We start from the raw sequence: 56944 nt of genomic DNA, 5'->3' as shown, positions 1-56944 counted from the left end.
CAGCACCCGGTACGTGACGCGGCGGCACTGGCAGTGCCCGGTCCGGGCCGGTCCGGAAGGCGGCACGGGAGCGGGGGTCATCGGATCCTCGATTCGGTACGGGCGAAGCGCTACCAGGCGGTGGGGCGCACGATTTCGGTGACGGGCTGGGGGTGAACGGCCTCGCGGATGCCGAGCAGGGCGCGGCCCCGGTGGACGGCCGCAAGCTGCTCGGCCGACTCGGACGGCCCCCAGTCGAAGAACTCCAGGGCCTGCTCCGGGGTGGCCAGAACGCGTACGTACGTCTGACCGGTGGCCGGATCGACGGCGGCCTCGCCCAGGCTCGCGAGCGCGGCGGCGTAACGGACCCTCGCGCGGGCGCCGGACGGGTCGGACAGATACCCGAGGTAGCGGGTGTCACCGAGCTCCGCGGCAGCCTCCTCGCGGCATTCCCGGACGGCAGTCGCCAGCGGATCGCCGCCGTCCTCCGGTTCCGTCGTGCCGCCGGGCAGACAGGACGCGCCGGTGTCCGGTTCGAGGAGTACGAGGACGCGTCCGTCCGGGGCGAAGGCCCAGACCCAGGACTGGCGGACCGCGAGGCCGGCGGGCACGGGCCCGGGGTGGAAGGGCAGGTGGTGACGGGCCCGGGCGGTGCGCAGGACACCGACCCGGTCGAGGACGGTGGGGGCGATCGGGAGTCCGTCCTCCAGGAGCACGGGGCCGGCGCCGTTGATGCGGGCGCGGAGCGCGGACAGGGCGCGGCGGGCATCCCCGGGAGACATCAGCGAGGGAAGGTCGGCGGGTTCGGCGAACTCGATGCCGTCGATCTCACCCGGGGCGGGCCGGATCGCCGCGATCCGTTCGTCGTCCCAGACGCCCCCGTCGAAGACGTGCAGCAGCTCGCCCGGGAACCGCATGGCCGGGTCCGCCGTCCGGCCGGCGGGGGAGACCCAGTCGACGGCCAGCCCACGGGTCACGGTCGCCGCCATGCCGAGCTCCTCCTCCAGCTCGCGGGCGGCGCCCCGGGCCGGTGACTCGCCCTTGTCGACGGCTCCGCCGGGCAGCAAGCGGGTGGGCCGGTAGCTGACCCGCTGGATCAGGACCTGCCCGCGCTGGTTGGTGATCAGCACGCCGGTGCCGGCCCACAGCGCGGCCGAGGCGCGCAGCGTGCCGTACGCCTCCTCGCTCGTCACACCGGGAAGTTCGTCAGGTGCGGATGTCGTTGTCATCTCTCTCCGTTCGGGCCGTGCTTGGGGCTCCGGCCCGGGGCGCGATCTGGGCCGGAGCCGTACGTACGGGGGAAGTGTCCCCGACCGCCGCCGCCCGGGGCCGGGGTGTGCTCGGCCAGCAGCTCCCGTTCGCGCTCACCCACCTGCCGGAAACCCCGCCCCTCGCCGAAATGCGCTGCCGGTCGCGTTCCATGTGGGCGTCGGTGCTGGTCAACGCGCCCAGCCCAGCTCCGTGTAAACCCGTCCGGCGCGGATGCCCTCGATCGCGGCGCGTGTGTAGGGGACCAGTGGCTCGGGCAGGTCCTTGGCGTTCCACCACTGCCAGGACACGCACGTGTCCGGCTCCCGCAACTCGGGCGTGCCCTCCCAGCGCCGTGCGCGGAAGAACAGGCCGATCCGGGGTCTGTCTCCCGGTCGGTCGACCATGTGCACGGTGTGGACGAGTTCGACATCCGCCGGGTCGACCACCAGCCCGGCCTCCTCGTACGCCTCCCTGACCAGGCAGGCCGTCGCCGCCTCCGCCTCGCAGTGGCCGGCGAGTAGGTGCCAGGAGCCGCCCGCGTACGCCGAGTCGGGGTGCCGCAACCCCAGCAGGACCTGGTCGTCCCGCTCCAGGTAGAGGTGGACGCCGACCACGTTCAGGACCGTCCCCGACGCCGGGGCCGCCTCGGCGGGTGCCCGGTGCTCGGTGGCGTGCCGCTCCAGGAGTGCCCGGGTCGAAGGCAGCATCGTCAGGTACGGGAACTTCTCGGGCCGCATCCAGGCGACCATCACCCCCTCGGTGAGCGGCAGACGGGCCGGGTCGCCGTTCCAGCGGCCGGTGAACACCTGGACCGGCACCCGGGTCCCGTCCGTGCCGGTGACGCACTCGACCGCGTACGGCACCAGGGCGGAAGCCGTCAGGTCGGCCTCCTCGCGCAGCTCCCGGCGGACCGTGTCGAGCAACGTGCGATCCTGCGGCTCCCGGCCACCGCCGAGCAGCGACCAGCACCCCGGCTCCCAGATCCACGGCTTGTTCGCGTCCCGCAGGTGCAGCAGGTACCGACCGTGGCCGTCGTGGATGATCGCCGAGGCGCTCAAGGGCTCGGGGCGCCCGTCCAGTCGCGCGTGAAGGAGTTTCCCGCGCAGGGTCGATGACCTGACCTCCGTCAGGGGAAGCCACTGCGCGCCGGACACCTCCTCGTCCTGGAGGGTGATCGCCGGTGGCTCCTCGTCGGCGAGGTGGAACACGTAACGGAAGTCGTAGTGCCGGTGCGCCGGCTCACCCTTCGAAGGGCGGGCGTCGATGTCATGTACGTCGATGTCGATGGGGGAGCCGAGCAACTGCCGGGTCAGGCACACGGCGCCCGGAGGGATCCCGGTCTCCTCCGAGAGCTCGCGCAACGCGGCGACGAGCAGGCTGCGGTCGCCGGGTTCGGCGTGGCCGCCCGGGGTGAGCAGGAGCCCGCCGGAGGCGCGGTGCCGGATGTGCAGCACCCGGCACCGGCGGTCGATGACGACAGCGCTGCATGTGACGTGGGCAGGGAGCGTCCCCCGGTCGGCCGGGTCGTCGACTCCGTCCAGGAGGGACATGAGCCCGGCGAGGGCTTCCCGTTCGTGCGGGTGGCGCGCCAGGTATGCCTCGGCGGTGGTGCGGATGGCGGAGCGGGTGAGCGGCATGTCATTCCCTCGGGACGGCGGAAGGGGTACGGGGGCCGGGGCGGCTCACGCGGGGGCCTTGTGCTTGTCGTCGTCCGGCTCGGACGTGATCTGGTAGGACAGCAACTCACGGAACAGACCGGGCCGTTCGGAGAGCTCCGCGTAGGTACCCTCTTGGACGATGCGGCCCGCGTCGAGCACGACGATGCGGTCGGCGACGGCCACGTTCGCGATGCGATGGGTCACCAGCAGTACCGCCCGGTCCCGGGCCAGGGACCTCAGCCGCTGGAAGACGCGGAACTCGGCACGCGGGTCCAGGTTGGCCGTCGGCTCGTCCAGGACCAGCAGCCCGGCCCGGCGGAAGAACGCCCTGGCCAGGGCGATGCGCTGCCACTGGCCGCCGCTGAGTTCCTCGCCGTTGAGCCACTCGCGGGCCAGCAGGGTGTCCAGGCCCGCGCCGAGTGTGTCGACCACCTCGTCGGCGTCGGCCGCCTCGCACGCCTCACGGACCGCCGCGTCGCCGCGGGCGGTGGGCTGTCCCTGGGTCACGTTCTCGCGCACGGTCAGCGGCCAGTGCGCGTAATCCTGCGGTACGAGGGCGACGTGCCGCCACAGCGCCTGCGGGTCGGCCTCGCCGGTGGGGACGCCGTCCCACAGCACCTGCCCGTCGGTGGGCAGGTAGAGGCCGCTGACCAGTTTCGACAGCGTCGACTTGCCCGAGCCGTTGAAGCCCACCAGCGCGGTGACCTCGCCCCGGCGCAGGGTGAGGGACACCTCGGACAGGGCGTCGTGGTCCTTGCCCGCGTAGCGGTGGGTGACCGAGGCGACCTCGATCGTCTCCGGCGGCGCGGGGTGGTGCGTGCCCCGGCGCATGCGGAAGCCGCCCGCCTTGTCGAGGAAGCCGGTCCAGTCGTCCATGTACAGCCCCGTCCGTACGGCCCGTGCGCCGACGGCCACCAGGCCGCGGACCGACATACCGACGGTCTGCAGGGCGAAGACGGCCGTGCCGGCATGGCCGACGCTGATCCGGCCGGTCGCGAGCAGCCACACGACCGCCGCCCACACCACCGCCGACCCCAGACCTCCGTACACCGCGCCCGCGAGGGACATCCGCGCGCCCTGGTCGGCCGCGGCCCGGTCCTCGCGGTTGATGCGGGCGACCGTGTCCCGGTAGCGGCCGGACAGGAAGCCGGCCATGGTGCCGGCGCGGATCTGGTCGGCGGCGTCCTTGGTGTAGATGTGCCAGCGCAGCACGGACAGCATCCGGTTGTCGCCGTTGCTGCGGAGGTTGGCCAGGTAGCGCACGCGTGCGGCGCTGACCTGGGCCACTGCCTGCGGCAGGCTGGCGGCGACGAGGAGGGGGAGCAGCACCCAGTGCACACCGGCGAGCACGACGGCCCCGGCGAGGAAGGCGGCGGCCGAGGCGATCAGGTCCTGCCCCTCGTTGATGAGGTCGCCGGTGACCTGGGCGCCGCGGTCGGCGGCCTCGCGGTCGCGGTTGAAGTCGGGGTCGTCGTACGCGCACAACTCGACCTCGGCGCATCCGGTGAGCAGCATCTGCTCGGCCTCGCGGGACATCAGCGGACCCAGCCGCGCGGAGAGCCAGTTGACGGTGATGCCGAGGAGCGCGCGCACCCCGGCGGCCCCGGCGAGCAGGGCGACGGACGGCCATGCCTCCTGGAGGCGGTGGTAGACGTCCCCGTCGCGCAGCAGGGCCGTCAGGGTCCCGGCGATGGCGACGAGGCCCAGGGCCTGCATCACCCCGGTGACCAGCTGGCACAGCAGGAGGCCGACGGTCGCCCGCCGGTCGACCCGCCACGCCAGGGCCAGCGAGCGGCGCACCAGCTGCGGCAGACGGCGGGCCATGTCGCGCATCCGGATCGACCGGCCGGCCGCCTCGCGGCTGCCGGTGAGGTCGACGTAGCGCATCTGCGTCTCGGGCGCGGGCCCGGACGGCGCGGGGGCCGAGGGGGTGGCGCGCGGGCCCGGAACGCTGTCGGTCGCCGGTGCATCGGCGGACTCACTCATGCCGCCCACCCCGCGTACGGACGTTCTGAGGCACGGGTGCCGTCGACGCCGCCGGTGCTCACGGAGGGCCGTCGTTCGATTCCGGGAGGCTGCTGCGAGGGGAAGGGGGTGGGGTGCATGGCGTTCCTCCGTCTGGGCGTCGATGTGGCACTGATGCTCTAAAAACGCGGTTGAGCCGGTCCCGTAACGGCCCGATCGGAGGGCATTCCTTGAACCCAAGTTCGAATGAAGGGGTCTGGCCGTGGCCCCTCTGGGGTCTTGCCGCTGAAACTCGTTCGATCAGGTCGGGTCACCCCTGCGGGGGATTGCGGACGACCCGAGGTCCGGGCCCCGCGAGCGGGGTGTACGCACGTACGCTCTCTCGTGCACAGGACGGAGAACGGGCAGTCCCCGAAGTGCTGGGCGCGTTGGTCGAGCGCGCCTACGGTGCCGGGCCGATGTCCGACGGTGACGGATGGGCACGCGAGCCGGGGCACGGCTAGGGGGACGGCGGCCGGCCGCGTACGCCGTCTGCAGTCCTTCGTGCTGATGCCGCACCCGCATCAGTCAGGGCCTGCCCCGCCGGCTGCAGCGGCGGCCGCGGACCGACCGACCGTGCCGCAGGCAGGCACACTCCCGCAGGGCCCCGGGTGGACACGCCCTACGACATGTCGCCCCGGCACACCGTCCCCGGGGCCGGTGTGCGCCCCGTGCGCAGGTATCGGTTGACCGCCTCCGTGACGCAGCGGTTCTGCGGGTACGTCCCGTGGCCCTCCTCCTCGGCCGTCAGGAGCACGCCCACCCCGTCGCCCAGAGCGCGGGCCATGCGACGGGCCCCGGCGTACGGGGTCGTCGGGTCGCCGGTGCCGCCGATCACCAGGACGGGGGCCGCGCCGTCGGCGTTCACCTTCGGGGTGACCCGCTCGCCGTCGAACGGCCAGTCGTAGCAGAGGTAGACACCGCTGGACCAGGCCGCGCCGAAGACGGGCGAGGCGGCTTCGACGCGCGCCGAGTCCCTGTCGAGGCGTTCGTAGCCGGGGCGCAGGCTGGAGTCCGCACAGGTGATCGCGGTCCGGGCGGCGCGGCTGTTGTCGTGCGGGGCCCTCGCCCGGTCGGCGGAGCCGATGTCGTCCGCGCCCTTGGCCAGCGGCCGGCCGTCGTTGTGGTCGATCAGCGCGGTGAGGGCCTTGGCGAGGAGCGGCCAGCCGGCCGTGCCGAGGTCGAGATGGTCGCTGACGGCGTACGCGAGGTCGTCGGCGTCGAGGGTCCTTCCGCCGCCGGCCGGTGCGGGCTTCTTCTCCAGGCGGTCGGCCAGGCGCGCCATGCGGCGGGCGGCCTCCTCGGACCCGTCGCCGGTCGGGCAGTCGCGGATACGGGCCGCGCAGTGCACGGCGAACCGGTCGAAAGCCGCCTGGACCGCCTTGACCTGCGACACCTGCTCCTCGTCGTGGTCCTCGGTCGGATCGACCGACGCTTCGAGGACGAGCCGTCCGACGTGCGACGGGTACTGGTGGGCGTACACCGCGCCGAGCTCCGTGCCGTACGAGACACCGAAGTAGTGCAGCCGTTCGTCACCGAGGAGGTAGCGCATCAGGTCGAGATCGCGCGCGGTGTGCGCGGTGCCGATGTACGGGAGGATCGCCCCGGAGTGCTCGGCGCAGGCGTCGGCCCCCTCGTATCCGGTGTCGTCCGCGCTCTTCCCGCAGCGCACGGGGATGGTCGTGCCCACGCCGCGCGGGTCGAAGGAGACCAGGTCGTAGCGGTCGAGCAGCGGCGCGTACTGGTTGCGGAAGTCGGGCAGCCCGCTCACGCCGGACGCGCCGGGTCCTCCGAAGTTGAGGACGAGGGAACCGATGCGCCGGTCGTTCGGCCCGGTGGCCTTGAGACGTATCAGCGCGACGTCGATCGTCCGGCCGTCCGGTTTCCGGTAGTCGAGGGGGGCCTTCATGACGGCGCAGTCGTAGCCCTTGCGCGCGCTGGGCGGCGAGGTGCAGCGGGACCAGTGGAGGTGCTGACCGGTGGTGAGCGCGGCGGGGAGACCAGTGGGCGGGTTGGTCGCGGTGAACTCCGTACGCGGCTCCGCGTTCCGGTGGTGGGCGTCGCGTTGGAGGAAGGCGCCGACGGCCCCGATCGCGAGGAGGGCGAGGACCGCGACGATGCGCGCACCGACGGAGAAGCCCGGTCCGCGGCTCGGTATCGGATGTGCGTCACTCATGGAAGACCCCGCGTTCCCGCCCCCGGACGCCTGCCCCGTACTCGCGCCCGGACTCATGCCCGTCGAATGAGTGCAGCGTACAAGCCGCCTCCGACCGGGTGGGCGGCGTCGTCGCGGGTGCCTGCACGACAGCCACACCACCGCCATGCGCACATCCGGTGACGGTGAACGTCGCGCGGCTGTGCCGTCCCTGGGACGAGCCTGTGTCATTCCTGGCTCAGTGTGAGTGGGGCGTCGCGGCGCGCCCCGTTGACGCACGGCCCAGTTGTCGAATGTTCCGGCTGTCGTACAGCGCAGCCCCTACCGCGAGTTAGGTCAAAATGATACGCAAGGGACGCATCTTCTTCGCAGTTGCCCTCACCACCCTGGGACTCGGGCTCACCGCCTGCAACGACGGCGAGGACGAGGCAACGGGGCAGGAATCGCCCTCGGCCTCCGCCCCGGCCTCGCCCGCCCCGAGCAGCGAGAGCCCGTCGGCGGAACCGAGCGACGACCCCGGCGCCGCGCCCAGTGGTGACGTCGCCGCACCGGGCACGAAGTTCAAGGTCGGTGACCGGGCGGTCCTGCCGTTCACGTACGGGACTTCCAAGAAGGGCACCGTCGCCGTGACGGTCACGGCGATCGAGAAGGGCACCGAGGCCGACATGGCCCCCTTCGGTGAGAAGGCGAAGGGCATGACGCCCTATTACATCCGCATGAAGGTGGAGAACGTCGGCGGTACCGACCTCTCCTACTCGTCGCTGAGGCTGCGCGGCCAGCTGGAAGGCGGCGCCCCCACGGGCGTCATCCTGATCGGTGACCTCCCGGGCAAGTGCGACAGCGAGACGGCCCCCCGCGACTTCACCACCAAGGGCGCCTCGTACGAGACCTGTTCGCTCAGCGCCACGAAGACCGGTCCCATCGCGGCCGCCTCGTTCGAGGAGGGCGACGCGTACAGCGACAGCCCGGTCCTCTGGACCAGCTGACCACCCGTTCCCGCGACCGCGGGCCGGGCCTCCCGTCTTTGCGGAAGGCCCGGCCCGCCAGGCAGCCTTGGGCCGGCCCGGACCCGCGCGTCAGGGATTGTCAGTGCCGGTTGGCATGATGGCGGTCATGAGTCACAACATCGCGTACTCCACTGCCGACAAGGCCGACGTCCTGTCCTTTCTGGGTGCCGAGGACGATCTGAACGCCGAGCAGCGGCGCCGCCTCGACGCGATGCGCAAGTCCGCGCAGATGCATCAGGACGACCTCGATGACCAAGGTGTCGACTGGGGCCTGCCCCTCGTCGACGCCCTCGGCCACCTCATCGCCGGACGCATCGACTCGGACGCCGAGTACGCCGGCAACGCCTACACCAGCGCGTTGCAGCACATCATCGACCACAACGGGTCCGACTCAATACACCTGGGCACGTACGCGAAACCCTCGACCTTCTTCGGCCTGGTCGACGACCAGCTGCGACGCGTCGGCGTTCCCGCCGACCTGTTGCCCCACGGCTTCCTCTACGGCGGGCTGCCCGGCGGCTTCCCTTTCATTCCGCACTCGATCGACGGCTACCCCGCCATTGGCCATCTGCCGCTCGCCAAGGCCAAGCCCGCCGCCGAGGCCTATCGCGCCGTTCTGGACGGGATACCCGCTGACTTCCGGTACGACGTGCAAGAGCTGATCGAGAAGCTCGAGCAGGAGCACGACGAGTGGGAGTACGCAACGAAGAACATCGACTGGTACACCCAGGACACCCTCTTCTTCAAGCTCACCTAGCCGAGTGCGCCGAGTGCCCTCATCGCCTCGCGCTCGACGCGCGCGACCTCGCGGAGGACCGTCCCTGCCTCCACGAGCCGCGCCGCGTCGCCGGCCCGCCCGGCCTCCGCGAGGAGCGCGGCCACCTGCGTCCACAACGCGGCGGCCTCGGCGTAGAGGGAGCGGCCGGTGCGCAGGCGGGGGCTGTCGATGACCTCTCCGCACTCGGCGAGGAAGTCCCGGTACAGATTGCGGAACAGCGCCCCGCCGGTACCGCCACGCTCCATCAGCTCGGCGGTCCTTACCACGCCTTCGCGTGGATCGCCGTCGCGTTCCAGCCACTTGGGCACGTGCTGGGCGGCCTTCGCGATGCCCCGGTGACCCAGGTTCGCGATGGGCGGGTTGAGGAAGGCGTCGGCGTTTGCGGCGATCGCGGACACGGCGCACTCCCTGAGCGGCGCGGGCGCGCTGCCGTGGAGCGCGAGCCTGAAGGACCGGTGCCGGGCGGTCATGGGACCGCGCTCGGCCCGAGCCGCGGCGAGTGACGTGAGGCTGGTGGTGACGGCTCCGCCCTGCGCCACGGTGTCCACGAGATAGGCGTTCTGCTCGTCGTATCCGTACATCGCCACGACGTGTCCGCCGAAGTGCACTTTCGTACGGAAGTACTCCAGATGGAAGCTGTCGAGCTGCAGCCCGACGGGCGATCCCCCGTCGAGCGCCGCCGCGACGTTCCGCCATGCCGTGCGCGGAGAGGCGGTCTCCGAGACCAGGAGTTCGGCTCCCAGGCGGGATGCCAGCCCCCGGCCGAGCTCGAACGGCTTCACCCGCCCGCCGAGAAAGGGAAACCCCATGGCCTTGCTGTCCCAGTAGACAAAGGACAGCCCACTTCCGAGCCCGAACAGCATGGCCTCGGACAGATCGACCCCTTCATGCCGCAGCAGCACACCCAGCGCGGTGGTCTCACAGTGCTGGGTGCCGCGCGACTCGACGCCTTGAACGATGACCATGCGGCTCATCCTGTTACCGGGACCAGGCCGGGGCAAGCGTGCGCGAGCCGGCCCGCCGGCGTGGGCGAAGCGGGATCTGCCGCGTCCGGAGGCGGGCGAACCGGAGCTACGAAGCCGGCCACCTGCGTCCCCGGTCCGGGTCCTTCGCGCCGGTGACCGCTTTGCTCCAGCGGGCGGTGACGGATTGCGCGTCCGGCACGCTGTGTGGAGTGTGCGGCGGATCAAGGGAACGGGCGGAGCTTCATGAGGCGGCGGAGAGCGGCTTGGGGATGGCGGGCTGTGGCCTGGGGGCTGACACCGGTCGGCCTCGTGCTGCTGGCAGGCTCGGTCGCCTACGGTCTCGTGCGGTACGAGAGGGTGACGGTCGGGGGCGACTCCATGCGACCCGGATTCCCGCCCGGGGCGCGCGTACTGGTGAAGCGGATCGGCTCGGACGGCATACACCGGGGCGGCGTCGTCCTCATCGATCCGCCCGAGCGGTACATGACCGAGCCGGTGTTGCGGCGCGTCATCGGCATCGGCGGTGACCACGTCACGGGCTCCGGAAGCCGGGTCACGGTGAACGGCAGGACGCTCGATGAGCCGTACACGGCGGACACACAAGGTGATCCGCACGCCGACTCGTACGACGTACGGGTGCCGGCCGGGCGCCTGTTCGTGATGGGTGACTATCGTGCGAACTCCAACGACTCGCGCTACCACCTCGACGTGCACGAAGGCAGCTTCGCGGCCTCGGGCGTACGAGGACGAGTGGTGGCGGGTGCGACCGTGCCCACCGGTCCCACGGCGTTCGCGGTACTCGGCCTCACACTGAGCGTGGTCGGCCTCGGCGGGTACGCGGCCGGACGGCGGCGCCGACCGGTGTGAACGGCGTCGGGCCGCGAGAGGATCACGGGGTGATCGCTCACGCCGATCCGGCCGGCGGGCGCCCCGGGACCGGCGCCGGCGGTGGTCCCTGACCGGCTCCGCCGCCCGCGCGTGGCCGTGGGCGACGGCGTCACCGGCGACCCGCCCGAGCCGGAACGAGTGGCCGGTGCGTTACCCGGCTCGTCGCGGGTACGCGGCGTCTCAAGGCGCGTCGGGTCCGGATCACCGACTGGCGTAAGCCCTCCAACGCAGTAGGAGAGGGAATGAGGCTTCGCGAATCTGCTCAGGCCGCGGCTTCCCGGCTTCACGCCGAGGTGCTGAGCGGCCGGTACCGTCTTGACGAGCCCCTCGGTTCGGGCGGTGTTGCGGACGTCTACCGGGGCTTCGACCTGAGGATGAGACGACCGGTCGCGGTCAAGGTCTTCCGGCCCGACTCCCGCATCGATGCGGAGGAGAGCTGGCGGGGTGAAGCGGTCATCCTGGGCCGGCTGCACCACCCCGGACTTGTCACCGCCTTCGACGCCGGGCACCACGACGGACGCGCCTTCCTGGTCATGCAGCTGATCGAAGGCACCACGCTGAAGGAACGCATCGCCGAGGGGCCGCTGGCCCCCGAGGAGACCGCTGAACTCGGAGTGGGCCTCGCCCGGGCGCTGGCTCACGCACACGAGGCCGGCATCGTCCACCGAGACGTCAAGCCGTCCAACATCCTCCTGGACTCCGCGTGCCGGCCCTATCTCGCCGACTTCGGCATCTCCCGGCCGCTCGACTCCACCGCCGGCACCGCGACCGACACCATCATGGGCACCGCCGCCTATCTCTCTCCCGAGCAGGTTCTCGGACGGCCCGTGGGCCGGCCCGCCGATGTCTATGCCCTCGGCCTGGTGCTCCTCGAATGCCTCACGGGCCGGCTGGAGTACGACGGCGGGCCCGTTGAATCCGCGATCGCACGGCTGCACCGTGGGCCCGTCCTGCCTCCCGAGGCGCCGGAACGATTCCGCGATCTGCTGAGGGCGATGACCGCCGGCGAGGAGCAGGACCGCCCGACAGCCCGCGACTGTGCCGACGTTCTCGCGGCGAGGGCCGACACGGCACCCTCGGTGGTCCCATCGCCGACCGCCGCCCTGCACCTCGTCACAGGCGCGGCGCCGGCCGACGACGCGGACCCGCTGCCGGGCGGGCAGAAGAACACGGCTCCCGACGCACCCGCACGGGGGCGCACCCTCATGGCGGGCGGGGGCGTCGCCTTCGCCGCTGTCGCGGCAGTCGTACTCGCCGTCACCGGCAGCTCGGCCCCGCCCGAGTCGGGCCGGCACGCGACGCCGACTTCCACCGCGCCCACGGCGAGCACACACGCCCCTCATGGTGGAGCACAGAGTGCAACGGGGGCACCGCCCCCGGCCTCTCCGTCCTCCCATGCCCGCGCTGCCACCGGCACACGACCTGCCGGCGCGCGCAAGAGCACCTCCGCCGCCGACGTGTCGGACGAGCCCGCCGACGGCCCGGGCTCGCCCAGCCCGACGCACACAGCGGCGCCCTCGCCGACCACATCACCCACCACGCCCAAGGCCCCCACCGCATCGCCCTCACCGAGTGACGCGACCACCTCGGCGCCGGGTACACCCAGCGCCACGGCCACCGAGTCCCCCCGCCAAACGCCCGGACAGGCGAAGAAGACAGAACCGGGCGCGGACACGGAGCGCGACGGCGCCGGCCGAACGTCACGGTGACGCCGCGGCCGTCTCCACCACCGGCGTTACGGGACCGACGCGCACCGGCGGGTCAGTCGTCGAGCATCGCCGCTCCGTACCCCACTGGCGCCGACAGGAACAGAAAGAGCCAGTCGCGGTCTTGGGCCTCCACTTTGAACAGGTGCGCGGCCTGGCCGGTGTCGTCGGCGAAGAGGTGCCAGGCGTCGCTGAAGTCACCTCCGAAGGGAGCGACGGCGATGAGACAGAGGCCCAGAAGCGTTCCCAGATAGGTGCCCAGCGGCGTGGCCAAGGCACAGGTGACGGCGACCGCCTGGCTGTGGTCGCTGTGGCTTCCGGCAATGAGACCGGTGACTCCGCCCATCACCAGGGCGCCCCAAGTCATCAATTCTGCCTGGTCCTTGATGATGAAGGCCCAGACCAAAGACAGGCCGACCGTCATGCCAAGTGCGATCAGGATGCCCGTGCTCTCGTCATCGCTCGACTCGCTCACGCCGTACCCCCCCCGTGAGATGAGGCGGCCTCCGCGACCGGGGCGCGCCCTGTGGTCGCATTCCACGATAGACACGGACGCGGACTTGGGCAGGTGTATTGCGCACGAAAGCTACTGGCGAGAGGGCGTGGAACGCCGGGCAGCCTCCTCCAGGAGGCTCTCGGTGAAGGCGTGCACGGTCGGGGTGCTGTTCGTGGCGGCCCACAGCAGACCGTAGTCGACCAGCGGCGCATCGTGGAAAGGCACGTAGACGACATCGGGGCGCGAGTAGTACTGCGCCGCGCGGGCGCACGTGGGGGAGACGCCCTTGCCCGCGGCGACCAGGGCGAGCACCTCCTGCCACGCCGTTGTGGACGGTCCGCGCGGGATGGGGCGGCCCTTGGGCGTGCGGCGCGGGTAGTGGTGTTCGAGGAAGTACTGGGGCTGGCCCGTGACGGTGATCAGCGGGGACTCCGCGAGGTCTTCCAGCGACACCGTGTCCTGCTGGGCGAACGGGTGGCCGGCGGGAACGACGAGTGCGCGGGGCTCGGAGAAGAGGACCGGACCGTTGACGATGTCCGGCTCGTCGATGGGCAGCTCGATCAGCTGGATGTCGTGCGTGCCGTTGCGCAACGGCACGAGCGGGTCCAGGAGGGGTGATTCGTGGATGCGGACGCGGCAATTGGGGTGGCGGGCACGGAAGGCATCGGCAGCGGCCACGACGAGAGTGCCGCACCATGCCGCGGAGTAGGCGACGTCGAGTTCACCGGTGACACCCCGGCCGGCGGCCGCCGCTGCGGACAGGGCTTCCTTGATCTGCTGATATCCGGCGGCGAGGCCATCCCGCAACACCGCCCCGATGGGCGTCAGCTGGACGCTTCGACTGGTCCGTTTGAACAATTCCGCGCCGATGGCGCGCTCCTGCTTCTTGATGGCCTGGCTGACTCGCGCCGGTGTGACACGCAACCGCTCCGCCGTCCGGCCGAAGTGCAACTCCTCCGCGAGCACCAGGAAGATCTCTATCTCCCGCAGTTCCACGGTCATCCACCCCCGCTTCGTGTACCGCCGGCTTAACCGCCGTTGCAGGATACGGCCTTGATGCCCCTGCCTCCGGCCCGTGAAGCTGGACCGCGTGAGCAGCGGATATGCGGAGAGGGGCGCACCGTATGAACGTCATCGGGTCGGCCGTTGTACTGACCGTCGACGACCCCGCCGCATCGGCGCGGTTCTTCGTGAGCCACCTCGGGTTCCGCGACGTACTGGTGACCCAGGGAGTGATTCACCTTGCCCGTGACGATGCGGCCACCGACATCGTCCTCCATCGCACCGCCGGCTCCGGTGCCCCGCGGCAGCATCCGGTGGTGCGGGCGGGCGCGATCGTTTCCTGCACGGTGACCGGCATTCAGGCGGAGTACGAGCGTCTGCGACGCGAAGGGGCACGGATCACTCTCCCGCTGCGCAAGGAACCCTGGGGCGAATGGATGCTCCAGCTCACCGACCCCAACGGCGTGGTGGTCCAACTCGTCGAGTGGATCCCCCCGTCCGGAGCCTGACCACCCCCGGCGCACCCGCACGGTCGGTGCGCCCACAGTCCGGCACGCAGTCCTGAACACCGCTCGCGCATCGCGAGGCACTACCCGCTACGACCTTACAGACGACCTACAGGAGCACACACATGTCCCTCAACGCTTCCGATGACCTCCGCCCGGAGCTGCAGAAGATCATGGGCGGGATGATCGAGTCGGGTTTCACCGGCGTGACCGTACGCGTGCACGACGAGCGAGGCCCGTGGGAGGGCAGCGCCGGTCTGCGCAGGCTGGACGAGACCGCCAAGCCGCCGACGGACGGGCACATCCGGATCGGCAGCAACACCAAGACGTTCGCCGCCACCGCGGCCCTGCGACTGGTGGCCGAAGGCGTGATCGGGCTGGACGCCCCCGCTGCCGGCTACCTCCCGGACCTGGGGCTGAACCAGGAGATCACCGTACGCATGCTCCTCCAGCACACCAGCGGGATCTTCAACTTCACCGGTGAGTACTACGAGGACGGAACCTTCGCGCCGGGCATCCCCGCGACGACGGCGGGCCGGGAATGGGTGGACAACCGCTTCCACACCTATCGGCCGGAAGAGCTCGTACGGCTGGCACTGTCGAAGCCCCCGCGGTTCGAGCCGGGCACGGACTGGAGCTACTCCAACACCAACTACGTGGTGATCAGGCTGCTGATCGAGAGCGTCACCGGCAACTCGCTCGCCGACGAGATGCAGCGGCTGATCCTGGGGCCTCTCGGACTGACGGGCACCTCGCTGCCCGAAACCGGCACCGACATAGCGCCGCCACATGCACACGGCTACTACCGCTACCTGGAAGACGGCGACCGGGAGACGACGGTCGACGTCACCCGCCAGAACCCCTCCTGGATCTCCACCGGCGGCGACATGATCTCGACCACCCGCGACCTCCACACCTTCATCTCCGCGCTGACGGGTGGCAAGCTCCTTCCGGGCCCCATGCTGGACGAGATGTACAAGGTGCATCCCAAGGCCGGTTACGGCCTCGGCGTATTCGTGCAGGACACGGGCCGGGACGGCGGCAAGGTCATCACCCACAACGGGGGAATGGCGGGCCATGCGGCGCTGATGTACAGCACCCCCGACGGCACCACGACCCTGACCGCGGCACTCAACTACGTGGACGACGCCTCGATGTCCATGGCCCAGGTGTTCCAGCAGTCGACGCAGCTGCTCGTACAGGAAGTGTTCGGCGGCCACCGCCCCTGACGCCGCCCGCCGCGCCGACGTGAGGCGGGCCCGCGCCGACTCCGTGGCCGGAAGTGCCCCACCGTGAAAGCACTGGACATGCGGCGACGGGGTACAGGGAGTTCACTTCTACGAAAGGGGCTCGCCATGCTCGGCATAGTCGCCGCGGTGCTGTTCTTCGTGTCGTTTCTGATCAACGCGGCCGATATCAGCACCAACGACGTCTTCTCCTCGACCAATGTGATGCTGCTGGGGCTCACGGCGCTGGCCCTCCACGTCGCGGGCGTAGGCAGCGGCTGGGCCCGCAGGCGGTGACGTGCCGCCCTTGCGTCCCTGGCCGTGGACGAGCCCTCGACTTCGCAGGCGAGGGCTCGTTCCATGTCCGGCGTCTTCCCTAGGACACGGACAGCAGACGGTCCAGGACCCCGGGGTCGGCCTTCACACCGTCGTGCAGGTGGGTCTCGGAGACCCAGGTGCGCAGGCCACGGACCCGGGACGCCGTGGTCAGGGCGTGATCGTGGTCGACGTACATGTCCTGGCGGTACACCGCCGCGGCGACCGGCACCGTGTTGGCCGCGAGGCGGTCGAGGTCGTAGAGGGCCGGCCAGTCGGTGCGGTGGGCGAGTGCGTCCGCGGTCGCCTTCAGCGGGACGAGGGCCGGATCCTCGTCGAACATCCACGGGTACATCATCTCGCCGGTGAAATGCAGTGGACCACCCGCGGAAGCGTCGAATTCGGGGAACTCGGCCCGGACCCGGTCGGCGGACCATGCCGTGGGACGGCCGCCCTGCGCGTATATCGCCTCGTGCAGGACGGCGTACAGCGGACGCGGCGCGAGAGAGACGACGGAGTCGACGCCGCGCAGGAACGTGTCGGAGAGGACCGGCCCGCCCCGCCCGGGGACGAAGGCGCACTCCAGTAGGTAGTGCAGGGTGTCGAAGGCCGACGCCGTGCCGAACGTGATCCCGAGTGTCTGGAACCGCCGTACCGACAAGCGCTCGCCCGACGGCATACGGACGTCGTGGTCGGCCAGGTGGGCGGCGACGCGCTCGGCCGGGGCGCGGTCGAGCGGGTAGCGCTCGAAGTACCGGGCGTTGGCGGCGAGCGTACGCCGGTACGCCGCCCGGTAGACGTCATCGGCGTGACCGGTGAGGGTGGGCAGGCCACCGGTGATCAGGGCCCGGTCGAGGCCCTCGGGGGCGAGGCCGAGATAGGTGAGCGTGGCGAAGCCGCCGAAGCTCTGGCCCAGGACTGTCCAGGGCCGGTCGCCCTGCATCCGGCGGCGCAGCAGCTCGGCGTCCCGGACGATGGAATCCGCCCGGAAGTGGGTGAGGTACTGCGCGGCATCGCCCCGGCCGGCCAGTGTGGTGCGGTCCGCCGGGGTGGACCGCCCGGTGCCGCGCTGGTCGAGGAGGACGACGCGGAACTCCTTGAGGGCGCGGCGCAGCCAGGCGCCCGCCGCGTTGGGGCGTTCCGCCCGCCCGCCCGGCCCGCCCTGGAGCCAGAGCAGCCGCGGCAGCTCACGGCCCTCCATCCCCTCGGCGACGACCTCCCGTGCGAAGACGGAGATGCTCGGCCCGTCGGGGCGGGCGTGGTCGAGCGGTACGTCGAGGGTGTGGTCGGTGCAGACGAGGCCGCTGTGGCGGTACGTGATCTGGTCGTCGGTCAAGTCCGGCTCCTGGGGCGGGGTGAACGGGGGCGGGGCGGGCGCGCGGTCGTCGGTCAGTAGCCGGCTACGCCCAGTTCGCGGCAGATCTCGACCAGCTCGGGGTGCACGTAGACGCCGTCCTTCTCGATGCACTCGCCGTCGAGGTAGATGGACGGGCCGAGAATGGAGCCGTCGGTGTGGGCGGCGGAGACCCACGGTTCGCCGCCGATCCAGGCGCCCTTGGTGCCGATGCCGAGCTCCACGCAGCCGAAGACGCGCTCGTCCTCGACGATACGGCCGGTCGGGGCGGGCACACCGGGGTTGAACCCCAGGGACCAGTGGGCGACGCGGAACATGTTCGGGTCGTCCCAGGACTCCATCCAGCGGCGGAAGACCTCCGCGTCCTGACCCTCGCCGTCGATCTTCGTGACGACGCCCTTCTCGACGGTGCAGCGGACCGGGGAGCGCAGCAGACCGAGCTGGTCCGGCGGCCACAGGGCGCCGTCGAAGACGAGCATGCCGTCCTGGGTCTCCTCCAGCGGGTTCCAGGAGATCTGGCCGGAGAGCATGACGGTCTCGCCGGGATTCTCGGCGGGCTTGCCCCGCAGGTTGATCGGGCGGTCGCCGTTGCGGCCGGTGATGTCGGTGCCGTTGGCGGAGGTGATGCGAACCTCGTCCGCCTGCTCCAGGAGGCGGACCAGCGCCTTGCCCAGCTTGATGACGCCTTCGAAGTCGGGGCGGCCGACCGTCGCGACGAGCATGTGCACGTCCATGGCGGTGAGGTTGGTGTAGCGGCAGCCGTTCGCCATCGCGCGGCGGAACGCGTCGGAGTGCATCACGTACGAGACGGCGAACTCGATCCACACGTCGGCATCGGCTATGGCGCCGGCGACGGGGCGCGGTGGCTCCATGGACGAGCTCGGCATCGTCTCGTACCAGACGACGACGGGGTGCGCCCCGGCCGCCGCGACGGCCTGTGCGGTGGCGTCCACGACACGGCGGTCGCTGCTGGTGTCGCCGGTGAGGACGACGTGCTCGCCGGGCTTGACGAGCATGACCTGCTCGACGAGCTTGCGAGCGGCGAGGGCGAGTTCGTAGCTCAGGTACTCGGACCTGGGTTCGAGCCGGCTGAACATCTCCATGGACTTTCTCCTTGCGGTGGTGCGTGTGGGGGAACGTGGTAGAGGGGGGCGGAGGTCAGCTCGCCTTGATGATCTGGGCGGAGTCGCCCAGGGAACTGCCCGCGATGAGACCGGCGCCGACCAGGTTGAGTTCCTCGTCGGCGGCGGGACCGCGCCACTTGCGGTAGCCGACGCGCACGGCGAGCGCGGCCAGGACCATCCAGCAGGCGTTCGGGGTGAGGATCAGCAGGCCGGTGGCGAGCATGACGCCCATCTGGCGCTTGGTGCCGCCGATCAGCTGGATGGCGGCGCCGGGAATGGCCCACAGCAACAGGGTGCGCAGCACACCCGGCTCGCCCAGGCCGTTCTTGACCGTATCGGCGTAGACCTTGGCGACGGGCGGGATCAGCCCCTGCTTGAAGTACGACTGCCACAGGACGGCCACGACGACGAGGGCCGCGGCGAAGCCGATGAGGGCGGCACGGAACTGTTCGCGGCGCCCCTCCCGCTCGTACGGGTCCCAGGGCCGGTGCTCGCGGCGCAGCAGCCAGCCGGCCTTGAGGTCGTAGCCCATGTCGGCGAAGGCGGGGCCGGTGGCCGACACGTAACCGACCAGGAGCGCGAGCGGCACCGACGGGATGCCGATGAGCAGCCCCAGGACCAGGAAGATCAGGGTGACGGCGAACGACGGGAACCAGCCGGACTGCATCGCGGCGAGGCCGACGATCAGCTCGTGCACGAGCGCCGCGAACGCGGCGAACAGCACCCAGCCGAGCAGCCCCAGCGGGCTCATGTCACCGATCAGCCCACCGAGGACGGCGAGCAGGACGGCGCCGGCGACGAAGAGGGCGTAGCCGCGTACGAGCGCCCGGCGCAGCGCCTTCTCGTCGACGGTGTACGAGGTCGTCTCGTCGTGTCCGGCAAGGGTCGCCGCGCCGGCGGGCTCCTGCGCGGAGCGGCGGCGGACCAGCAGCACCACCGCCTGGCCGAGGGCGACGACGCCCGCGCCGACCATCACGCCGTGCGGTACGTATCCGGCGCCGATGTCGGTGTGGAACAGGTCGGGGCTGAACTCGCGCAGGCCGAGCCCCACGCCGAACATGAGCAGCGCCCACACATTGCCGAGGAAGGCGACACCGGCGGCGGACAGCGGCAGGCTGAACAGGGTGCCGCCGAGCCCGACGAGTGTCCCCGCGCCGAGCACCAGGGCCCGCTTGCCGCCCTTGTCACCGGCCTTGATCGTCTCGGCGGCGGCCTGCCCGGGCGGCCACGCCGCGTCGGCGGGCAGCAGCCGGGAGCCGAAGGAGCGGTAGAGCACCCAGGTGTCGATGAGCAGGCCCACGAAGGAACCGGCCAGCATCGGCCACACCAGGTCCTTGCGTCCGAAGACGTACGGCACCGCGATCGAGGTGAGCAGGGCGTTGGCGGAGGCGAAGGTGGCGGCGGAGATGGCGCTCTGGGCGAGGTTCTGCCGGTGCACGGAGCGCATCGAGCGCAGTCCGGCGAGCGGGATGCGCCCGATGAGCATGGCGATCAGCGCGCCGACGACCGAGGTGTTGGCGGAGATTCCCAGCTTGGCGACGAGGTCCGCGCCGATGACGGCGCCGACGACGGACAGCACGGCGAGGACGACGAACACGACGGGTTCGCGTACGCGGGGGTGGCCGGCGCCTGAGGATGTGACGGCGGTGCCGGGGTCGGAGGGCGGCGGCGTGGTGGCCGACGGCGAGGTGTGATGCGACACGGAACACCCCTTGGTGGGTGGGCCCCGCCCCGGGACAGGGCGGGACTTTTCGGGCAGGCTGCGACGATCCGCGTACTCCGGCACGCTTCACGTCGTACGGGGGTGTGGCCCGCCGGACGGTTTCGCCGGGCCGGGCGGGTCAGGAGCCGAAGGCGGCCGTGGCCTCCTCGGCTCCGGCCAGAACGAGTTCGGTGATGCGATCGACGGCGCGCGTGACGCGGTGCGCGGGTCCGATGACGGTGAGCGATGCGGCGATGCCGCCGGCCTGGAACACGGGGGCGGCCACGGCGGCGACGGCCTCGTCGTACTCACCGTGACTGACGCTGTACCCCCGGGAGCGCACGTCCGCGTACCGGGCCAGGAGCGTGTCCAGGGCGGTGACGGTGTGATCGTTGAAGCGTTGGAGCGGGGTGGCTCCGAACAGGCGCCGGATCTCCGCTTCGGAGTAGTGGGCGAAGATGGCATGGCCGGAAGCGCCGGCGTGGCCGGGCATCACGGCACCGACGATCGCGGTGTAGCGGACCGGGCCGGTGCCGTCGACAGCGGCGGCGCACCGGTATCCGGCGCCCTGCGGCACGTTCAGCACGACGCTCTCGCCGGTCTCCCGCAGCAGCCCCGCGAGGATCGGCCGGACCAGCGACGGCAGCACACCGCTGTGCTCCCCGGCGCGCGCCAGCCGGGACACGGCGGGGCCGAGCCGGTAGCGGCGGGTGGTGGTGTCGCAGGTCAGGAAGGAGCGGGAGGCGAGCGTGGTGAGGATGCGCTGGGCGACGGCCTTGTCCCAGCCGTGCCTGCGCGCCATCTCGCTCACGCCCCACTCGGGGCGTCTCTCGGTGAACGACAGCAGGGCGAGCAGGGCGCGGTCCGCTCCCTGCAGAACGCCGGGCTGTGGCGGGGCCAGGACGTCCGCGTCGTCGCGCCGGTCGGCCTCGTGTGCGATGCCGTCGGCGGACGCGCCGTTCACCTCGTTCATGGCCCCGTCCCTTTCCTCGCTGTTCCCGGTGCGCTGAGCGCAACGCCGTTGCGCTCAGCGGTGAGAACTATGTGAGCAGTGGGACGTGCTGTCAAGGGTGTTCGTCCGACGGTTCACTCGGGTCGGGCCGCGTGCCGCCGGGACAGTCGGAAGCACCCGCAGCCGACCTCACCGTCCAAGCCGCTCCACAGCCGGCAACGACGTGGCGGATCGCGTCGGCCGATGGCAAGATCACATGCGCAAGGTACGGAGAACGGGGGAGGCCGGATGCGTTTCCGTATCCTCGGCCCCCTCGAAATATTCGACGGGACCCACTGGCGGGGCATCTCCGCGGCCAAGCCGCGCGCACTGCTCGCCACCTTACTGGTGCGGCGCGACACCCCCGTACCGACGGACCGGCTGGCAACGGAGCTGTGGGGCGAGCACGAACCCAGGGCCGCCGCCAACCTCCTCCAGCAGTACGTGTTGCGGCTGCGCCGTGAGCTCGGCGACCGGCAGGGCCGGTTGATCGTCACCCGGTCACCGGGCTACCAGGTGGTGCCCGACGGCGAGGACGATCTGGACGCCACCGCCTTCGCCCGGCTCGGGGAGTCCGGCCGTGCCGCGCTGGCGGCCGGGGAGGCGGAACGCGCGGCGGCTCTGCTCACCGAGGCGCTCGCGCTCTGGCGTGGCCCCGCGCTCGCCGACATACCGGCAGGGCCGGTGGTGGAGGCGGAGGCGGCGCGGCTGGACGAGCAGCGGCTCGACGTCCTCCGGGCCCGTGTGGAGGCGGATCTGGCCTGCGGGCTCCACACCGAGCTGGTGCCGGAGCTGAGGCAGTCCGTGCGCGAGCATCCGCTCCGGGAAGGGCTGTGGGAGCAGCTGATGCTGGCGCTGTACCGGTCGGGGCGGCAGGCGGAGGCGCTCGACGCCTACCGGGAGGTGCACCGGCTGCTGGCCGACGAGCTGAGCGTCGAACCGTCCGCCCCGCTGCGCGAGCTGCAACTGCGCATGCTGCGCGGCGATCCGGGGCTCGCCGCGCCGGGGCCCGGTCCACGACCGCCGAAGGCGCCGGCCCGCTCCGGACGGGCCCCGGCGCCGCCGCGTCAACTCCCCGCCGCAGTCGGCGGGTTCGCGGGACGCCGGGCCGAGCTGCGGATGCTGGACGGGCCATCCGGGGACGCGGCCACCGGCACGGGTCCGCTCGTACGCGTGATCACCGGCACGGCGGGCGCGGGAAAGACCGCGCTGGCACTGCACTGGGCACACCGCGTGGCACCGGACTTTCCGGACGGCCAGCTGTACGTGAATCTGCGCGGCTTCGACTCCGCAGCCGGGCCTGTACCGCCCGGCGAGGCGATCCGCGGCTTCCTGGAGGCACTGTCGGTGCCGCCGGAGCGGATCCCGGATCCGCTGGACGCGCGAGCGGCGCTGCTGCGCACCGAGACCGCAGGCCGCCGGCTGCTGTTCGTCCTCGACAACGCCACCGACGCCGCCCAGGTGCGTCCCCTGCTGCCGGGCGGTGCCGGTTGTGCCGTGGTCGTCACCGGCCGCGGCAGGCTGGCCGGTCTCGCCGTCACCGACGGCGCCCTGCTGGTCTCCCTCGATGTGCTGCCGCGCGAGGAAGCGCACGAACTGCTCGTCGCCCGGCTCGGCACGGACCGGGTCGCAGCAGAGCCGGAGGCGGTGGCCGAGCTGATCGAGCTGTGCGCCCGGCTGCCGTTGGCACTCGCCGTGACCGCCGCCCGCGCCGTCGGCCGGCCCGGGTTCGCACTGAGCGCGGTCGCGGCGGAACTGCGCGACACCCGGGGGCGGTTGGATGCCCTGGACGCCGGCGAGGGGGTGAGCAGCGTACGGACGGTCTTCTCGTGGTCGTACCTCCGGCTGGACGCCGCCGCGGCCAAGGTGTTCCGGCTGCTCGGGGTGTACCCCGGCCGGGACGCCGCGGCGCCCGCCGTGGCCGCACTGGCCCGGCTGTCCGTCCGGCAGGCCGCGGCGGCGCTGACCGCGCTGGCCCGCGTCCATCTGATCGACGAGCACCTCCCCGGCCGGTACTCCTTCCACGACCTGTTGCGCACCTACGCCGCGGAGCTGGCGGCGACCGAGGACTCGGAGGCGGACCGCGGCGAGGCGCTGCACCGCCTGTTCGACCACTTCCTGCACACCGCGCACGCGGCGGGCCGGCGGCTCGCCCCGGTCCGCGCCGAACTGCCGCTGTCGTCGCCGGTGCCCGGCTCCGTACCCCACCACCCGGAGGGATACGAGGAGGCGATGGCCTGGTTCGAGACGGAGCACGCAGTGCTGCTCGCGGTCACGGACGCGGCGGGCCCGGCCGGCTTCCATGACCACGCCTGGCAACTACCGCTCGTCATGGGGGACTTCCTCCACCTCAGCGGTCGCTGGCACGACTGGGCGGCCACCCAGCGCACGGCCATCGCCGCGGCCCGGCGGCAGGAGGACCGGGCCGGGACGGCACGGTGCCATTGCGAGTCGGGCCGGGCCGCGATCCGGCTGGGACGGTACGAGGCGGCCCGGGACGACCTTTCGCGGGCACTGGAGCTGCAGCGTGAGCTGAACGATCCGGCGGCACAGGCCCACACCTTGCGGGCGATCGGCTGGTCGCACGAGCAGCAGGGCGACTACCGCGCCACGCTCCGCTGCGTCGAGCAGGTCCTCGAACTGGAGCGCGCGGCCGGCAACCGGGCCGGGTGGGGCGGCGCGCTGAACAACATCGGCTGGTGCCACACCCATCTGGGCGACCACGAGAAGGCGCTCGCCTGCTGCGAGGAGGCGCTGCGACTGCACCGGGAGGAGGGCAGTCCGCTCGGTGAGGCGTACACCTGGGAGACCTTCGCCGTCATCCGCCGTGCCATGGGCCAGCACGCCGAAGCGCTCGACTGCTACCGCCGGTGCCAGGAAGGGTTCCACCGGCTAGGCAACCGGTACGGCGAGGCGGTCGCACTGCGCGGCCTCGGCGAGGTGATGCGCACCGTCGGCGACCCTGCGGGCGCGCGCGAGGCATGGCGGTCCTCCCTCGCCCTCTTCGATGAACTCGGGCACCCGGACGCGGACGCCGTACGCGAGCTGCTGCGGGCGACAGCCTGAGCCACCCGGCCCGGACCGCACCGCGGCTCGGGCCCAAAGCGCCGTCAAAGCGGAAGTTCAGCCCGCCACAGCAGAGTTGCGGCCATGCCCTGGGGGGTCCGGGGTCCGCTGAGGCCGAAAGCGAGTGGGTTGATGCGTGTCGCGCTCAAGGAGTGCTCCTGGCAAACGGTGGGGGAAGACCTGATCGTCGTCTTCGACCCCCGTGAGTCGATCACTCTGGAGGACCCCGAGGGGAAGGTCGAGGCGCTTCTCTCCGTGCTCGGAGAGGGCCCCCGCAGTGTTGACGGACTGCGTGCGGCGCTCGCCGGCCGGGGCGTCGAGGTGACCGGCCAGGAGCTCGACGGGGGACTGGAGGGGCTCGCGGGCCTGGGGCTGATCGAACGCGACGAGGGACGGTTCACCGGTGATCAGGCCGTGGACGAACGGCACTTCTCCAACCTGGCGTTCTTCGGCACCTTCTCGGACCTCGACCGGCACCGCACCGATTTCCTGCGCCGGGTGCGCGACGCGCACGTCCTGGTGCTCGGTGTGGGCGGCGGCGGTTCCTCGCTGGTGCAGTGCCTGGCGGGTCTCGGCGTCGGCCGGTTGACGCTGCTGGACCACGACCGCGTCGAGACCCGCAACTTCGCCCGGCAGTTCCTCTACCGGCACGAGGACGTCGGCCGCTCCAAGGTCGAACGCGCCGCCGCCTGGGTGCGGGCGTACGACCCGGACATCGAGGTGCGCACCGTCGACCGCTGGGTCGCGGCCCCCGAGGACCTCACCGATCTCACCGACGGGACCGATCTGATGGTGGGCGGTCTGGACGGCCATCCCGACGCCGGCCTGTGGGTGAACGAAGCCGCCGTCCGGGCCGGTGTGCCGCTGGTCGTCGGTGGCGCGACCCGGACGCTGCTCTCGTACATGTCCGTCGACCCGGGGACGAGCGCCTGCCTGGCCTGCGAGTTCTCGCAGCAACCGGAGAAGGGCACCGGTGCGGCGGCCGCGGAGGACCTCGTACACGGCATGCGGACGACCAACCCGCTCATCGGCCCGGTGGCCATGCAGATCGGCTCGCTGATCGCGCTGGAGGGCCTGCGCTATCTCACCGGGTTCCAGGAGCCGCTGGCCGCCGGCGCCCGGATCCGGCTCGACCTGCGGGAGGGCCTGGCGGGCAGCCGGGTGCCGTTCCCCGACGTGCCGGACTGCCCGGTGTGCGCGCTGGCTCCGGCACGGGTGGCAGCGACATGACCGGGGTGGACGGACCCCCGCGGACGACCGTGCGGCTGCGCCCGCTGAGCCTGGTGCCCGAGGGGGAGGACGAGGTCCTGGTGGGCGACCCGGGGACGGGACAGTTCGTCGCCATTCCCAAGGTCGGCGGTGTGGTCATCGAGGCGCTGCTGCGCGGGGCCACGATTGCCGAGGCCGCCGCCGAGGCCGAGGAGTTCGCAGGGCAGCCCGTCGACGTGCCGTCCTTCGTGGAGACCCTGCGCGAGCTCGGCTTCCTCGACGAGGGACAGCAGGCCACACCGGTCCGCTCGGCACCCGTCCAGGGCGGACGGTGGCTGGACGGCGTCCGCCAGGAGATCGCGCGGCCCTTCTTCGGGCGGGTGGCCTGGAGCTGCTACGCCGCGTGCGCGGTGCTCGCCCTCGCGGTGTTCGTTGCCCGGCCCGGCCTCTTCCCCGATCCGGCAACCGACGCGTTCGTCGTGGACGACATCGGCCTCGGCAGCCTGATCCTGATCCCGCTCGCCACGGTCGCCACGGCGATCCACGAGCTGGGGCACTGGTTGGCGGCCCGCGCCCTCGGCCTGGGGGCCAGGTTCGGCATGGACCGGCGCATGGGGTTCCTGCTGGTCTTCGAGACCGACCTGACCCAGCTGTGGACCGTGCCGAGACGCAAGCGGTACGGGCCACTGCTGGCCGGCCTCGCCCTCGATACGGTGCTGCTCGCCGTGCCGCTGGCAGCGCGCCTGCTGATCGACACCGGAGGCTGGCCGGCGCCGGATCCGCTCGACGCGGTCCTCGCCACCTGGATCTACGTGAAGCTGACCGCGATGCTCTGGCAGTGCATGGTCTTCCTGCGCACGGACCTGTACGCGGTGCTGGTCAACGCGCTGGGCTGCCGCAACCTGTGGCGGGTCTCGACCCTGATGCTCCGGCGCGCCGTCGGGCGCCTGGACGCCGCAGGGGCGGCCGAGCTTGCCGACGCGCATCCGGCCGACGTGCGAGCCGGGCGCTGGTTCCGCTGGGTGCGGTTCTTCGGGGCCGCGCTGACTCTGGGCTGGGCCGGGCTCTTCCTGGCGCCGTCCGCGTGGGAGGTGCTGCGCTGGGCCGCCGACCGGCTCGGGACGGGCCCGGCCACCGGACCGTTCTGGTGGGCGCTGCTGTGCACCGGGGTCTGTCTGACCCCCTTCGTTCTTCCCGCGGTCCTCTCGGTCCGTGAGCGCGCACGGCGGCTCACGACGAGGACCTGAGACCCGCGGGTACCAGTCCACCCGGCCGCACCATCGGCCGGGGCAGGTCATCCAGCCGAGAGGAGGTGAATCGCATGGAGATCAAGGTCCGCAAGGTCGAGGACGTGAAGGCCACGGGGCTCCAGGTCTGATCGACCGGCGGCGGTACGACCGCCGCACGCGCCCGACCCGCCGCATCGGCGGATCGGTCGCGCATCACCTGCTGGGGAGGGCGAGGGACTTCGGTTCCGCCCCTCCCCAGCGGGCACCCGCTCCGCGCGCCGTGTCTTGAGTGCGCGAAGCCGACCGGCGGTGGGCAGTCGGTCCGGATCCGGTTCCAGGCAGTCACGGACCGGGCCCGCCAGGTCACCGGGCGGCACCCGCGACGCCTGGGCAGCCCCTGGGGCCCGACGACGAGTCGGCGCGGGTCGCGGTGAACGATCCCGCAGGCGTGCATCCCTTCGAGCGCCTCGGCGATTCCGAGGGCCGGGCTGCGCACCGTGCGAGCCGGCAAGGGTCCGTGGTGCGGCCCGTGTGTGAGTACCCCTCTTCCAGCGCGCACGCCGCGCCCGTTCCGTACGGCCATCGCGACCAGAAGCCGGTGAGCCCGGCCAGGCGGGCTTCGCGTCGTCCCGCGGTCGATCGGAAGCCGGCCGGTGGTGGCCGTCGGGGCAGCCACGGCGGTGATCCGGTGCCCGCGACGCTGCTCACGCCGCGGGCCAGGAGCTTCGGGGCTCCGGTGCCTCCGGGGTTTCGGGAGCGCGGCGGTTACGGAAGGACGATGTCGCGGCCGTCCCCGCCGTCGAGGTCGTCCTTCCCGGTGCCACCCCAGACGAAGTCGTCGCCGCCTTCACCGTGCACCATGTCGTCGCCGGAGCCGCCGAGGAGGGTGTCCCGGCCGTCCCCGCCCATGACGTGGTCGTCGCCGGGGCCGGCGTACACGGTGTCGTCACCCTCGTAGCCCTCGATCATGTCGTTGCCCCGGCCGCCCCACATCCGCTGGCTCGCGCTGTCACCCATCAGGTGGTCCATGCCGTCGCCGCCGTACAGGGTTCCGGGCCCCATGACCATGTCGTCCCCCGCGCCGCCCAGGACCGTGCGGGCGGTGTGGGCGTGCAGTTCGTCGTCGCCCGCGCCGCCGCTGACGGTGTTCATCCCGGGCGCGAAGGCGGCGATCGTGTCGTCGCCGTCGCCGAGGAAGACATCGATCCTGTCGGGGCGCGCACTGTCGGCGGGCAGTTCGCAGACGACGGCGGTGGTGTCCTCGGCGCCGGCGTACGCACAGTGCTCGCCCGGTGCCAGCGGGACCACGTCTCTGAAGCCGATCCGGCGGATCCCGTCGCTCGTGAACATCGGGTAGATGTTGAGGTCGTTGGTCTGCCCCGCAGCGGCGGTGAAGACGATCGACTGGGTCTCCCAGTCGGCCCCGATGCGTGCCTTCGCCTCGGTGGCGGGCGCGGCGACGGAGGCGCCGGCTACGGGGCCGACGGCGAGGCCGGCGGATAACAGGGTCACGGCGACGGCGCCGACGGCGGCTCGGTTCCGGTTCATGGGACCTCGTCTCAGGGGGAGTGGCGGTGGACCGATCGGACCCGGTCCGTCCGAGGTGTTCGGCGTGGTGCTGCCGGGGGCAGGAGGGACCGGGTGGTGAAGGCAGTCTGCCGTGCTGGTCCGGATCCGCAAGAGCGCAAACCGACGCGGTGTCATGACGAGTTGCCCTTCCTCCACACGACGGCGGGGGACCGCCTTCCGGCGCACGGCCACGGCCCCCTGCTCGCGGACCATCCCGCGGCCGACTTGACCGACTCATTGACATGTCCCGTGAAAGTCGTAACGTTGGGAGCGCTCCCATAGCAGCCTTGCCACTGGAAGGAGTTCCCCCCACATGTACAACAAGATCCCGTTAACCGGGCGTTCGAGGTCGTATCTTCGTCGGCCTCTCCAGGCACTCGTCATGCTGTTCGCCGTCGTCGTCGGCGCGCTGGCCTGGTCGACCCCCGCCCAGGCCCACGGCACGATCGTCGACCCCGCCAGCCGCGCGTACCAGTGCTGGGAGACGTGGGGCAGCCACCACATGGACCCGGCCATGCAGACGCAGGACCCGATGTGCTGGCAGGCGTGGCAGGCCAACAGCGACACCATGTGGAACTGGATGAGCGCCCTGCGCGACGGCCTCGGCGGCCAGTTCCAGGCGAAGACCCCCGACGGGACGCTCTGCAGCAACAACCTGTCCCGGAACGCCAGTCTGGACAAGCCGGGGGCGTGGAAGACCACCACGGTCGGCGCCAACTTCTCGGTGCACCTGCGCGATCAGGCGTCCCACGGTGCCGACTACTTCAAGGTCTACGTGAGCAAGCAGGGCTTCGACCCCAAGACCCAGACCCTGGGCTGGGGCAACCTCGACTTCATCACGCAGACCGGCCGCTACGCGCCGGCGACGGACATCACGTTCCCCGTTCAGACCTCCGGCTACTCCGGACACCACATCATGTTCGTGATCTGGCAGGCATCGCACCTCGACCAGGCGTACATGTGGTGCAGCGACGTGAACTTCGGCTGAGCCGAGGGGCGCCGCACATGGCACCGGTCCCGGCCGGACGCCGCTGAGGTACCGCCCGGCCGGCCGAGCTCCGCCGGGGCAGGGGACACCTTGCCCCGGCGGAGCTTCCGGCATCCGGACGGCTTTCCTGCGGACTGTCGCACGGCCAGGCCGTGCGACAGTCCGCAGAGGCGACTCCCCGTCAGTACACCGTGTCCTGATGGTCCGGTACGACGCTGCCGTCGCCGCGCCGCACGGGGCCGAGGGTGCCGTCGGGCCCGGTGAAGGCGGCGGTCGCGCAGGGATAGGCCGTGGTCCTGCGGGGCAGCGGCTCGATGAACATGGGGTTCACGACCCAGCGGCCGTCGGCGTTGTCGTAGGCACGGCACATCAGCTCGTTCTTGTTGCGGTTGAGCACCAGGTGCGCGCCCGTGGCATCGCCGACGAACGTCACGTCGGTGTCGGCGTCACCGCCGCCGAGCGCGATCCGCCGATGGGGGGCCTGCTGATTCCAGGCAGCGCGGCCCTGGATCCGGTAGATCTCCTGGTTGATCCAGCAACGCTTGCCGTCGATGTACGGGATGGCCTCACCCTTCGTGACGCCTACGCCGCCGCAGCCCTCGTTACTGGTCGTGATGCGGCCCTTGGCGTCGAGCACGGACCGGATGGCGACGGTGTGCGCCCGGTCGATACCGATGCCGCGCGACCACACCTCGGTCACCGGTTCGGAACCCGCCGAGACGATCCAGACGTCGAATCCGGCTTTCTGGAGTGTCCGTACCAGGTCGCGCTGCTGTTCGTAGTACCGGACGTAGGCGGGGATGACATGGGTGCCGACGGTGCGGGTCGCACCGACGGGCGCGGCGAGCGCCTCGGCACGGGCCGCCTCGGTGTACGCGCGCAGCTCGGGGACGGTGTGTCCGGCGAACAACTGTGGCACCCACGCGTACTGCGGCACGGTACGTCGGTGGTTCCACTGTCCGGCGAAGGCGGCCTCGCCGCTCATCGTGCGGCCGTCCTCACGGATCTGGAGGATCTCGTCAGCACAGCGGGCGTTGGTGGAGGTGGGCAGGGGCTTTCCCACCGCCACGTCGGTCCCGCAGGCATCGGTGAGGGCCTTGTCCGCGGTGCTGGTCAGCCACTTGCTGGTGTCCTTCCAGCTGGCGGGCCGGAGGATCTTGTCATGCCGCAGGGACCAGCTGATGGTGGCATCGGTGACGTCGTTCTTGGTGATGGTGTTGTCCCAGTCGAACGCCGCGACCGGGCGCGTCCCACCCCTGCCGTGGCAGACACCGCGCTCGTCGATCACGCGCTGCAGCTGGGCTCTGTTGCCGCCGTACCAGGGAAGATCGTCGGAGAGCTGAGGGCAGCGAGCCGTCGGCGCCGGGGACACGCGACCGGCCGGTGCGGCTGTCACGGGTCCGGCTGCGGCCGCGACCGCGAATGCGGCCGTCACGGCTGAGGTCCACGCGAGAACAAGTCGGGTGCGCATGCGAGTGGACGGTACATCAATGTTCCGGTGATGTAGAGGGGGCACGCTCCCGCCGTTGGCAGCCAGCTGATGGGTACTCACCTTCTGGAGACCCGAGGCGTTCACCCGTAGTGCCGAGAACCTCGTCCCGGCGCCGGCAGACGAGAGACGCGGCAGAAATGGAAACGTCAACGGCTGAAAAGTGGACAAGCACACGAAGCCTTCGGGGAGAGTGCTCTTAGAACTCCTAACAAAATGATCTTCTTGGTGGTTGGATCGCTCCGGAACCAATGATCCGGGGGTGTGAGGTGGCGCGTCCGAAGCCATGGGAAGTCGAGGACGAGTTGTGGGCGGTTTTCGAGCCGCTGCTGCCCAAGGTCGAGCGACGGACCCGTCATCCGGGACGGAAGCGGCATCCGGATCGGCTGGTGTTCCAGGGCATCCTGTTCGTCCTGCACACCGGGATCGCCTGGGAGCACTTGCCGCAGGAACTCGGGTTCGGATCCGGCATGACGTGCTGGCGCCGCCTGGCTGAGTGGACCGAGGCCGGCGTGTGGCCCCGGCTGCACGAGGTCCTCCTCGCCAAGCTCCGCAGCGCGAATGCCCTGGACTTCTCCCGGGCGGCGGTGGACGGCTCCCACATTCGGGCGTTAAAGGGGGCTCCAAAACCGGACCAAGCCCTGTCGACAGGGGCAGAACCGGCAGCAAACATCATCTGATCACCGACGCAACCGGCATACCGCTCGCTGCCACCTTGACCGGCGGCAACCGCAACGACATCACTCAGCTCATCCCGCTCCTGCAAGCCGTGCCGCCGGTGCGGGGCAAGCGCGGCCGGCCCAGGCGCCGCCCGAACGTGGTGCTCGGCGACCGCGGCTATGACCACGACAAGTACCGCCGCTCGGTGTGGAATTTTGGTGTGAAGCCGCTGATCGCCCGCCGCGGGACCGAGCACGGATCCGGCCTTGGCACCGAACGCTGGGTCGTCGAGCGAGCCTTCGCCCACCTGCACTGGTTTCGTCGCCTGCGGATCCGCTGGGAGATTCGCGACGACATCCACGAAGCCTTCCTCACCCTCGGATGCGCTCTCATCTGCTGGCGGCGGTTGCGCGCTCTGCCAAGCGATGCCGTGAGTCAGTCAGCCGCCGCCAGTCGGTTGTGAATCTCCACGGCGGTGAAGCTCCAACCGACCAGGCGCGGCCCGCTCCAGTTAATGCCGATCACGATTCCGTCCCGTGCGGCGTCGGGCAGAACGTGCTCACACCAGGTGTCCAACGGCATGGATTCAACCCGTAGCCCGCTTCCCCAGATCTGCGCTGCGCGTTGAGCGCGGGCCGCAGTCGACCAGAACGGAAGACTTCGCGTGCCGTCCGCGGAGAGGTGGGTCGGGCTTCCGTCGTCATTTTGGACAAGCCAGACCACTCGGCTCTGGCGGACATCTCGGACGAACGCTGCCGCTTGCGAACCGCTCTGACTCATGCGCACCGAGCCTACCGGCCCTCACCACTCATTTCGTTAGGAGTTCTAAGGCGTATCAGCGCGACATCGAGGATGCCGCCGACCAGCGGCGCCTGCACTACGTACAGGTGTCCCCGCCGGATCGCGGCGAGCTCGCGGACAGTTGGATCCCCTGGCGCGAGTTCCTCGGTCCCGTCCTGCCCGTGTACGACGGGCCGCTGCTCATCGAGGTCTTCAACGCCATCCCGGAGTTTCACAATTCCTTGCGGCTGACACGGCGGAAGTTCTGGATTCCCGTGGACGACCAGCCGGTTCCGGGCGTGCCGAGCGCGTACGACGTCGCGGAGGACGGAATCAAGAAACTGCGTGCGGAACTGGCCCCGCGCGAAGAGGGATGACCCCGGCGCATCCATGAACGGCCCGAAGGCGCCGCCACCTCGCTTATTGGGGGAGCCGTTTGGGCCGTTCACTGGGCGCCGGGTTCCACGGCTCCGGGTGTACCTGGGGCCTGACAGCAGATGCCTGGGACGCCATCGGATCCCGCTCGAAGCCCGCGTGGTGTGATCCTCTGCCGTCTCGTGGTCCGCGAGTCCACACAGCCGGGCCGCCGTCACGGCGGCCCGGCGCATTGAGCGGCCGTGCGGGGCGGTCAGTCACGCGTGGGGTGGCATACCGCATGCCGACCATGCGGGCCTGTGAGCGGTAACACCGCGGGCGGCGGGTTGGTTCATCTCCACACGAGCGGGGGCGAGAGGACGGGCTTCGGGCAGTCTCAAAGACCCGACGGGCGTCTTGACGGGGTCGCGTCAAATCTCCATAGTGATGCCTGGCCGTGTGCGAGCCGTAGGCGTCGTCGATCTATCCAAGTCGACTCGCGCTCGTGATTGTTAGCGCTAACAATCAGTGGGAACAGCCCTTTCCTCCGACAACCCGTCGAGAGCCACCGCCTGCCGGCCGGCGCGTCCAGCGCTTTCGGACCTCACCCGCAAGGAGCCCGCCCTTGACTGTCCAGACCTGGCTGCGCCAAGCACGGCGCAGCCTCCTCGCCACCGGCGCCACCGCCGTCCTGACCGTCGCACTCCTGGTCGGCACCGAAGCCACCTCGCAGGCCGCCTCCCAGGCACCCTGCGACCTCTACGCCTCCGGCGGTACACCGTGCGTGGCCGCCCACTCCACCACCCGCGCCCTCTACGGCGCGTACAACGGCGCCCTGTACCAGGTCCGACGGGCCTCCGACAGCGCGACCAAGGACATCGGCCTGCTGAGTGCCGGCGGTTATGCCGATGCCGCCGCCCAGGACACCTTCTGTGCCGGAACCACCTGCGTGATCACCGTCATCTACGACCAGTCCGGCCGGGGCAACAAGCTCACCCAGGCGCCCGCCGGCGGCGCCGCCCCCGGCCCCGACAACCTCGCCCCCGCCACCGCCGCGCCGGTCACCGTGGCCGGCCACCGGGCTTATGGCGTGTACGTCGCCGCCGGCACCGGCTACCGCAACAACAAGACCAACGGCACAGCCACCGGCGACCAGCCCGAGGGGATGTACGCCGTCCTCGACGGCACCCACTTCGGCGGAGGGTGCTGCTTCGACTACGGCAACGCCGAGACGAACAACCTGGACACCGGCAACGGCCACATGGAGGCCATCTACTTCGGGGACAGCACCATCTGGGGGTCGGGCACCGGCAAGGGCCCGTGGGTGATGGCAGACCTGGAGAACGGCCTGTTCTCCGGTCCCGACGCCGGCTACAACGCCAATGACCCGAGCGTCAGCCACCGCTTTCTCACCGCGATCGTCAAGGGTGCCCCCAACCTGTGGGCCATCAAGGCCGGCAACGCCCAGTCCGGAGGCCTGTCCACGTACTACAACGGGGCCCGGCCCAACGTCCCTGGCTACAATCCGATGCACAAGGAGGGCGCGATCATCCTCGGCATCGGAGGCGACAACAGCAAGTCTTCCAGCGGCACCTTCTACGAGGGGGTGATGACCTCCGGCTATCCGACGGACGCCACGGAGAACGCGGTCCAGGCCAACATCACCGCTGCCAACTACCAGGCCCCCGTGCTCACATCCACCGCCCTCACCCCTGGAGCACGGGTCTCCCTGAAGGCCACCACCGCCCCCTGCTGCGACACCCACTACTTGCGCCACCAGGCGGACGGCACCGTGACCATTTCTCCGATCACTTCCACGAGTACCAGCAGTGACAAGAAAGACGCCACGTGGATCGTGCGTGCGGGGCTGGCCAACAGTTCCTGCCTGTCCTTCGAGTCGGCCGCGGCTCCCGGGCAGTATCTGCGCCACGCCGCGTTCCAGCTCCACACCGCGGCCCCGAACGCCACCACCTTGTTCGACCAGGACGCCACCTTCTGTCTCCAGGCGGGCCACAGCGGGCAGGGCTACTCCTTCCAGTCGGTCAACTACCCCAACCGGTTCCTACGCCACTACGCCTACACCGGCTACCTCGCGGGGGACGGGGTCGGCGGTAACACATGGGACAGTGACGCCCTCTGGAGCGAGGACACCTCCTGGCTGACCGCCCAGCCCTGGTCCTGACCGCGCTCTCCGCCGGTGGCCCACCTTCCGCGGGTGTGCCACCGGCGGCAACGGGCGGCTGGCCGGTCAGCGCCGCCGGCGGCCGCGTACGACCCGCGCCGCCCCTCGTTGGTGAAGGGATCGCGCCGATCCGAAGCCGCAGAGCGGCGTAACGCGGGAGCATCGTTTCGATGTGATGCCGCCACAGGAGCCCCGGCGCCTCGTGCCGCATACACCCCGCCACATAGGCTCAAGCTGAAGAGACCTCGTATGTGGGTGTGGTGTCGATCTACTTCCAGGAGCCGAAGGTGACCGGAACAGGCGCTCGGTGGCTTGCGGGCGCGCTGGTCATGGCCTGCCTGCTGCTCGCAGGCCCTAGCGTGTCGAAGAGCGCCTACACGGCCGAGCCGCTGCCGGCCGACGCCCCCGAGAAGGCCGTGCCGAACCGTGTCATGACCTGGAACATCTGCAATCCCTGCAAGGGAAGCGGGCGGAACGGCGGCAGGGCGGCGGAGATCGCCACGTACGCGCCTCAGGTCATCGGCCTGCAAGAAGCGTGCGTGGGTGATGTCGAGAGGATCCGCGATTATCTGCGGTACCGGTACGGGCTGGTCTACCACGTCGAGTACGGATCGGTACTGCCGAGTTGGAGCCGATGCGGGGGAGTGCCATGGAACCCTGGGGGCTTCGGCCAGGCGATTCTGTCGGCCGCTCCGATGACTGACCGGGTGAATGTGGAGTATCCCCACGGCGGATCCGAGGACCGCGGGTACATGGCCGTCACGACCCTCGTGGACGGTCTGCGCGTCCGGGTGTTCAATACGCACTTGGCCCAGCGGAGGCAGGAGTCAGTCCGCGCGGAGCAGGCCGGCGTCCTGGCCGACGCGGTCGTCCCGTACGACCGCACCGTCGTTCTCGGTGACTTCAACGCGGTGCCGGATGCCTCCGAACTCACCGCGATGTGGGGCGTGGCCAGCGACGCGGACCCCGAGTGCGGCCCCTCCGGGGCGGGTACGTGCGAGCCGACCACCGATTGGCGCAGCAAGTTCGACTACATCTTTCTTCGTGGCTTCGACCCGTTGGAGCAACGGGTGCATCTCACCCCCTGGTCGGACCACGATCTGGTGCAGGCCGATCTGCGACGGGCGTAGCGATGCACGGCGCTGCCGCCGCGTTGCGCGGGCGGAGGAGTGTGTCAGGTGGCTCCGCACCTCATGCCGAAACGATCGGCCGGGTGATCCACCGGCAGGTGAATTCGGTTGCGGCGGGGCCGGTGAGCCCGGTCAAGTACCTCCATGGACGGTGCCACGGAGCAGGCGCGGCGGGCGAGGACGGGAAGAGACCGTGCGGGCACGCGACAACCGGCCGCATGGCACAGGTCGGCAGTGCTCGGGGCCCTGATGCTGGCCGCCCTCACCTTCAACACGGCGGAGAACCTGCCGATCGGCCTTCTGGAGCCCATCTCCGCAAGCCTCGGGGTCTCCCTGTCGGCGGTCGGTCTCCTGGTCACCGGTTATGGGGCGACGGTGGCCATCACGTCTGTGCCGATCGCCCACGTCGTACGGGCCGTGCCCCGACGTCATGTGCTCACGGGACTGCTGGCCGCACTCGTCGTGTCCAGCCTTGTTGCGGCGCTGGCCACCTCGTACTGGCTGCTCCTCGGGGCGCGGCTGCTCACCGCGCTCGCCCAGGGGCTGTTCTGGGCCGTGATGGGGCCGGTCGCGGTGGGCCTGTTCAGGCCCGAGGTCCGTGGGCGTGTGGTCGGGGCGCTGTCCCTCGCTGGTTCGCTGGCGCTCGTGCTCGGTGTTCCCGCCGGGACCTGGCTGGGCCGGCGGAGTACATGGCAGGTGCCCATCGCCATGCCGGCGGTTCTGGGGCTCGTCTCTCTCGTGACCATCGCCGTTCTGCTGCCGACTTCGCGTCCGGAAGAGGAGCCCGCCGCCTACGCGACCAGTCCCGACGTCCGGCGCTTCGGGACGGTGCTGGCGGCCGGGGCCCTGTCCGCCACCGGAGCGTTCACCGGGTACACCTACATCGTGAAATTCCTGGGCGACGTGAGCGGGTTCGCCCCGGGCACGGTCAGCGCCCTGTTCGTGGTCTTCGGCATCGCGTGTCTGGCCGGGGTGAGCATCACCGGGGCGGTGCTGGACCGCTTTCCGCAGTCCACGCCGGCCACGGCCGTGGCAACGCAGGCGGTGGGCATGCTCGGCCTGTACGCGGTCGGCACTCATCCGGTGGCGGCGGTGGTCTTCCTGGTGCTGATGGGCAGCGCGCTCGGGCCGGTGTTCATGGCCACGCAGAACGCGATGCTGCACTGCGCACCGGCCCGCACGGACATCGCCCTCGCGGCGAACTCCGGTGCCTACAACGCCGGCATCGCGGCGGGTGCCGCACTTGGGGGACTGGTCCTGCCGCTCGCCGGTGTGCGGGGCACGTTCCTCGCCGGCGGGCTGCTGACCGTCGGGTCCTGCGCGGTCCTGCTCGGCGGCCGGCTGCTACCCGGGCAGCGGCGTACAGAACGCGCACCACGGCGTTGAGGGACGGGCGCCCGCCAGACCACCGGCAGGTCGTCCCCGGCGTCGGATACGGACCGGCGCCGCTCACGTCGCCTCGCCCGCACACAACCCGCTCAGGACTCCAGCGCCCTCGACATCGTCTCGCCGGTGCCCCGGTGGAGAAGCCTTCCGAGGGCGTCGCCGTACATCCGCCGGGGCACCCGCACCGGTCAGCGACGGGCTCCCGTCACGGGCCTCACACGTACCGCATCAGGGGCGCCCGTTGCCCTACACGCGGACTCGCGTGGGAGCGGAGACCGGGACGGGGCGTCCCTCGGCCCGTGAGCGGGTGGCGGCTTCGGCCACGGCCAGAGCCGCCCGGGCGTCCTCACCCGTGCACGGGCTGGGGCCTACGCCCGCCACGACCTCCGTGAACGCGGTGAGTTCGGCACGGTAGGCGTCCTGGAAGCGCTCCATGAAGCCCGGGTAGGGGGCGCCGGCCGGATAGTTCGTCCCCTCGGCCGAGACCAGCGGGGCCTGTTCGGTCAGACCGGCGACCAGGGTTCCCTCGGAACCGCAGACCTCCAGGCGTACGTCGTAACCGGCGCCGTTGTAGCGGGTGGCGGTGCAGGTGGCCAGGGTGCCGTCGTCCAGGGTGAGTACGGAGACGGCGGTGTCGACGTCCTGGGCCGCGGCGAAGAAGGTGTCACCGCGGTTGGCCCCGGTGGCGTAGACCTCGGTGACCTCCCGGCCGGTCACCCAGCGGACGATGTCGTAGTCGTGCACCGAGCAGTCGCGGAAGATTCCGCCCGAGCCGGGGATGTACCCCGGGTGCGGGGGAGCCGGGTCCGCCGTGCAGGCCCGCAGGGTGTGCGTCCAGCCGAGCCGTCCGGCCGCGACGGCCTCACGCGCGGCCCGGTAGCCCGCGTCGAACCGGCGTTGGAAGCCGATCTGCAGGGGGATGTCCGAGTCCCGCAACGCGGACAGCACCCGGTCGGTCTCCTCCAGCGTCGAGGCCACCGGCTTCTCGCAGAAGGTGGGCAGCCCCGCGCGGTGGGCGGCCAGGATCAGCTCCGCGTGGGTGCCGGTGGGCGAAGCGATGACTATTCCGTCCAGTCCGGCGCCGAGCAGCGCGCCGAGACCGTCGGCGCACTCGCCGCCGACGTGATCCGCCACGGTACGGGCGGAAAGCGCGTCGGGATCGTGGAGGACGAGTGAGGTGACGGCCGGCAGGGCGGCGAGCGTGGCGGCGTGGAACGCGCCGATGCGGCCCGTACCGATGAGTCCCATACGCATGTGCGAACCTTTCGTGCGGGCAGGGGGCGAGCCGGGGACGGCCCAGTTGATTTCTATCCCCCGGCCGCAAGAAGAGCAAGACTTTGTTCAGACATAAAGACGTACGAATCTAAGGGGGAGTGAGGCATACTGGCAGGTGTCGGCAGCAGAGCGCGGGAGGGTGACGTGGAACCGCTCACGAAGAAGATCACGATCGACCGGAGCAGTCCGGTCCCCTTGTATTTCCAGTTCGCCCAGCAGTTGCAGAGCCTCATCGAGGCGGGCGACCTGCCGCCCGGCACCAGGCTGAGCAACGAGATCCTGATGGCCGACGAGTTCGGACTGTCCCGCCCGACCATGCGCCAGGCGATGCAGCACCTCGTCAACAAAGGGCTGCTGGCCCGCAAGCGTGGCGTCGGCACCCAGGTCGTCACCAACCGCATACGCCGGCAGGTCGAGTTCACCAGCCTCTTCGAAGACCTGGAGCGGGACGGCCGCCGCCCGTCCACTCAGGTGCTCTCCGTCGAGACCGTCCCGGCCGGAGCGGCCACCGCCACCGCCCTCGGCCTGGACGAGGGCAGCCCGGTGCTGTCCGTCGACCGTCTGCGCCTCGCCGAGGACCAGCCGATCGCACTGCTGCACAACTTCCTCCCTGAGGGCGTGATCGAGCTGAGCGCCGACTCGCTGTCCGAGGGCGGGCTGTACCAGCTGCTGCGCCGGTCCGGGGTCGTCCTCAGCACCGCCGAGCAGACCATCGGAGCCCGTAGGGCGACGGCCGCGGAGGCCAGGCTGCTCGACGAGACCCGCGGCGCGACCCTGCTCACCATGACCCGCACCGCCTTCGACGGCTCGGGGAAACCGGTCGAGTACGGGTCACACGTGTACCGCGCCTCCCGGTACGCGTTCGAGATGACCGTCGCCGCACACTGACCCGCGGAGACGACGGCACACACGGACGTGCCCGTACACGCGGGGTGACCCGGCGTCGCACGATCAGTGCCCCCGCTTGAGCAGGGCGTCGGACAGATCGGCGGCGGCGTCCTTGAGGCGCCGCCCGATGCCGTCCAGGCGGCGCAGCAGCTCCCGGCGGCCGAGCGTGTCGACGCGCACCTCCTCGCGCAGCAGTGCGGCTATGGCCTCCTGGTACGCGCGTCGCACCCGCCCGGCCGCCTTGCGGGCGGCCATGGCGCCCTCGTGCACCCCGCCGGGGGCGCCCGTCAGTTCGGCGACCGCCTCGCGCAGGGCGATCAGGCCCTCGCGCACCGCCCGCAGGGCGGTCAGGTCGGCCGGGTCCCCGGGCAGACCGAAGAGATCGGTCTCCCGGACCAGGTCCCGCAGGCCGTCGAGGACATCGTCGACGGACCGGGAGAAGCGGTAGAGGTCCTCGCGGTCGATCGGCGTGGTCAGTGTCGCGGACAGCTCCGCGACGAGCGCGGCCCGGCGTTCGTCGCCCTCGTGCTCCACACCCGCCATGCGCTCGCGCGCATCGGCCGGAGGGACACGCCCCGCGGCGAGGTCCGCGGCGAGGTCAACGCCCCTGATGGTCGCGTCCAGTTGGGCGGCCAGCAGGTCGATGGTTCTGCGGTGCGTGCGTCCGGTGAGATCGCCGATGACGCGGCGCACGGTCGCGCTCACCATGAGAGGGCTCCCTTGAGGATCAGGCCGGCCAGAGCGCCGGCGGCGAAACCGGCCGGCAGCGTGACCAGCCAGACGGTCAGCAGCGGAAGGGTGTACTGCCAGCGCACACGTCGGCCGCCCTCGCTGACGCCGGTGCCGACGAGTCCGCCGGCGACGGACTGCGTCATGCTGACGGGCATACCGAAGCCGGCGGTGGACAACACCGCGGCGGACGAGGCGAATTCGGCCGACATGACCTGCCAGGGCCGGGTGGTGAGCAGGTGGCTGGTCGCCCCGCGAGCCACCCTGCGCGCACCCGTCATGGCGCCCGCCGCGAACACCGCGGCCACCATGACGTCGCCGGCCTGCCAGGGCTGGGGCATAAGCACGTCTCCGGCGAAGGCCACGGCCACCACGGCGAACATCTTCTGTGCGTCATTGGCCGCGTAGGCCAGGCACTGGCAGCCGAACGCCGTCAGCTGCAGACCGCTCACGATCCGCGGCATGCCGTGCAGAGCGGGCAGCAGGTGCATCGCGCGGCCGATGAACCAGCCGGCTCCCGCTCCCACCAGGGGCGCGGCGGCGCCGATGGCCAGCACCACGCCCAGGCTGCCCCACGCCGGACGGATGCCGAGGGAGACATCCGCGCCGGCCAGTCCTCCCAGGACGGCCAGGGTCAGAGAGGTGGGAACGCCGCGCCAGGCCAGCAGCAGGACCAGCACGACCGAGGCGCCGGCGCCCGCCAGGAAGACCAGCCGTGCGGCGCCGGGCGGCCCCTGGCCGAGGTGGCCGGTGAAGGTGCGGGCGACGGCGAGTCCGAACAGGTCCGGACCCAGTCCGACGGCCAGGACGAGCAGCGCGAGGAGCAGTCCCGCCGAGCGGCCGCGGTGCCGTACGGCGAGCTCCAGCAGGGCACCCCCGTCATTGGCGCCGCAGATGAAGACGAAGGCGACAGCGGTGACGCACAGGGCGATGGTGACGGTCACGTGGGAGCCTCTCTCACGGCTGAGTCCGGGTGCGGCCGGTGCGCGGCAGCTGCGGGAAGGGGAGGGCGGCGTCCGCCGCCCTCCCGGTGCCGTTCGGTCAGCGCACGCCGGCGGCGCGCAGTACGTCGGACAGGTCGACGAGCTTGTAGTTGGTGTCGGTGCGGTCGCCGTCGTCACCGGACGCCGGGGCGTTGTAGCCGTCCTGCGCGACGAACAGGCCGTTGGGGAACGCCGTGCCGAGCGGCCGGCCCGTGGCGGCGATGCCGTCGGTCTCCTCGGAGCCGTCGGTGACCGTACCGGGAGCCACCCGGAAGGAGCCGGTCCACTCGTCGTCGTCCGAGGTGTCGTAGACCGAGTAGGTGTAGTCGCCCTGGCTGGAGACGATCAGGTACTGGTGGCCGGAGGGCCCGCGGAACAGGGTGACCCCTTCGGTGTCCGCGGTGATGTGCTTCCCGCCGTATCCCGGATCGGCGCCCGCAACACACTCGTCGCTCTCCGGGTCGTAGACCGCCGGTATGCCGAACTGGCGTGTCCGGTCGACCAGTTCCGGCTCGTCGTCGAGGTCGGCGTCCACCTTCCAGACGCCGACGTCCTCCTGGCCGATGTAGACCTCCTCCTCGTCGGCGTCCACGGCGAGTCCTTCGATCTGCGGACCGTCACCCGGGTCCTGGCACGGGCTCCAGGTGCCGCCGGGCGTGCGGAAGGTGCTCGGCAGGGTGAGCGTGCGGACCTTGTCGTAGGTGACGGTGCCGGACCGGGTGACACGTACCTCGAACAGCGCCAGGTCAGGGGCGTGACGGCGGCTGGCGAGCACGTACGAGCGGCCGGTGTCCTGGTCCCGCCACACCGCGGTGCCGTACGCCGTGTACTGGTCGTCGACCTCTGCCTCGGTGGCGGCGAAGGCGCGCGGGACGGCGGTGTCGGTGACGTCGGTCAGCGGCGCGCCCGGGCGTGAGCCGTCGATCCGGTAGAAGCGGATGCGGTCGCGCCCGCGGTCGGTGACGACGGCGACGTCGGAGCGCCGGCCGTCGGGGAACCGCACCCCGGTGAGCACGTCCACGTTGTTGAAGCGGCCGGGTGCGGAATCGGCCCCGGGCGCGGCCGGAGCCGGGAGGGACTGCACCAGTGAGCCGTCGAGGCGGTAGACGTCCAGGCCGCCCTCCTTGGCGGTTCCCAGCACCAGACTGGAGCCGGGACGCGCGGAGTTGTACCAGATCGCGGGGTCGTCGGCGTTGGAATTGCCGCCGGCCTCGTCGTCGTAGAGGGCCCGGGTCTCGGCCTTGGCGTACACGGGCGCGACGGAGTGGTTGCCCGGGAGCGGCGGCGTCGACGCGGTGGCGGTCGCGGCGGTCAGTCCGGTCGCGAGCACGGCGAGACCGGCGGCCAGGCGGGTGCGTCTGTGCATGGTTCCTCCTTGACGGAAGTGGGTCACCTCATCGGTGAAGAGGGACCTTACATAAGAATGTGCTGACAAATAAAGGGGTCCGTCATGGCCCCTCCTGGTAGATAGCGGATGACCTGCTGGTTGCGTAGAGGTGAACATTGTGTGTGCTGGTTTCATCCTGATGTCTTGACATAGTGCTTCGGGCAGGTCGAAGCTGTCCGGCATCAGGTCGCCGAGCGGTGCTCGTTGGCCTCGGACCACGCCAATCGAGCCCGGTTCTCTCCGGGACACCGCGGGAGGTCAACCCCATGCCCAGCTTTGCTCCCAGAGCCGTCACCCGCCCCGGCGGCCGGCGTCGGCGCATCGCCGTATCCCTCGTTCTCGCGGGCGCGCTCGGCGCCGCAGCGGCCTGCGCGCCGTCAACGGCCCCCACGGGCACCGGAGCCGAGACCGACTCCGCATCCGGCGCCAAGCCGCAGATCGACTCCGACTTCGACCTGGACGCACTCGTCGCCGAGGCGAAGAAGGAGGGCAGCGTCACGGTCTACGACAGCACCGGTGACATCACCAAGACCGCTGCCGCCTTCACCGCCAAGTACGGCATCAAGGCCACGGGGGTCAAGAGCAAGGTCGGCGACACCCTGGAGAAGATGACCAGGGAGAACCAGGCCGGCAACGTCACCATCGACGCCACCTTCTACGAGGACGGGCCCTCGCTCGTCGGCCAGTTGCTGGCGCAGAAGGTCGTCTACACCTGGATACCCGGCAGCCTCGCCAAGGACATACCCGCCTCCCGGCAGAGCCCTTTGCAGGTGCTGTCCAAGGGGAACATGTGGATCTACAACCCCAAGCTCTTCCCCAAGGGGTGTCCCGTGAAGAACATCTGGGACCTGGCCGACCCCGCCTGGAAGGGCAAGGCCGCCATGCAGGACCCCCTGGGCAAGCCCAACATCGTCGAGTTCTTCAACCAGCTGAAGGCCGGCGGGGAAGCCGGGCTGCGGCAGGCGTACAAGTCGAAGTACGGAAAGGAACTGCCCTCCGGCGACTCGGCGGCGGAGGCATGGATCAAGGGCCTGGCCAAGAACAGCCCGATCCTGACGTCCTCGGACGACGACGCCGCTGCCGCGGTCGCCTCGCCCAACCAGACCAAGGACCGGGTCGCCCTCGTGTCCAACGCGAAGTTCCGTGACGTGAAGGAAAAGAACTACAGCATGAGGGTCTGCGCGGGTATGCAGCCCTGGTCCGGCTACCAGTACCCGAAGTACGCGGCTGTCGCCACGAAGACCGAGCACCCCGCCGCGGCCAAGCTGTTCGTGTACTTCATGCTCACTCAGGACGGCGTGGACACCCAACTGGGCACAGGCGGCGTCCCGGGCAACCCGGCGCTGAAGCAGGGCGCGTTCCTGCCCGACGGGCTGACCGACTGGAACAAGCAGCTCTTCGTCTTCGACCCGGCCAAGCTCAAGAGCGACTTCGACAACCTGCAGCCGACGCAGGACCTCTGGCGCCTCAACCACGGCTGACCGACCGCCGGCTCGTCCGCCCGGACCCCGCCGGCCCGCACACGGACACGGACACGTTACGGAGAACCGCGTATGGCCGCCGCCACCCGTTCACCCGATCCCGCCCCACCCGAAGCCGACGGACCGGCGGGAACCCGGCTCAGCCGACTGCGCTACCGGCTGAGCGTCCTACGGCACGAACCGACGCATCTCCTGGGCGTCCTGCTCGTCGTCGCCCTGCTCTACCTGGTCCTGGCCCCGCTGATCGCGGTGCTCTCCGACTCCACACAGGTGCAGTACGGGGACGAGGGCCAGGCCCGTCAGGCTCCCGGCAGCCTCACCAGCTACTACTTCTGGCGGGTCTTCCGTTCACCGGTCGCGAGGATCCTGTTCTGGGAGCCGCTGCTGCACACCGTCGTGGTCGCGCTCGGGGTCACGGTCGTGGCCGTGGTCCTCGGAGGGTCCATGGCCTGGCTGCTGACCCGTACCAACGTGATGGGCCGCAAGTGGCTGTCCACCGCGCTGGTCGTGCCGTACATGCTGCCGTCCTGGACCTTCGCGCTGGCCTGGCTGGCGTTGTTCAAGAACGACTCCTCCGGCGGACAGATCGGCATCCTGGAGTCCTGGGGCGTGCACACGCCGAACTGGCTGGCATACGGCCAGGTGCCGATCATCCTCTGCCTGGGCCTCCACTACTACCCGTTCGTGCTCCTACTGTTCGGCAACGCCCTGCGCCGCATCGACAGCCAGCTGGAGGACTCCGCCCGCATCCTGGGCGCCGGCCGCCGCACGGTCGCCGCCCGGATCACCCTCCCGCTGATGCTCCCGTCGCTGTCGTCCTCGGTCCTGCTGGTCTTCGGCCGCATTCTCGGTACCTTCGGCACGCCCTACATCCTGGGCCTGCCCGTCGACTACAGCCTGCTGTCCACCTCGCTGTTCCGGGCGGTCAACAGCCACCAGCGGGGCGTCACCGCCGTGCTGACCGCGGTCATCGTGGTGGTGGGGGTCCTGGTGATCCTCGTCGACACCCGGCTCGCCAGGGAGCAGAAGCGATTCATCACGGTAGGCGGCAAGGGCGCCATGGACCGGGTCTCCGACCTCGGACGGTGGCGCAGGCCCGCACTCGGTGCCGCTCTGGCCGTGTTCACCGCGGGCGTCGTCATTCCGGTGGCCACCCTCGCCCTGTCCACCGTCACCAAGACCCCCGGCGTCTTCCACGCCGACAATTTCACCCTCAAGTACTGGATCGGCGCCCATCTGTCCGGCGCTCCCGGCTTCCCGCACGGTGTGCTGCGCGGCAGCCAACTCTACGAAGCCGCGTGGAACAGTCTGCGCATCGTCGGCCTCGCCGCCCTCATCTGCGGCGTGGTGGGACTGCTCGTCGGGTACGTCGTGGTCCGCGCCGGCAGCAGCAGGACCAGCTCGCTCCTGCGGCAGATCAGCTTCCTGCCGTACATGGTGCCGGGCATCGCCTTCGCGGCGGCCTTCCTCTCGCTGTTCGCCGTACGCCGCGGGCCGGTTCCCGCCCTGTACGGCTCGGTCAGCCTGCTCGTGCTCGTCCTGGCCGTCACCCACCTGCCCTACGCCTCACGGTCGGGCATCAGCGCGATGACACAGCTGGGCCGGGAGCCGGAGGAGGCCGCGCAGATATCCGGGGCCGGCTGGTTCACCCGGCTGCGCAAGATCATCATCCCGATCCAGCGCGGCGCCCTGACCACCGGCGTCATCCTGCCGTTCATCTCCGGCCTGAAGGAACTGAGCATCGTCATCATGCTCACCACCACCGGCACCCAGTTGCTGACCACGCTGTCGATCAACCTGGTCGACTACGCCTACGACCAGATGGCCAACGCGGTGGTGCTCGTCATCGCTCTGGTCTCCTTCCTCGCCACCTACCTCACCCAACGCCTGACCAAGACCAACCTGTCGTCCGGACTCGGAGGCTGAAGACGTCATGCCGACCATCACGCTCTCGTCGGTGCGCAAGAGCTACGGCTCCGGACCGCCCGCGGTCGACAACCTCGACCTGGAGATACCCGACGGCTCGTTCACCTGCCTGCTGGGCCCCTCCGGGTGCGGGAAGACCACCACCCTGCGCATGATCTCCGGGCTCGAACCGCTCAACGCCGGCACCATCACCGTCGGCGACCGGATCATGGACTCCACCGTCGACGGCGTCTTCGTCCCGCCGGAGAAGCGCGGCATGGGCCTCGTGTTCCAGAACTACGCGCTCTGGCCCCACCTGACGGTCGCCAAGAACGTCGAGTTCGGCCTGAGGGTCCGCAAGGTCAAACCGGCGGAACGCGCGGAACGCGCCGCCGCCGCGCTCAAGATGATGCAGATCGAGTGGGCTGCCGACCGCTACCCCGCCCAGCTCTCCGGCGGCCAGCAGCAGCGCGTCTCCCTGGCCCGTATGCTCGCCGTCAACCCGAACGTCCTGCTGCTGGACGAGCCGTTGTCCAATCTCGACGCGCAGTTGCGGCTGGACATGCGGGCCGAACTCAAGCGCATCCACGACGAGACCGGCCACACCATCGTCTTCGTCACGCACGACCAGCTGGAAGCCATGACCATGGCCACCCACGTGGTGGTGATGAACAAGGGACACGTCCAGCAGATGGCCCCGCCGATGGAGGTCTACACCCGGCCGGCCAACACCTTCGTGGCCCGCTTCGTCGGCAGCCCGCCCATGAACCTCTTCGAAGCCGGCGACGACGCGTTCACCGAGGCGGCCCGCGACCAGGTCCTGGCGGCTCGCCCCGACCTCACCGGCCGGCTGGCCACCATCGGCGCCCGCCCCGAGAACGTGCGGCTCCTCGACGACGGCGCCCAGCCACCCGCGGGAACCCACGTCTTCGAAGCGACCGTCAAGACCGCCCTGCCCACCGGCTCCAGCTGGACCGTACTGGTCAGCGCGGGGGACACCGAGCTGTATCTCGTCTCGTACACCGACGTGCACGCCGCCCCCGGCTCGGCCGTGCGCTGCGCGGTCCGCACGAGCGACCTGCACCTGTTCGACGCGTCGGGAGACAGACTGCCCGACGAAGCCGCCGACGCCGCACTCACCGAGGAGAACACCGCCACATGGGCCAGCTGACCCGCCCCACCGCCCTGCTGCTCGATTTCGGCGGGGTGGTCGTGGCGACGACCAACCGGCCCACCTGGGCCAACGAACTCGCCACCGAGTTGCACACGGCGCTGAGCGCGGCGGGCTGCCGCGAACTGAGCGTCGAGCACATCGAGGCCGATCTCAAGGCGGGTTCCGCGGCCGACTCGCACTGGAAGAACGCGATGAGCCGGCCGGCGGCCCCCGAAGAGATGACCCACCAGCGCTTCTGGAGCGACTTCGTCGCCGCCGACTGGCCGGCCGCGGCACACGCCTGGGTGACCGCACACGCCGATCCGCTGTGCCACCGCCTCGGCGAACTCAAGCAGGACCGCACCACCCGCCAGGGCATGTCCGAACTCCTCGACACCTGCGACGACCTGGGCATCGCCGTGGCCATCGTCTCCAACGCGCTCGCCGGATCGGTGCACCGCGCCTACATGGCCGAGCACGGCCTCGACAAGCGGGTGGCGGTGCAGGTCTACAGCGACGAGGTCGCCGTCCGGAAACCCAACCCGGAGATGATCCGCATCGCCGCCCGGGCCCTGGACACCGACCCGGCCGGCTGCTGGTACGTCGGCGACAACTACGACCGCGACGTCCTGTGCGGCAGGCGGGCCGGGGCCGGCGCCACCGTCCTGATGGAAGCCCGCGGCACCTACGACCGCCCCTACATCGTCCAGGCGGAACCCGACGCCGTCGTCGGCGACCCGGACGAACTGCGCGGACTGCTCCTTGGGGCACCGGTCCCGCCGGCCCGACGGGAGACCCCGTGACGACGCTCCGCCCCCCGCGGGCTCTCCTGCTGGACCACGGCGGCGTGCTGATGCGGTCCGTCAAGCACCCCGAGCGCATGGACGACTTCGCCGCCCGCGTGCACGCCCTGACCGGCCCTTCCTCAGGTCTCGACCGCGCCGCCGTGCTGGCCGGCATCACTGCCGGCAAGGCCGCGTACCGGGCCTGGAAGAACGGGCTCGTCCGCACCCCCGAGCCCCGCGAGATCGGGCACCGCGAACTCTGGGAGGACTTCATCGCCGCCGACTGGCCACCCGCCGCACGCGCTCTGGTCGGCGCGGAGGCGACCTGGCTGTGCCGCGAACTGGTCCTCGCCGAGAGCGACAGGACGGTGGCCCCGGGCATGCTGGAGACGCTGCGGCTCGCCCGCCGCCACGGCGTGCGCACCGGCATCGTCTCCAACACCCTCGTCGGCGCGCTCAACCGCGATCTCGCCCGGCGCTTCGGCACCCACCCCCTGCTCGACGTGCAGGTCTACTCAGACGAGACCGGGCGGCGCAAACCCGACCCCGAGATGATCCGCCTGGCCGCCCGCGCCCTGTCGGTCGACCCCTCCGACTGCTGGTACGTCGGCGACAACTACGACCGCGACGTGGTGTGCGGGAAGCGCGCCGGGGCCGGTGCGACGATCCTCATGCGTCCCGCCGACCGCCGCGACCCGCAGGCCCGCCCCCGGCCCGACGCCGAGGTCGCCGACGGAACGGAACTGCTGGACCTGCTGCGTACCGCACTCGCCCGCGACGACAGCGAACCCACACCCGGGCAGGAGGCCGCGGCATGAACGAACTGGACGAGCTCTCCGTACGGCTGCGCGAAGTGGCCACCGAGGCGGCGCTGGCCGTCGGCCCCGATCTCGTGGCGGCCTTCCGGAGCGCCATGGACGTCGACTTCAAACGCGACGAGCACGACCCCGTCACCGTGCACGACAGGCGCGCGGAGGAGCGTATCCGCGAACTGCTGCTCAAACGGGTGCCCGACAGCACGGTCGTGGGCGAGGAGGGAGGCCGCCAGGACGGCAGCGGCCGTATCGCCTGGTACGTCGACCCCATCGACGGGACCGCCAACTTCGCACGAGGTCTCGCCTTCTTCTGCACCTCCGTCGGCGTCACGGTCGACGGCGAACCCGTGGCGGGCGCGATCGTCGACCCGGTCGCCGGACATGTCTTCACCGCCGATGCCACCGGTGCCCGCCTCGGCGGCGAACCGCTGCGCCCCGGCGGGGTGCGCGAGGAGGCCCGCGGGCTGCTGATCACCGGCTTCCCCACCACCCGGGAGCTGGCGTGGAACGACCCGCAGACGCTGCCCAGGTACGGTGAACTCGTCACCCGTTACGGAACGGTACGCCGCACCGGAAGCGCCGCGCTGACCCTCGCCCATGTCGCGGCCGGCTGGTGCGACGCGGCCCTGGGCACATCCGTCAACGCCTGGGACATCTGCGCCGCCCACGTGCTGGTGCGGCGCTCCGGCGGCGTGTACCAGTCCTTCGCCGGCGACGACGGCTGGGACCAGCCCGGCTATCTCGCACACGGGGCGAACCTCGAACCGCTCGCCGCACGCGCATTCGTGGAGTGGTACCTGAGCCGGCTGCCCGCGAGGAGCACCTCATGACGCTGCCCGCGGCACCCCCGCACTACGCGTGGCTCGTCACCGACCTGGACGGCACGCTGGTCGACCGCGACCTGCGGATCGTTCCCCGGAGCGCCCAGGCACTGCGGCGCTACCAGGAGATGGGCGGCACCGTGGTCATCGCCACCGGCCGCAACGAGGTCTCCGCGGGCCGCTACCACCGAGAACTCGGCCTGAGCACACCGCTGATCGTCTACAACGGCGCGCGCGTCGTCGATCCACTGACCGGAACGCGGCTGCTCGATCTGGACCTCGGTGCCTCGTGGGACGCGCTGCGCGACGACCTGCTCCGCGAACTGCCACCAGGCGTGGGAGCGGTGGCCTTCGCCGGCGAGGACGCCCACATCCTGCGGGAAGCGCCCTCGCTGGCGGCCTACGCCGGCCGCGACCGGATCGCACTGCGCGAGGACCCGGTCCGGCAGGCGCCGACGAAGGTGATGCTGATCGCCGACCGGCCGGGCCTCGACCCGCTGGCGCGGCTGGCGGCCCGGCACTGTCCGGCGGCCCGCCTCCTCCAGTCGGAGGACACCTATCTGGAGATCCTGCCGGGTGCCGCGGGCAAGGAGGTCGCGGTGCGCCGGCTCGCCGAGCGGGCGGGCCTGCCGATGGAACGCGTCGCGGCCATCGGTGACAACCCCAACGACACCGCCATGGTGCGGGCCGCCGGTCTGGGCGCGGCGGTCGGCGACGGCCACAAGGAGGTCCGCGCCGCCGCGGACATCGTGGTGGGCCCGTGCGGGCTCGGCGCGGTCGCCGACCTCGTCGAGCACATCATCGAAGGCGCTGGACGGTGATCGTCACGGTCCTCGGCTCCTCGGGGTCCGTGCCCGGGCCGGACAACCCCTGCTCCGGGTACCTGGTCGAGCACGGCGGTCACCGGCTGCTGCTCGACCTCGGCACGGGGGCCTTCGGCACGCTGCTGACGTACGCCCGTCCGGACCAGGTCGACACCGTCGTCGTCAGCCACCGGCACGGCGACCACTCGGCGGACCTGGCGGCGCTGGCGTACGCACAGGAGAAGCTGGCGCCGCGCGCCGCGCCGACCCGGGTGATCGCGCCGGCCGGCACACGAGCGGGCCGCACCTCGTCACTGGCCTTCGAGGACTCCCGGCCGGGCGAGCTGGAGTGCGGGCCCTTCCGGCTCCGTCTGGTGCTCGTACGCCACTCGGTGGAGACGTACGCCGTGCGGGTCGAGGCCGGCGGAGGTTCGCTGACGTACACCGGTGACTCGGGGCCCTGCCGCGCGCTCCTGGACCTGGCCCGCGGCGGCGGGCTGCTGCTGGCGGAGGCGGCGCTGGGCCCCGGCGACGCGCCCGGTGCGGCACCCGGCGACTGGGACGGCGACGCCACCGGCCCCCCGCCGCACCACCTCACCGCCCGGCAGACCGGGGAGCTGGCGGCCGCCGCCGGCACCGGCGTGCTCGCGGTGACCCATCTGCGCCCGTGGGAGGACGCCGGCCGCTCGCTGGCCGCGGCGGCGGCGTGGTTCGGCGGCCCGGTGCTGCTGGCCCGGCCCGGACTGCGGCTGGCCCCCGGCCGTCCCGCACGCGCGCCGAACCCGAAGGAGAAGACATGAGACGGGACGAGAGGCTGCCGGCCGCGATCCGCGTCGCGCGCGAGGCGGCGGCGCGACCGGCGTTCGGGGCGGGGGCGCGGTGAACCACGACGGGACATCACTCGCCCACCTGGCGGTGGCCTTCGCCCTGTGCGCCGTCGTCGGCCTGGAGCGCGAATACCGGCAGAAGTCGGCCGGCCTGCGCACCCATGTGCTGGTCGGCCTCGGATCGGCACTGTTCATGCTGGTGTCGAAGTACGGATTCGCCGACATGCTGGGGCTGCCCGGCGTGGCACTGGATCCCTCGCGGGTCGCCGCGCAGATCGTGTCGGGTATCGGCTTCATCGGCGGCGGACTGATCTTCGTACGCAGGGACGCGGTCCGCGGTCTGACGACGGCGGCCAGCGTGTGGCTGGCGGCGTCCATCGGCGCGGCCGCGGGCGCGGGGCTGCTGGTGCTGGCAGCCGCTGTGACCGCGGCCTACCTCTTGGTGGCGTTCGCGTTCCCCGTGATCGCACGGCAGTTGCCCCGCTCACCCACGGAGTCGGTACTGCTGCGCGTCAGTTACCTGGATGGACGTGGACTGCTGCGCGACATCGTCCGGGAGTGCACGGGCGCGGGATTCCACGTGGCCGGCCTGCGGACGGCCGGCTGCCCGCCGACGGACGCGGTCCCCGCCCAGGTGGGCGTCCTGCTCGAGTTGTCCGGGAACGGGGTGCACGACGAGTTGGTGCCTCGCCTCTCCGATCGTGAGGGGATAACCGAGGTGACTCTGCTGCAGGATGAGGTCGACTGAAGGGCTCTGCCCACGCCGCTGTACGCGCTTGCCGGACCGGTCCAGCCACAGCCGTCTGCGCGGCGGGGGCGTAGGAATTCTTCAGTCAGTATGTCAGGACAATAGGTTGACAGGTCGCTGCTTGACGGAGCAAGCTCGATCACGAGGGCCGGGCGGTTGTCCGGCCCACCCATCACGGAGAGAGAAGAGGCACGGCATGCCGATCAGGCCGGACCACGCCGTACACGTCGCCGAAGGAGGCAGGCCGTGACCACACCCCTCACCCAGCGCATCGCGGGAGCGCCCATCTCCTGGGGTGTCTGCGAGGTCCCGGGCTGGGGACACCAGCTCGGGACCGACCTGGTCCTGCGGCAGATGCGCGAGGCCGGGCTCGCCGCCACCGAGTTCGGACCGGAAGGCTTCCTTCCCGACGCCCCCGAGGCCAAGGCGGCGACACTCGCCTCGCACGGCCTGCGCGCCGTGGGCCAGTTCGTGCCGGTCGTCCTCCACGACCCGGACCACGACCCGCTCCCCGAGGTCGAGACCGCGCTGACCGGTCTCCTGGCAGCCGACGCCCGCACCGTCGTCGTCGCGGCGGCGACCGGGTCCGACGGCTACGACCACCGGCCGGCGCTCGACGCCGAGGGGTGGTCCGTCCTCCTCGCCAACCTCGACCGGATCTCCGCCGCCGCGGCCGACGCGGGCGTCCTCGCAACCCTCCACCCCCACGTGGGCACGATGGTCGAATCGGGCGACGAGACCCAGCGGGTCCTCGACGGATCGGGCATCGGCCTGTGCCTGGACACCGGTCACCTGCTCATCGGCGGCGGCGACCCCCTGGCCCTCACCGCCCGCCTGCCCGGCCGGATCGCTCATGTGCACCTCAAGGACGTACGCCTCGACCTCGCCGACCACGTACGGGCCGGGCGCATGACGTACACCCAGGCGGTCGCCGAGGGCATGTACGTCCCCCTGGGCGCCGGCGACATCGACATCGCCGGGATCGTCCGGCTGCTGGAGGCGGACGGATACGCCGGATGGTACGTGCTCGAACAGGACACCATCCTGCGCGCCGCACCCGGCGAGGACGGCGGAGCCGATCCTCTCGACGACGTCCGCGCCTCCGTCGCCCACCTTCGCTCCCTCGCCGCCGGCGACGGGACCGCCGCCGACACCGTGGTGGGCTGACCATGGCCCACGAGTTCCTCGCCATCGGACGGGCCGGCGTCGACATCTACCCGCTCGACCACGGCGTCGGCCTTGAACAGGTAAGCACGTTCGAGAAGTTCCTCGGCGGAAGCGCCATGAACGTCGCCGTCGCCGCGGCCCGCCACGGCCGCGACGCCGCCCTGATCAGCCGGGTGGGCCGTGACCCCTTCGGCCGCTACGTCCAGCAGGAGGCCGCCCGCCTCGGCGTGGACACCGGCTTCCTCACACCCCTCACCGCGCCGGACGGACCGCCCACCCCGGTCACCTTCTGTGAAGTCTTCCCGCCCGACGACTTCCCGCTCTACTTCTACCGGTACGGCGCGGCGCCCGACCTCATGATCGATCCGGGCACGCTTCCCCTGGAGGACATCCGCGAAGCGGCGGTGTTCTGGGCCACCGTCACCGGCCTGTCCGCGGAGCCCAGCCGTACGGCCCACTTCGCCGCCTGGCAGTCCCGCGGCCGGCGCGCCCGGACGGTCCTGGACCTCGACTACCGGCCCATCTTCTGGACCGGGACCGAGGAGGCCCGCGACCAGGTCGGCCGCGCCCTCGAGCACGTCACCGTGGCCGTCGGCAACCGGGAGGAATGCGAAGTCGCCGTCGGGGAGACGGACCCGCAGCGGGCGGCGGACGCCCTGCTCGAACGCGGCCTCGACCTCGCCGTCGTCAAAATGGGGCCGGCCGGTGTCCTGGCCGCAACCCCGGACGAACAGGTGCGCGTCGCACCGTTCCCCGTCGAGGTCGTCAACGGGCTCGGCGCGGGTGACGCGTTCGGAGGCGGGCTCGTCCACGGCCTGCTCAGCGGCTGGGACCTGCGCCGCGTCGTCGAGTTCGCCAACGCCGCGGGCGCCATCGTCGCCTCCCGCCTGGCCTGTTCCACCGCCATGCCGACCACGGCCGAGGTACAGGCCGTCCTCGCGTCCCGGTCGCCGGCCCCCGCCGAAGGGATCGCCTGATGGATGCCGCACACCTGACCGAGATCCGGGCCCGCGAGCCCGGCCGCATCGCACGGTCCTGGCAGAAGCGCTCCCGCCGGCCGCTGACCGGCGAGGACGGCCGCCTGCTCATCGTCGCGGCCGACCATCCCGCCCGCGGAGCCCTGGGCGCGGGTGGCGACGAGGCCGCCATGGCGAGTCGCAGCACGCTGCTCGACCGGCTGGCGACCGCACTGTCCCGCCCCGGGGTGGACGGTGTGCTGGGCACCCCGGACCTCCTCGACGACCTGCTGCTGATGGGCGCCCTGGAGGACCGGGTCGCCATCGGCTCGATGAACCGCGGCGGACTCCAGGGCGCGTCCTTCGAATTCGACGACCGGTTCACCGCCTACACCGCCGAGGCGATCGCCGGGCACGGGCTCGAGGGCGGCAAGACACTCACCCGGATCTGTCTCGACGACCCGGGAACCGCGGCCACCCTCGAAGCGACCGCCGCCGCCGTCACCTGCCTGGCCGAGCACAGCCTCATGGCCATGATCGAGCCGTTCCTCACCGTCCGCGAGGAAGGCCGCGCGCGCAACCTCCTCGACCCCGACAGCGTCATGAAGTCGATCCACATCGCGAGCGGACTCGGCGCGTCCAGTGCCTACACCTGGCTCAAACTGCCGGTCGTCGACGAACTCGAACGCGTCCTGGACGCGACCACCCTCCCCACCCTGCTGCTCGGCGGGGACCCGCTGGGCGATCCGCACGACACCTACGCGTCCTGGGCGAAGGCGATGTCACTGCCGGCGACGCGAGGACTGGTCGTCGGACGCACCCTGCTCTACCCGCCCGACGGCGACGTGGCGGCCGCCGTCGACATCGCGGCCGGAATCGTGCACGGGAGCGGCGCATGAGCGACAACAGCCGATGGGTGCGCCCCCTGGGCACGTCCGCCGACCCCGGATGGCAGACCGCCGTCACCGCCGACGGCCGGGACTGGCGGCACACCAGCCTCCGGGTGACGACCCTGGCCCCCGGCGAGAGCCGGGTGGTGGACGCCGGGGACTGGGAGCACATCGTCGTGCCGCTGTCGGGCCGTGCGCAGGTCGTCGCGGTGACCGCCGACGCGCGCACCCACGTGGCGGAACTCGCCGGCCGTCCCGACGCGTTCGCCGGTCCCACCGACACCGCCTACGTGCCCGCGCGGTCGCGGATCACCCTCCGGGCCTCGGCCGGACCGGTCAGGCTCGCCCTTGCGGGGGCGCGCGTGGCGGGGGACACCCGGCAGGGGTCGCCCGGCGGCCACGCCTTCCGGCACCTGCCCGCGGCCGGGGTGCCGGTCGAACGGCGCGGGGCCGGCAACGCCTCCCGGCAGGTACGCAACTTCGGCACCCCCGAGGTGCTCGGCGCGGACGCACTGATCGCCTGCGAGGTCATCACACCGGCCGGCAACTGGAGTTCCTGGCCGCCGCACAAACACGACGCCGCACTGCCGGGGGAGGAGACCGAGCTGGAGGAGATCTACTACTTCGAGACGGCTCCCACGGACGCCCGCTGCACCGACCCCGTCGGCTACCAGCGCGTCTACACCTCCGACACCGGCCGGCCCATCGACGTACTCGCCGAAGTCCGCGCCGGCGACGTCGTCCTGGTGCCCCACGGGTGGCACGGGCCCGCGATGGCCGCGCCCGACGCCCACCTGTACTACCTCAACGTCATGGCCGGTCCCGGCCCCGAGCGCGCCTGGCTCATCAGCGACGACCCGGCCCACGCCTGGGTCCGCGAGACATGGCCGGACCTGCCCTTCGACGCACGAGCCACCCGGCCCGCACCCCGCACCCCAGGAGGCGCCGCATGAACACCGCACCGTCCACGACCGTGCGGCTCACCGTGTCGCAGGCGACCGTCAGGTTCCTCGCCGCCCAATGGTCCGAGCGCGACGAACAGCGCAGACCGCTGTTCGCAGGCGTCCTCGGCATCTTCGGCCACGGCAACGTCGCGGGCATCGGCCAGGCGCTCCTCGAACACGAACGCGAGGCGGAGGGGCATCCCGACCTGCCCTACATCCTGGCCCGCAACGAACAGGCCATGGTGCACACCGCCGTCGCCTACGCCCGGCAGAAGGACCGCTTGCAGACCTGGGCCTGCACCGCGTCGATCGGCCCGGGATCCACGAACATGCTCACGGGGGCGGCACTGGCCACCATCAACCGCCTGCCCGTCCTGCTGCTGCCCTCCGACACGTTCGCCACCCGCCCCAGCGCACCCGTACTCCAGGAACTGGAGCAACCCTGCGCAGCGGACATCTCCGTCAACGACGCCTTCCGGCCCCTGTCGCGGTTCTTCGACCGGGTCACCCGCCCCGAGCAACTTCCCTCGGCTCTTCTGGGAGCCATGCGGGTGCTCACCGACCCGGCCGAGACCGGCGCGGTGACGATCGCGCTGCCCCAGGACGTCCAGGCCGAGGCGTACGACTGGCCCGCCGAACTGTTCCACGCCCGCACCTGGCACGTGGCCCGCCCACTGGCCGAACCCGCCCGCCTCGCGGCCGCCGCCGACCTCGTACGCCGGGCCCGGCGCCCGCTCGTCGTGGCGGGAGGCGGCGTGCACCACTCCGCGGCGGAGGCGGTGCTCACCGCGTTGGCCGAGAGGACCGGCATCCCGGTCGGCGAGACCCAGGCGGGCAAGGGATCACTGCCGCACGGCCACCCGCGGCAGATGGGCGGCATCGGCTCCACGGGCACGACCGCGGCGAACGCCCTCGCCCGGGACGCGGACCTCGTCATCGGCGTCGGTACGCGCTGGACCGACTTCACCACCGCCTCGCGGACCGCCTTCCAGCACGGAGACGTCCGCTTCCTCAACATCAACGTCGCCGGCTTCGACGCCGGCAAGCACGCCGGCTTCTCGGTCGTGGCCGACGCCCGTGAGGCGCTGACCGCCCTCACGGAGGCCCTGGAGGGGCACCGCGTCGACCCCGCGTACGAGAAGCGGCAGGGCGAGTTGTGGCACAGCTGGAACGAGCAGGTCGAGGCCGCGTACAACCCGCCCCCCGAGGTGACCGGCCGGCTCGCCGACGGCGTCCTC

50 protein-coding genes (2 of these 50 cut by a window edge) are annotated in these 56944 nt (G+C 71.3%); 31 read left to right on the top strand and 19 right to left on the bottom strand.

Annotation, left to right across the window (positions count from 1 at the left end; all coding sequences use genetic code 11):
• The 5 genes from ABZ565_RS04930 to ABZ565_RS04910 form a co-directional block, all read right to left on the bottom strand.
• On the bottom strand, positions 1 to 81 hold the start of the coding sequence (locus ABZ565_RS04930; RefSeq protein ID WP_361020505.1) for a GFA family protein. The gene continues 321 nt to the left of window position 1, outside the view; 81 of the gene's 402 nt are visible here — the first part of the coding sequence; its start codon is at positions 79 to 81; its stop codon lies beyond the left edge, outside the window.
• A 29-nt stretch (positions 82 to 110) separates the two neighbouring features.
• Entirely contained in the window at positions 111 to 1208 is a 1098-nt protein-coding gene (locus ABZ565_RS04925; RefSeq protein ID WP_361020503.1) for an NUDIX hydrolase, read from the bottom strand.
• A 210-nt stretch (positions 1209 to 1418) separates the two neighbouring features.
• Positions 1419 to 2867 carry an NUDIX domain-containing protein gene (locus ABZ565_RS04920; RefSeq protein ID WP_361020501.1) on the bottom strand — a complete coding sequence of 483 codons (1449 nt, stop codon included), beginning with the start codon at positions 2865 to 2867 and terminating at the stop codon, positions 1419 to 1421.
• A gap of 45 nt (positions 2868 to 2912) precedes the next feature.
• Entirely contained in the window at positions 2913 to 4775 is a 1863-nt protein-coding gene (locus tag ABZ565_RS04915) for an ABC transporter ATP-binding protein (protein ID WP_361020639.1), read from the bottom strand.
• A 739-nt stretch (positions 4776 to 5514) separates the two neighbouring features.
• A complete protein-coding gene (locus tag ABZ565_RS04910) occupies positions 5515 to 7068 on the bottom strand; it encodes an alpha/beta hydrolase (RefSeq protein WP_361020499.1) in 1554 nt (517 codons plus the stop codon).
• 320 nt (positions 7069 to 7388) lie between these two features.
• Here ABZ565_RS04910 and ABZ565_RS04905 point away from each other — a divergent pair, with 320 nt between their 5' ends.
• Both ABZ565_RS04905 and ABZ565_RS04900 read left to right on the top strand, forming a co-directional pair.
• Complete coding sequence (locus ABZ565_RS04905; RefSeq protein WP_361020497.1) at positions 7389 to 8033, top strand: hypothetical protein; 645 nt, start codon at positions 7389 to 7391, stop codon at positions 8031 to 8033.
• Positions 8034 to 8160: 127 nt separating this feature from the next.
• Positions 8161 to 8811 carry a hypothetical protein gene (locus tag ABZ565_RS04900; RefSeq protein ID WP_361020495.1) on the top strand — a complete coding sequence of 217 codons (651 nt, stop codon included), beginning with the start codon at positions 8161 to 8163 and terminating at the stop codon, positions 8809 to 8811.
• Here ABZ565_RS04900 and ABZ565_RS04895 read toward each other — a convergent pair.
• On the bottom strand, positions 8808 to 9797 hold the full coding sequence (locus tag ABZ565_RS04895; RefSeq protein WP_361020493.1) for a BtrH N-terminal domain-containing protein: 990 nt from the start codon (positions 9795 to 9797) through the stop codon (positions 8808 to 8810). The genes ABZ565_RS04900 and ABZ565_RS04895 overlap by 4 nt on opposite strands.
• A 279-nt stretch (positions 9798 to 10076) precedes the next feature.
• On the opposite strand from ABZ565_RS04895, the gene lepB reads away from it, so the two are divergent.
• Positions 10077 to 10664, top strand: a complete 588-nt coding sequence (gene lepB / locus ABZ565_RS04890; RefSeq protein ID WP_361020491.1) for a signal peptidase I — start codon at positions 10077 to 10079, stop codon at positions 10662 to 10664.
• Positions 10665 to 10927: 263 nt separating this feature from the next.
• The gene (locus ABZ565_RS04885; protein WP_361020489.1) at positions 10928 to 12394 is read left to right on the top strand and encodes a protein kinase; all 1467 of its coding nucleotides are present in this window, start codon (positions 10928 to 10930) and stop codon (positions 12392 to 12394) included.
• A gap of 52 nt (positions 12395 to 12446) precedes the next feature.
• Here ABZ565_RS04885 and ABZ565_RS04880 read toward each other — a convergent pair whose 3' ends face one another.
• Both ABZ565_RS04880 and ABZ565_RS04875 read right to left on the bottom strand, forming a co-directional pair.
• Positions 12447 to 12866 carry a hypothetical protein gene (locus ABZ565_RS04880; protein WP_361020487.1) on the bottom strand — a complete coding sequence of 140 codons (420 nt, stop codon included), beginning with the start codon at positions 12864 to 12866 and terminating at the stop codon, positions 12447 to 12449.
• 111 nt (positions 12867 to 12977) lie between these two features.
• Positions 12978 to 13889 (bottom strand): LysR family transcriptional regulator, encoded by a 912-nt coding sequence (locus ABZ565_RS04875; RefSeq protein ID WP_361020485.1) that lies wholly within the window; start codon positions 13887 to 13889, stop codon positions 12978 to 12980.
• A 122-nt stretch (positions 13890 to 14011) separates the two neighbouring features.
• Here ABZ565_RS04875 and ABZ565_RS04870 point away from each other — a divergent pair, with 122 nt between their 5' ends.
• The 3 genes from ABZ565_RS04870 to ABZ565_RS04860 all read left to right on the top strand — a co-directional run bounded on the left by ABZ565_RS04870 (position 14012) and on the right by ABZ565_RS04860 (position 15918).
• On the top strand, positions 14012 to 14398 hold the full coding sequence (locus ABZ565_RS04870) for a VOC family protein (RefSeq protein WP_361020483.1): 387 nt from the start codon (positions 14012 to 14014) through the stop codon (positions 14396 to 14398).
• 122 nt (positions 14399 to 14520) lie between these two features.
• On the top strand, positions 14521 to 15624 hold the full coding sequence (locus ABZ565_RS04865) for a serine hydrolase domain-containing protein (protein ID WP_361020481.1): 1104 nt from the start codon (positions 14521 to 14523) through the stop codon (positions 15622 to 15624).
• Between the two features lie 126 nt (positions 15625 to 15750).
• Complete coding sequence (locus ABZ565_RS04860) at positions 15751 to 15918, top strand: hypothetical protein (RefSeq protein WP_361020479.1); 168 nt, start codon at positions 15751 to 15753, stop codon at positions 15916 to 15918.
• A gap of 79 nt (positions 15919 to 15997) precedes the next feature.
• Here the strand turns inward: ABZ565_RS04860 and ABZ565_RS04855 are convergent, their stop codons facing one another.
• The 4 genes from ABZ565_RS04855 to ABZ565_RS04840 form a co-directional block, all read right to left on the bottom strand.
• Entirely contained in the window at positions 15998 to 17272 is a 1275-nt protein-coding gene (locus ABZ565_RS04855) for an alpha/beta fold hydrolase (protein ID WP_361020477.1), read from the bottom strand.
• A 53-nt stretch (positions 17273 to 17325) separates the two neighbouring features.
• Positions 17326 to 18393 carry a hypothetical protein gene (locus ABZ565_RS04850; RefSeq protein WP_361020475.1) on the bottom strand — a complete coding sequence of 356 codons (1068 nt, stop codon included), beginning with the start codon at positions 18391 to 18393 and terminating at the stop codon, positions 17326 to 17328.
• Positions 18394 to 18448: 55 nt separating this feature from the next.
• Entirely contained in the window at positions 18449 to 20116 is a 1668-nt protein-coding gene (locus tag ABZ565_RS04845; RefSeq protein WP_361020473.1) for an OPT/YSL family transporter, read from the bottom strand.
• Positions 20117 to 20255: 139 nt separating this feature from the next.
• Complete coding sequence (locus ABZ565_RS04840) at positions 20256 to 21089, bottom strand: IclR family transcriptional regulator (RefSeq protein WP_361020471.1); 834 nt, start codon at positions 21087 to 21089, stop codon at positions 20256 to 20258.
• 267 nt (positions 21090 to 21356) lie between these two features.
• On the opposite strand from ABZ565_RS04840, the gene ABZ565_RS04835 reads away from it, so the two are divergent.
• From ABZ565_RS04835 to ABZ565_RS04825, 3 genes are all read left to right on the top strand, one after another.
• Positions 21357 to 24173, top strand: a complete 2817-nt coding sequence (locus ABZ565_RS04835; RefSeq protein ID WP_361020469.1) for a BTAD domain-containing putative transcriptional regulator — start codon at positions 21357 to 21359, stop codon at positions 24171 to 24173.
• 132 nt (positions 24174 to 24305) lie between these two features.
• The gene (locus ABZ565_RS04830; RefSeq protein ID WP_361020467.1) at positions 24306 to 25403 is read left to right on the top strand and encodes a ThiF family adenylyltransferase; all 1098 of its coding nucleotides are present in this window, start codon (positions 24306 to 24308) and stop codon (positions 25401 to 25403) included.
• On the top strand, positions 25400 to 26629 hold the full coding sequence (locus ABZ565_RS04825; protein WP_361020465.1) for a hypothetical protein: 1230 nt from the start codon (positions 25400 to 25402) through the stop codon (positions 26627 to 26629). The genes ABZ565_RS04830 and ABZ565_RS04825 overlap by 4 nt, the downstream gene beginning before the upstream one ends.
• Before the next feature lie 747 nt (positions 26630 to 27376).
• Here ABZ565_RS04825 and ABZ565_RS04820 read toward each other — a convergent pair.
• Positions 27377 to 28159, bottom strand: a complete 783-nt coding sequence (locus ABZ565_RS04820; RefSeq protein WP_361020463.1) for a calcium-binding protein — start codon at positions 28157 to 28159, stop codon at positions 27377 to 27379.
• A gap of 403 nt (positions 28160 to 28562) precedes the next feature.
• Between ABZ565_RS04820 and ABZ565_RS04815 the strand changes: the two genes are divergently transcribed.
• Complete coding sequence (locus ABZ565_RS04815; RefSeq protein WP_361020461.1) at positions 28563 to 29168, top strand: lytic polysaccharide monooxygenase; 606 nt, start codon at positions 28563 to 28565, stop codon at positions 29166 to 29168.
• Positions 29169 to 29349: 181 nt separating this feature from the next.
• Here ABZ565_RS04815 and ABZ565_RS04810 read toward each other — a convergent pair whose 3' ends face one another.
• On the bottom strand, positions 29350 to 30639 hold the full coding sequence (locus ABZ565_RS04810) for a haloacid dehalogenase-like hydrolase (protein ID WP_361020459.1): 1290 nt from the start codon (positions 30637 to 30639) through the stop codon (positions 29350 to 29352).
• A gap of 269 nt (positions 30640 to 30908) precedes the next feature.
• On the opposite strand from ABZ565_RS04810, the gene ABZ565_RS04805 reads away from it, so the two are divergent.
• Positions 30909 to 31780 (top strand): IS5 family transposase gene (locus ABZ565_RS04805; protein ID WP_361020457.1). Its coding sequence is split into 2 segments (ribosomal slippage): positions 30909 to 31272 and positions 31272 to 31780, totalling 873 coding nucleotides; the frame shifts between segments, so codons are not numbered across the junction.
• On the opposite strand, the gene ABZ565_RS04800 is transcribed toward ABZ565_RS04805, so the two are convergent.
• On the bottom strand, positions 31753 to 32097 hold the full coding sequence (locus ABZ565_RS04800) for a DUF2750 domain-containing protein (RefSeq protein ID WP_361020455.1): 345 nt from the start codon (positions 32095 to 32097) through the stop codon (positions 31753 to 31755). The genes ABZ565_RS04805 and ABZ565_RS04800 overlap by 28 nt on opposite strands.
• Positions 32098 to 32204: 107 nt before the next feature.
• Here ABZ565_RS04800 and ABZ565_RS04795 point away from each other — a divergent pair, with 107 nt between their 5' ends.
• From ABZ565_RS04795 to ABZ565_RS04780, 4 genes are all read left to right on the top strand, one after another.
• Positions 32205 to 32474: a hypothetical protein gene (locus ABZ565_RS04795; protein ID WP_361020453.1), complete on the top strand. Its 270-nt coding sequence runs from the start codon at positions 32205 to 32207 to the stop codon at positions 32472 to 32474.
• A 602-nt stretch (positions 32475 to 33076) separates the two neighbouring features.
• Positions 33077 to 34633 (top strand): alpha-L-arabinofuranosidase B, encoded by a 1557-nt coding sequence (locus tag ABZ565_RS04790; protein ID WP_361020451.1) that lies wholly within the window; start codon positions 33077 to 33079, stop codon positions 34631 to 34633.
• A 287-nt stretch (positions 34634 to 34920) separates the two neighbouring features.
• Positions 34921 to 35763 (top strand): endonuclease/exonuclease/phosphatase family protein, encoded by an 843-nt coding sequence (locus tag ABZ565_RS04785; RefSeq protein WP_361020449.1) that lies wholly within the window; start codon positions 34921 to 34923, stop codon positions 35761 to 35763.
• Positions 35764 to 36012: 249 nt separating this feature from the next.
• Positions 36013 to 37149: an MFS transporter gene (locus tag ABZ565_RS04780; protein WP_361020637.1), complete on the top strand. Its 1137-nt coding sequence runs from the start codon at positions 36013 to 36015 to the stop codon at positions 37147 to 37149.
• A 246-nt stretch (positions 37150 to 37395) separates the two neighbouring features.
• Here the strand turns inward: ABZ565_RS04780 and ABZ565_RS04775 are convergent, their stop codons facing one another.
• A complete protein-coding gene (locus ABZ565_RS04775) occupies positions 37396 to 38403 on the bottom strand; it encodes a Gfo/Idh/MocA family oxidoreductase (RefSeq protein ID WP_361020447.1) in 1008 nt (335 codons plus the stop codon).
• 165 nt (positions 38404 to 38568) lie between these two features.
• Between ABZ565_RS04775 and ABZ565_RS04770 the strand changes: the two genes are divergently transcribed.
• Positions 38569 to 39312: a GntR family transcriptional regulator gene (locus ABZ565_RS04770; RefSeq protein WP_361020445.1), complete on the top strand. Its 744-nt coding sequence runs from the start codon at positions 38569 to 38571 to the stop codon at positions 39310 to 39312.
• Between the two features lie 63 nt (positions 39313 to 39375).
• Here ABZ565_RS04770 and ABZ565_RS04765 read toward each other — a convergent pair whose 3' ends face one another.
• The 3 genes from ABZ565_RS04765 to ABZ565_RS04755 form a co-directional block, all read right to left on the bottom strand.
• Positions 39376 to 40020 (bottom strand): DUF47 family protein, encoded by a 645-nt coding sequence (locus ABZ565_RS04765; protein WP_361020443.1) that lies wholly within the window; start codon positions 40018 to 40020, stop codon positions 39376 to 39378.
• Positions 40014 to 40985, bottom strand: coding sequence for an inorganic phosphate transporter (locus ABZ565_RS04760; RefSeq protein ID WP_361020441.1), 972 nt, complete (start codon positions 40983 to 40985; stop codon positions 40014 to 40016). The genes ABZ565_RS04765 and ABZ565_RS04760 overlap by 7 nt, the downstream gene beginning before the upstream one ends.
• Before the next feature lie 97 nt (positions 40986 to 41082).
• Positions 41083 to 42390: a phytase gene (locus ABZ565_RS04755; RefSeq protein ID WP_361020439.1), complete on the bottom strand. Its 1308-nt coding sequence runs from the start codon at positions 42388 to 42390 to the stop codon at positions 41083 to 41085.
• A 287-nt stretch (positions 42391 to 42677) separates the two neighbouring features.
• Between ABZ565_RS04755 and ABZ565_RS04750 the strand changes: the two genes are divergently transcribed.
• From ABZ565_RS04750 to iolD, 14 genes are all read left to right on the top strand, one after another.
• Positions 42678 to 43892, top strand: coding sequence for an ABC transporter substrate-binding protein (locus ABZ565_RS04750; RefSeq protein ID WP_361020437.1), 1215 nt, complete (start codon positions 42678 to 42680; stop codon positions 43890 to 43892).
• A gap of 72 nt (positions 43893 to 43964) precedes the next feature.
• A complete protein-coding gene (locus ABZ565_RS04745) occupies positions 43965 to 45818 on the top strand; it encodes an iron ABC transporter permease (protein WP_361020435.1) in 1854 nt (617 codons plus the stop codon).
• A gap of 7 nt (positions 45819 to 45825) precedes the next feature.
• Entirely contained in the window at positions 45826 to 46968 is a 1143-nt protein-coding gene (locus ABZ565_RS04740; protein WP_361020433.1) for an ABC transporter ATP-binding protein, read from the top strand.
• A complete protein-coding gene (locus ABZ565_RS04735; protein ID WP_361020431.1) occupies positions 46956 to 47753 on the top strand; it encodes an HAD-IA family hydrolase in 798 nt (265 codons plus the stop codon). The genes ABZ565_RS04740 and ABZ565_RS04735 overlap by 13 nt, the downstream gene beginning before the upstream one ends.
• Positions 47750 to 48553 (top strand): HAD-IA family hydrolase, encoded by an 804-nt coding sequence (locus ABZ565_RS04730; protein ID WP_361020429.1) that lies wholly within the window; start codon positions 47750 to 47752, stop codon positions 48551 to 48553. The genes ABZ565_RS04735 and ABZ565_RS04730 overlap by 4 nt, the downstream gene beginning before the upstream one ends.
• Positions 48550 to 49380, top strand: a complete 831-nt coding sequence (locus tag ABZ565_RS04725) for an inositol monophosphatase family protein (protein WP_361020427.1) — start codon at positions 48550 to 48552, stop codon at positions 49378 to 49380. Before ABZ565_RS04730 ends, ABZ565_RS04725 begins: the two co-directional genes overlap by 4 nt.
• The gene (locus ABZ565_RS04720; protein WP_361020425.1) at positions 49377 to 50192 is read left to right on the top strand and encodes an HAD hydrolase family protein; all 816 of its coding nucleotides are present in this window, start codon (positions 49377 to 49379) and stop codon (positions 50190 to 50192) included. Before ABZ565_RS04725 ends, ABZ565_RS04720 begins: the two co-directional genes overlap by 4 nt.
• On the top strand, positions 50189 to 50974 hold the full coding sequence (locus tag ABZ565_RS04715; protein ID WP_361020423.1) for an MBL fold metallo-hydrolase: 786 nt from the start codon (positions 50189 to 50191) through the stop codon (positions 50972 to 50974). The genes ABZ565_RS04720 and ABZ565_RS04715 overlap by 4 nt, the downstream gene beginning before the upstream one ends.
• A 79-nt stretch (positions 50975 to 51053) precedes the next feature.
• Complete coding sequence (locus tag ABZ565_RS04710; RefSeq protein WP_361020421.1) at positions 51054 to 51749, top strand: MgtC/SapB family protein; 696 nt, start codon at positions 51054 to 51056, stop codon at positions 51747 to 51749.
• A 246-nt stretch (positions 51750 to 51995) separates the two neighbouring features.
• Entirely contained in the window at positions 51996 to 52916 is a 921-nt protein-coding gene (locus ABZ565_RS04705; RefSeq protein ID WP_361020419.1) for a TIM barrel protein, read from the top strand.
• 2 nt (positions 52917 to 52918) lie between these two features.
• On the top strand, positions 52919 to 53893 hold the full coding sequence (gene iolC / locus ABZ565_RS04700; protein ID WP_361020417.1) for a 5-dehydro-2-deoxygluconokinase: 975 nt from the start codon (positions 52919 to 52921) through the stop codon (positions 53891 to 53893).
• Entirely contained in the window at positions 53893 to 54771 is an 879-nt protein-coding gene (locus tag ABZ565_RS04695) for a deoxyribose-phosphate aldolase (protein WP_361020415.1), read from the top strand. Before iolC ends, ABZ565_RS04695 begins: the two co-directional genes overlap by 1 nt.
• Entirely contained in the window at positions 54768 to 55715 is a 948-nt protein-coding gene (gene iolB, locus ABZ565_RS04690) for a 5-deoxy-glucuronate isomerase (RefSeq protein ID WP_361020413.1), read from the top strand. The genes ABZ565_RS04695 and iolB overlap by 4 nt, the downstream gene beginning before the upstream one ends.
• On the top strand, positions 55712 to 56944 hold the 5' portion of the coding sequence (gene iolD / locus ABZ565_RS04685; protein ID WP_361020411.1) for a 3D-(3,5/4)-trihydroxycyclohexane-1,2-dione acylhydrolase (decyclizing). 753 nt of this gene lie beyond the right edge of the window; 1233 of the gene's 1986 nt are visible here — the first part of the coding sequence; the start codon lies at positions 55712 to 55714; its stop codon lies beyond the right edge, outside the window. Before iolB ends, iolD begins: the two co-directional genes overlap by 4 nt.

The organism is Streptomyces sp. NPDC016469, assembly GCF_040632905.1.
GTDB lineage: Bacteria > Actinomycetota > Actinomycetes > Streptomycetales > Streptomycetaceae > Streptomyces.
This window is presented reverse-complemented; position numbering and strand designations above follow the sequence as displayed.

What these genes read in the sequence shown, in the direction of transcription:
- ABZ565_RS04755 (WP_361020439.1), bottom strand. Translation starts at nt 42,390, where the DNA reads ATGCACAGACGCACCCGCCTGGCCGCCGGTCTCGCCGTGCTCGCGACC.
- ABZ565_RS04910 (WP_361020499.1), bottom strand. Translation starts at nt 7,068, where the DNA reads ATGAGTGACGCACATCCGATACCGAGCCGCGGACCGGGCTTCTCCGTC.
- ABZ565_RS04820 (WP_361020463.1), bottom strand. Translation starts at nt 28,159, where the DNA reads ATGAACCGGAACCGAGCCGCCGTCGGCGCCGTCGCCGTGACCCTGTTA.
- ABZ565_RS04735 (WP_361020431.1), top strand. Translation starts at nt 46,956, where the DNA reads ATGGGCCAGCTGACCCGCCCCACCGCCCTGCTGCTCGATTTCGGCGGG.
- ABZ565_RS04830 (WP_361020467.1), top strand. Translation starts at nt 24,306, where the DNA reads ATGCGTGTCGCGCTCAAGGAGTGCTCCTGGCAAACGGTGGGGGAAGAC.
- ABZ565_RS04865 (WP_361020481.1), top strand. Translation starts at nt 14,521, where the DNA reads ATGTCCCTCAACGCTTCCGATGACCTCCGCCCGGAGCTGCAGAAGATC.
- ABZ565_RS04800 (WP_361020455.1), bottom strand. Translation starts at nt 32,097, where the DNA reads ATGAGTCAGAGCGGTTCGCAAGCGGCAGCGTTCGTCCGAGATGTCCGC.
- ABZ565_RS04920 (WP_361020501.1), bottom strand. Translation starts at nt 2,867, where the DNA reads ATGCCGCTCACCCGCTCCGCCATCCGCACCACCGCCGAGGCATACCTG.
- ABZ565_RS04750 (WP_361020437.1), top strand. Translation starts at nt 42,678, where the DNA reads ATGCCCAGCTTTGCTCCCAGAGCCGTCACCCGCCCCGGCGGCCGGCGT.
- iolC (WP_361020417.1), top strand. Translation starts at nt 52,919, where the DNA reads ATGGCCCACGAGTTCCTCGCCATCGGACGGGCCGGCGTCGACATCTAC.
- ABZ565_RS04870 (WP_361020483.1), top strand. Translation starts at nt 14,012, where the DNA reads ATGAACGTCATCGGGTCGGCCGTTGTACTGACCGTCGACGACCCCGCC.
- ABZ565_RS04740 (WP_361020433.1), top strand. Translation starts at nt 45,826, where the DNA reads ATGCCGACCATCACGCTCTCGTCGGTGCGCAAGAGCTACGGCTCCGGA.
- ABZ565_RS04835 (WP_361020469.1), top strand. Translation starts at nt 21,357, where the DNA reads ATGCGTTTCCGTATCCTCGGCCCCCTCGAAATATTCGACGGGACCCAC.
- ABZ565_RS04885 (WP_361020489.1), top strand. Translation starts at nt 10,928, where the DNA reads ATGAGGCTTCGCGAATCTGCTCAGGCCGCGGCTTCCCGGCTTCACGCC.
- ABZ565_RS04850 (WP_361020475.1), bottom strand. Translation starts at nt 18,393, where the DNA reads ATGGAGATGTTCAGCCGGCTCGAACCCAGGTCCGAGTACCTGAGCTAC.
- ABZ565_RS04745 (WP_361020435.1), top strand. Translation starts at nt 43,965, where the DNA reads ATGGCCGCCGCCACCCGTTCACCCGATCCCGCCCCACCCGAAGCCGAC.
- ABZ565_RS04810 (WP_361020459.1), bottom strand. Translation starts at nt 30,639, where the DNA reads ATGCGCACCCGACTTGTTCTCGCGTGGACCTCAGCCGTGACGGCCGCA.
- ABZ565_RS04815 (WP_361020461.1), top strand. Translation starts at nt 28,563, where the DNA reads ATGCTGTTCGCCGTCGTCGTCGGCGCGCTGGCCTGGTCGACCCCCGCC.
- ABZ565_RS04695 (WP_361020415.1), top strand. Translation starts at nt 53,893, where the DNA reads ATGGATGCCGCACACCTGACCGAGATCCGGGCCCGCGAGCCCGGCCGC.
- ABZ565_RS04925 (WP_361020503.1), bottom strand. Translation starts at nt 1,208, where the DNA reads ATGACAACGACATCCGCACCTGACGAACTTCCCGGTGTGACGAGCGAG.
- ABZ565_RS04765 (WP_361020443.1), bottom strand. Translation starts at nt 40,020, where the DNA reads ATGGTGAGCGCGACCGTGCGCCGCGTCATCGGCGATCTCACCGGACGC.
- ABZ565_RS04780 (WP_361020637.1), top strand. Translation starts at nt 36,013, where the DNA reads ATGCTGGCCGCCCTCACCTTCAACACGGCGGAGAACCTGCCGATCGGC.
- ABZ565_RS04775 (WP_361020447.1), bottom strand. Translation starts at nt 38,403, where the DNA reads ATGCGTATGGGACTCATCGGTACGGGCCGCATCGGCGCGTTCCACGCC.
- ABZ565_RS04895 (WP_361020493.1), bottom strand. Translation starts at nt 9,797, where the DNA reads ATGGTCATCGTTCAAGGCGTCGAGTCGCGCGGCACCCAGCACTGTGAG.
- ABZ565_RS04840 (WP_361020471.1), bottom strand. Translation starts at nt 21,089, where the DNA reads ATGAACGAGGTGAACGGCGCGTCCGCCGACGGCATCGCACACGAGGCC.
- ABZ565_RS04915 (WP_361020639.1), bottom strand. Translation starts at nt 4,775, where the DNA reads ATGCGCTACGTCGACCTCACCGGCAGCCGCGAGGCGGCCGGCCGGTCG.
- ABZ565_RS04900 (WP_361020495.1), top strand. Translation starts at nt 8,161, where the DNA reads ATGAGTCACAACATCGCGTACTCCACTGCCGACAAGGCCGACGTCCTG.
- iolB (WP_361020413.1), top strand. Translation starts at nt 54,768, where the DNA reads ATGAGCGACAACAGCCGATGGGTGCGCCCCCTGGGCACGTCCGCCGAC.
- ABZ565_RS04825 (WP_361020465.1), top strand. Translation starts at nt 25,400, where the DNA reads ATGACCGGGGTGGACGGACCCCCGCGGACGACCGTGCGGCTGCGCCCG.
- ABZ565_RS04725 (WP_361020427.1), top strand. Translation starts at nt 48,550, where the DNA reads ATGAACGAACTGGACGAGCTCTCCGTACGGCTGCGCGAAGTGGCCACC.
- ABZ565_RS04875 (WP_361020485.1), bottom strand. Translation starts at nt 13,889, where the DNA reads ATGACCGTGGAACTGCGGGAGATAGAGATCTTCCTGGTGCTCGCGGAG.
- ABZ565_RS04720 (WP_361020425.1), top strand. Translation starts at nt 49,377, where the DNA reads ATGACGCTGCCCGCGGCACCCCCGCACTACGCGTGGCTCGTCACCGAC.
- ABZ565_RS04905 (WP_361020497.1), top strand. Translation starts at nt 7,389, where the DNA reads ATGATACGCAAGGGACGCATCTTCTTCGCAGTTGCCCTCACCACCCTG.
- ABZ565_RS04860 (WP_361020479.1), top strand. Translation starts at nt 15,751, where the DNA reads ATGCTCGGCATAGTCGCCGCGGTGCTGTTCTTCGTGTCGTTTCTGATC.